The organism is Bartonella sp. AP150HLJHH, from assembly GCF_042196385.1.
Taxonomy (GTDB): Bacteria; Pseudomonadota; Alphaproteobacteria; order Rhizobiales; family Rhizobiaceae; genus Bartonella.
In genome coordinates this window covers 115,344-173,014 of record NZ_JBHIQC010000001.1, presented here as the reverse complement: position 1 = coordinate 173,014, position 57,671 = coordinate 115,344, and the positions used below count along the sequence as shown (strand labels likewise).

Genomic DNA, 57,671 nt, shown 5'->3' with positions numbered 1-57,671 from the left:
CATTCTTTTTTTCTTAACATATTTATTTAGCTTATTATAAATGTTTTATTGCGTCCCATATCATCATGGTTAAATTTGTACAAATGACTTTCCATGGGAATGCTAAAAAACTGCCCACGTATATAGTTCTCTCTATAAAAAAAGCTATAGAGATGCTTCTTGATTTTTATAAATAGATATGATTGTCTCTACCAGGTCTAAAGGGGGAAAATAAATAAATGATCGCACGTATTACAACTGTTGCTTTTCGCGGTCTAGAGGCAGTCCCTGTCGATGTACAGGTTATGATTTCGTCTGGTAAAATAGGAATGGCTATTGTTGGATTAGCTGATAAAGCAGTTGCAGAAAGCCGTGAACGTGTACAAGCAGCCCTCCACGCTTGTGGACTTTCTATGCCTACTAAACGAATTACGATTAATCTTGCACCAGCTGATTTGCCTAAAGAGGGATCGCATTATGATTTGCCAATCGCCGTAGGCTTAATGCTTGCTATGGGAATCCTCCCTCCCGAAGTAGCTCAAGACTATGTCATTTTAGGAGAATTATCACTGGATGGTTCACTTACCGCCGTTAATGGTGTTTTACCAGCTGCCATGACAGCTTTATCACTCGATAAAGGACTAATTTGTCCCTTCCAATGTGGACCTGAAGCAGCATGGGCAAATGCAGAAATAAATATTCTTGCCCCAGAGACTCTGCTCACTATAGTCAACCATTTCAAAGGAACCCAAATTCAAAAACGTCCACAACCGCGCCAATATACTATCAAAACTGAACTTCCAGATCTTTGCGAAATCAAAGGACAAAAAACAGCCAAACGTGCCTTAGAAGTTTGTGCTGCTGGACGCCATAACCTTTTGTTTGTAGGTCCCCCTGGTGCTGGAAAATCTATGCTAGCGCAACGCTTACCTTCCATTTTGCCACCTCTTGATAGCCGTGAGCTTTTAGATGTCTCTCTGATTGCTTCTATTACAGGAGAAACGGTTCATAATACCATTTCACTTCATTGCCCCTTTCGTTCCCCACATCATTCTGCTTCCATGGCCGCAATGATTGGTGGAGGGCTTAAAGGACGACCGGGAGAGGTCTCCCTTGCTCATAATGGTGTGTTATTCCTTGATGAATTGCCTGAATTTTCTCCACAGGTTCTTGATTCTCTTCGTCAACCTTTAGAAAGTGGGGAGTCAGTTATCGCCCGCGCTAATCACCATATTAGCTATCCTGCTCGCTTCCAACTTATTGCCGCAATGAATCCTTGCCGTTGTGGTATGGCAGGCGAAAAAGACCATGTTTGCCCTAAAGGGATACGCTGTCAAATCGATTATCAGTCCCGTATTTCTGGTCCTCTGCTTGACCGAATTGATTTACGGATTGATGTCCCTGCTTTGACGGCTATGGACCTTATGCAACCAGAACAATCAGAAAAAAGCTGCGACGTTGCCAAACGCGTCGCACGGTGCCGTACCATTCAAGCTAAACGTTTTTCAACAATGGGGTTTGATCATATTCGTACCAATGGCGATTGCCCTGCCAAAATTATAGAACAGATTGCCATTCCTGATAAAAGTGCGACCATACTCTTACGAGATGTGAGTGAAAAAATGCACCTCTCCGCACGCGCTTATCATCGCATTCTCAAAGTTGCACGCACAATTGCTGATCTTGACGGATCAGATACTCTTTCCCGCTATCATCTCGCAGAAGCTATTTCCTATCGACTAGGCGCAGAAAGATTAACAGCCCTTAATTAAAAAACTACTCATCAAAAAAAACTTATTGGAAAATAACGCAAATAAAGTTCTGTAAGTTTACCATCCTCTTCTAGAGATTTCAGCGCATAATTGAGTATATCAACCAATTTTTCATTCTTTTTTGCAACAGCAAGCTGCATTCCTTGCCCCAATAACTGTGGCGCCATATATGCCCCCCCAACAAAATGGCAGCAATCAACAGATTTTTGTTTTTTGAACCATAATGATAAAGCAAATCCATCATCAAAAATAAGGTCAATTTTACGCTCTTGTAATGCTTTATAGAGCTCTTCTCTCTTTTTAAACCCTTGCCATTTGGCTTTAGGAAAATAATATTGAAAGAGTTTTTCGTGAACACTTTTAGACAAAACACCACTGGTTAAATGTATCAATTGATCGCTTATTGGCTCATCGAGATTTAAACGTCGAGAAGCAACAAATCGCGCTGGAAAGCGCAAATATGACTTTGTAAAAACAAGATCTTGCTGGGTTTTACTTGTTTCTTTTAAACCCGCAATAATGACTTCTGCACCACCATTTTTAACATGTTCTAAAAGCTCTTTCCAAGGAATCACTTCTATTTCACAAAGCTTCTCTAATTTTAATTTTGAGCAAATAGCGCGCAATAAATCGATATTATAACCTGCAAGATACCCCGATTGATCAATAAAATTAAAAGGAGGAAAATCAAAAGTTGTTACAAAACGCAAACGAAAGATATCCGTTGTATCAGGTTGTACCAAATGTTCATGCGAATCAAAAAAAGAAGGCAGCCTTTCAGCTTCTGCGTAAGAGGAAAATAGAACCCCCCCTGCTACAAATAAAATACGAATAAAAATATTGTATGGATTATTGAATAAAAAGTACTGTAAACGCAATTGAAGATGTTTCACATATATAGATTTTTTTATTTTCAAAATCTCTCCCCCATTTTTCAAAACTAAGATGCAACACTTCTTAATTATTATCTAACGCACTTCACCAAAATATCTGGCGTTTAATAAATAAAATTCTTGCTATTTTTGAAACCATTGAAAATGCTTAGATTTCTGATGTTAATTTTCCAAAATGAATATATAAAAAGTAATTTTAGAGAAAAGCGATTTAATTTTTTAATATAAGAAATAAGCTGTATATACTTTAGTGGTACACTTTATTTTATCAAAATATCCCGCGTACCTTAAAATATTAAGACCATTTCCTTGCGTATCACAACCTAGGAAGTATATAGATACTATTGAAGAAAAGAGTAAAAATACCCCTCAAATGCCGAGGGTTTTCTCAATATTAAGGTTGCACCAACATTTAAGAGCTGAAAAATAAAATGATGATTCTGATTTGCACTTTATTGTCACGATGGGAAAGATGGAGGACATAAATCTTGTAGTATTCACAGGGCATTTTGCGTTATACTATTCAAACATCGTTGTAAAATGAGTTTGGGAACATTGAGAGATGCTCCTTAAAAAAGCGCGTGAATAAACAGTACAATGGCGTTTTGTTTTGAATGAGTGATGCAACCTCACGAGAATGCAAGAAACAAAAGCGTAAGATAATTCGTCATTACCCTCATTATTCAAAAACATCACCGTAGACGTTTTTTTAATTGTAAAGTTGAATATAAAAGATGATCGTAGAAACGTGTTTTTACATTTACGCATTTATATTTTCCTCAAATGAAGCGTTTTTCACATTTTAAAGATAACACAAACCAATATACAAAATATTTTCGCCTCAATCTAACATACAAAAGTTTGAACTGCTTAGAGAGCTCGCAACCTTTGTTTTAAATATATGGTAGAATTAGGATTGAAAAATTGATTTATGGATAAAACAAGTGAGACCTTTATTAGTGTAACACAAAAATGCATAACTAATTCTGAAACATTACGCATATGCAAAAATAAACAAAGTAAATAGCATCGTTTATGAAACAGTTTTTTGTATAAGTCATAAGTGTTTATTCGCCTTATATCACCGTCCTAGTGTTTTACAGCATAACAGTACACTATCATTTTATCATTCTCTCCATTATATATCGACAGATATTGAATCTAGATCTGATATACGGTAAATATTTAATGTGGTTATTCCATAAATAACTGATCAGAACATTGAGCTTTAAAAAAGCGGATAAAATATTGTAAATTGAACACAGGAATGGACTAACTTATGAGTGATGAAATAACCTCACCAGCACAAAGCAATAACTATGATGCCGCTTCTATCAAAGTTCTCAAAGGTCTTGATGCTGTACGCAAACGTCCTGGTATGTATATCGGTGATACTGATGATGGATCGGGGTTACATCATATGGTCTATGAAGTTGTAGACAATGCTATCGATGAAGCTTTAGCCGGTCATGCAACTCTTGTAAACGTCACACTCCATGCTGATGGTTCTTGTTCTGTTCGTGATAATGGACGTGGAATTCCGACAGATATCCATCCAACAGAAGGTATTTCTGCCGCTGAAGTTATTATGACACAGCTTCATGCCGGTGGAAAGTTTGATCAAAACTCTTATAAAGTTTCAGGCGGATTACACGGTGTTGGCGTTTCTGTTGTGAATGCATTATCCGTTTGGCTTAAATTGCAAATCAAACGCAATGGTAAAATTCATGAAATATCATTTACCCACGGGGTAGCTGATGCTCCATTAAAAGTTGTTGGCGATTGCGATCAAGAAAGTGGAACAGAAATTAGATTTTTACCAAGCTCTGAAACCTTTACTATGGTTGAGTTTGATTTTGAAACTTTAGAGCGTCGTTTACGGGAATTAGCTTTTCTAAATTCTGGGGTTTATATTCTTCTTGTTGACGAGCGTCATGCTGATATTAAATCCGTTGAATTGCATTATGAAGGTGGATTAATAGAGTTTGTGAAATATATTGACCAATCAAAAAAAGCTCTGCTTGATACTCCTATTTATATTGCAAGTGAAAAGGATGGTATGAGCGTTGATGTTGCCCTGTGGTGGAATGATTCCTATCATGAGAAGGTCTTGTGTTTTACCAATAATATCCCTCAGCGTGACGGTGGAACGCATTTGATAGGTTTCAGAAGTGCCCTTACACGCCAAATTAATGGCTATGCTGAATCTTCAGGTATTGCTAAAAAAGAAAAAGTGAACTTAACCGGTGATGACTGCCGTGAAGGATTAACAGCTATTCTTTCTGTCAAAGTTCCTGATCCAAAATTTTCTTCACAAACAAAGGATAAGTTAGTCTCTTCTGAAGTGCGCCCTATTGTTGAAAATTTGGTCAATGAAGGTCTTTCAATATGGCTGGAAGAACATCCTCATGAAGCAAAACTTCTCATTAGTAAAGTGGTAGAAGCTGCAACAGCACGTGAAGCAGCACGCAAAGCACGTGAACTCACAAGACGAAAAGGGGCACTTGATATCACTTCTCTACCAGGAAAGCTTGCCGATTGCCAAGAACGAGATCCCGCAAAATCAGAAATCTTTATTGTCGAGGGGGATTCGGCTGGCGGTTCAGCAAAAAGTGGGCGCTCACGTCAAAATCAAGCAATTTTACCCCTTCGTGGTAAAATCCTCAATGTTGAACGAGCACGTTTCGACCGCATGCTCTCATCTGATATGATTGGAACACTTATTACAGCTCTTGGAACGTCTATCGGTAAGGATGAATTTTCGCCGGATAAATTACGTTATCATAAGATTATTATCATGACGGATGCGGACGTTGATGGAGCCCATATTCGTACTCTGCTGCTCACTTTCTTTTTTAGACAAATGCCCGAGTTGATTGAACGTGGACATCTTTATATTGCTCAGCCTCCTCTTTATAAAGTATCGCGTGGAAAATCTTCCCAATATATTAAAAATGAAGCAGCGTTTGAAGAATTCTTGATCGATACTGGATTAGAAGAAACAACGCTTGAGCTTTCAACGGGAGAAGTTCGTGCAGGAGCTGATTTGTATCAACTCGCTAAAGATGCTCGTATATTACGTCAACTTTTAAATGGTCTTCATACCCGTTATGACCGTAATATTGTTGAACAAGCAGCAATTGCTGGCGCTTTTAATCTTGAAGTCTTTGCAACACAAGAAAAAGCGCAAAAAATAGCAGATACTACAGCACACCGCCTTAATCTGATTGCTGATGATATGGAACAAGGTTGGAGTGGACAATATACAGCAGATGGAAGTTTATGTTTTGAGCGTATTTTGCGTGGTGTTAAAGATGTTGTTACGCTTGATGTGGGACTTATAAATTCAACTGACGCACGCCAAATTGATCGCATTTCTCAAAATTTTATCGACATATATCATCCTCCTGTTCTTTTACGTCGCAAAGATAAAACAGAGCGTATTTTTGGTCCTATGAGCCTTTTAGAGAGCATTTTTACAAACGGTAAAAAAGGTGTTACTCTTCAACGTTATAAAGGTCTTGGGGAGATGAATGCTGAACAACTTTGGGAAACAACGCTTGATCCCAATGCACGTTCTCTTTTACAAGTAAAGATTAATGATGCAACCGATGCAGATTCACTCTTTTCTCGTCTCATGGGTGATGAAGTTGAACCTAGACGTATTTTTATTCAAGACAATGCCTTAAGCGTTGCCAATCTTGATATCTAAAGGTACTCTTCTGTTTTTGGCTGTGTAAACGTCGTAGTTTTATACGTTGTTTTTTCGTAGTTGAACATTCCCTCTCTATTTCATTTACGATAAAAGAAAAATAAGGAAGATCATATACATGGCAATTGAAACAGAACGTGTAGGAACCAAGGGTGGCATGGAGCACTCTTTTGGTTTTACAATAGTAGATGAAACACAAAAACAATCCATGGTGGATGGTGTGTTTCATTCTGTTGCTGAAAATTATGACAAGATGAATGATATCTTATCCTTAGGGCTACACCGTGTGTGGAAAAATTCCATGATTGCTTGGCTTTCCCCACCAGCACTTTCTCATTGGAAAGTTCTTGATGTCGCTGGCGGTACAGGTGATATTGCTTTTCGTATTCTTAATGCTTCACGCCAAAAAGCCCATGCTACAGTGCTTGATATTAATGGCTCAATGCTCAGCGTTGGCAAAAAACGCGCACAAAAAAATGGTCTTGCCCCTCTGATTGATTTTGTTGAAGCCAATGCAGAAAATCTACCTTTTGAAGATCAAAGCTTTGACGCTTACACGATTGCTTTTGGAATTCGCAATGTTCCTCATATTGATCAAGCTCTTAGAGAAGCTTTTCGTGTTTTAAAGCTCGGTGGACGTTTCTTATGTTTAGAATTTTCAAATGTCGAGATGCCTTGGCTCGATAAAATTTATGATCTTTGGTCTTTCCATGCTATCCCTAAGCTAGGTCAATTTATCGCAAATGATGGCGATGCTTATCGTTATTTGGTTGAATCTATCCGCAAATTTCCTAAGCAAGATGATTTTTCCCATATGATCAAGCATGCGGGGTTTTCGCGGGTATCGTACCGCAATCTCACCGGTGCGATTGCGGCGCTGCATTCAGGTTGGAAAATTTAAAAATGGTGCAAATTTCCCCTTACTTTCAATTGATGCGTGCAGGATGGGTTTTAACACGTGAAGGTGTTTTAAGTGCTCTTCCTCATGATGATCTTCAAGGATTTCCAGCGCTATGTCATCGTATAGCGAATGCATTAGCACGACGCAAAACAAAAAAGAAACAGCGATCTGAAAATATTTCATATGCCATTAATAAGCTTGGACCCTCTTACATAAAACTTGGTCAATTTCTTGCCACAAGACCTGATATTGTTGGGCGTGATATTGCGGAAGATTTGTCACAGCTACAAGATCGTGTCCAAACATTTTCTTGCACTGCCGCTATTGCTCAAATTGAAAGTTCTCTTGGTCGCTCTATTGATGATTTATTCGTAAATTTTTATCCCCCCATTGCCGCCGCTTCTATTGCTCAAGTTCATCCAGCTGAATACAGTGATGAAACTGGCCATAAGAAAAAATGTGCTGTAAAAGTTATTCGTCCCAATATCAGAGCACGTTTTTCTAAAGATCTTAGAGGATTCTATCTCATTGCTCATTTACAAGAGCGCTATATCCCTGCCTCTCGAAGGCTTCGTCCTGTTTGTGTGGTGGATACTTTAGCACAAACAACACGACTTGAAATGGATTTACGCTTAGAAGCAGCAGCTATATCTGAAATGGCTGAAAATATTCAACATGATACAGGCTTTCGGGTTCCACGTATTGACTGGGAACGGACAGGACGTAATGTTCTTACAATGGAATGGATTGATGGTATAAGAATATCCGAAATTTCCAAACTTAAAGAAGCAGGTTTTGATTTGAAGGCGCTCGCTATTACGCTTATTCAATCTTTTCTTCGCCATACATTGCGTGATGGTTTTTTTCACGCCGATATGCATCCTGGTAATTTATTTGTAGATGAAAAAGGATGTATTGTTGCTGTTGACCTAGGCATTACAGGAAGGCTTGGTAAAAAAGAAAAGCATTTCCTTGCTGAAATTCTTTATGGCTTTATTACCCGCGATTACCATCGGGTTGCACGTGCCCATTTTGAGGCAGGTTATGTTCCTTCACACCATAATATCGAAAGCTTTGCGCAAGCCAACCGCGCTATTGGCGAACCAATTCACGGACAATCAGCACAAAGCATTTCCATGGCTAAATTGCTCACTTTATTGTTTGAAGTCACTGAATTATTTGACATGCAAACGCGACCTGAACTTTTATTGTTGCAAAAAACGATGGTTGTCGTGGAAGGCGTTGCCCGCACATTAGACCCCACTTTTAATATGTGGAAAGCTTCTGAACCCGTTGTCAAAGAATGGATTAGTAAAAATTTAGGACCCGTAGGCGTTGCAAAAGACTTTAGTGAAGGAGCACAAGCTCTCCTTTCGCTGGCACGCAAAACACCACAATTGGTTCAAAATTTCCAACGGATAGAAGAAGATTTCAATCAAATGAGAAAAACAGGTTTTAATCTTTCTCCTGCTACCCTCAAACAACTTGCTGTGGAACAAAGTCATAGAAACCGTTATGGTCGTTATAGTCTTTTTATCATTGCACTTTGTTGCGCTTGTCTTACTTTTTACTTTTTTCATCTTTTCTAATCTCCTTAATATGCTAAAAATATCAACAATGAAATCATTGCAATCATTTTATTTCTTGGAGGTATTTTATGGCCAGTATTACCATTCGTAACCTGTCTCCTGAAACCAAAGAAGCTTTACGCATACGCGCCGCGCAAAATGGTATTTCTATGGAAGAAGAAGTCCGACGCCTTTTAAGCAATCCCACTCCTCTCACCACACAACCCCTTCATACTAGCGCTGTTGAAATGCAATCATTGAAATCAAAATCTCTCCTTCTTATTATTGGTGGAAGTATTGCATCCTATAAAGCACTTGATTTGATTCGCCGTTTACAAGAACGTGGAGCACATTTAAAAGTTGTAATGACAAAAGCAGCGCAAAAGTTTATTACGCCTTTAGCCGCTGAAGCTTTAAGCGGTGGTACTGTATATACTGATTTATTTTCACGCGAAGAAGAACACGATATCGGACATATCCGTTTAGCACGTAATGCTGACCTTATTATTTTAGCCCCTGCTACAGCCAATCGCATTGCAAAAATAGCCAATGGCATAGGAGATGATCTGACTGATTGCATTCTTTTAGCGGCACGCTGTCCACTCTTAATTGCACCCGCCATGAATCCGTCCATGTGGGCGCATCCTGCCACTATTCGCAATGTTGCACAACTGCGCGCAGATGGCGTTCATATCATCGGACCAGAAATCGGAAATATGGCTGAACGTGACGAGATAGGATATGGACGCATGAGCGAACCTTTAACTATTGTCGCTACCATAGAGACTATTTTGAATGTGCATGAAAAACCTCTCTCTGACCGCCATTTCATCGTTACCTCTGGTCCTACCCATGAACCAATTGATCCAGTGCGTTATATTGCTAATCGGTCTTCAGGTAAACAAGGCCATGCCATCGCAACCGCTCTTGCGCATTTGGGTGCAAAAGTAACACTTATTTGTGGACCTGTTAATCTTGCAGACCCACAAGAAGTAAAAACCATTCATGTTGAAACAGCACAACAGATGTTACAAGCCGTTCAAACCGCATTGCCTGCTGATGGTGCTATCTTTGTTGCCGCTGTTTGTGACTGGCGCAGTCAAACGCAGTCTTTACACAAAATTAAAAAGAATGCTCATAAAATACCACCATCCCTTGATATAGTTGAAAATCCTGACATTTTAGCAACGATTGGACACGCTCCAAACCGCCCCTCATTGGTCATTGGTTTTGCTGCTGAAACATGTGATATCATTGCCAATGCGCAAAAAAAATGTGTTGAAAAAGGAGCTGATTTCATTCTTGCTAATGATATTTCTCTTCAACTAGATGGTACAAGTGTCATGGGTGCTGATACAAATCAAGTTTATCTCGTAAGTAGAAAAAAAGTTGAACAATGGCCCCATATGAGTAAACAACACGTAGCGCAAAAATTAGCAAACGTGATTGTATCATTTTTTGCCCCCCAAACATCTACTCCTCATGAGAAAAATATACCCCTTTGCAAATAAGAACTCTTCAAACGCGTTGATATTAAAACACCTTATAAAATAGAACTGACAATAGGTGTCTATCCATCTCAATTAGTATATAATATTTTTGATTTATAATGATAACCTAGCATTGTTCATATTAAATTAGAATCCCAGACATCGTAAGATTCTCTTATTTCCAATCTCTCTCATATTGAATCAATAAAAATCATTTTCTTGCACGTTTTAAACAAGGATAACTGTATGAATACAAAACGTTTAAGAAAGAACTAAAAGCGCTTATAATGGACCATCTCAAGCACCAAGGGCTTGTCTCGGACAACACTGAGGATGATGGTGCCAGCGTGCTCTTTTTATTAAGCGTAAAGTTAGTGATGCCCTATAAGTTTTATATTATTCACGAGAGCTTTACCCATATACCATTCACAAACGCTGTTGCGAAATGGGTATGATGAGCGTTGGGAAATGTTTTTTTAAAATCCTATCTCACCCTAGCCTTCATAAAAGTAGAATCTATTGCACCACTGTCTCGCCAGCTTATAAAAAACAAGCTATCATTCACTTTGGCTACCATCAATTTTGACAAAGCTCTTGTAATGGATAAAATTTATAAAAAGCATTTTCTTTCTTCAATGTTTTTATCCCCATATTGGTCATATTTATGATATGCAAATAAATGATTTTGATTGTTTCATAATGAGAGCAGCTAATGAGAAAATATGACAACTTTATTTTGAGCTCTTATTCGCTATGAAAAATAATGTATAAATCAATGATATTATAACATCTCAATGCAATTTGAAGCATATCTCACACTGACGCTTATAAAGAGTGTAGACAAAATTCACTGCACCACTGTCTATAAGTTTATGAAACTGAAGCCTTTATTATTTTCCTCAGTGATCGGTCTTTAAGATTAAATGTGTATGTCCTCTCTCCAGAATACCAAGACCACAAAAACTAGAATTTTATCCATGATATCCTCACATTGTGATGTTTCATGAGAAGCATTTTTATTCCTTTATCGAAAGCTTTGTATCCATACATTGGTCTCGCCTATAATGTGTACGTAAATAATTTTTTGATGTTGAATAGAGTCTTTGAAATTAAAGAATATTTCTATATTTGGGATTCTTATTCAAGTTGAAAATGATCAATTCTCTTCGATAAATTAGTGGTGTTATTATCTAAAAATTATTTGATACAGTGCACCACTTGTATGAAAAGTGCTTCAATGAATGCTTACTTCATTGCACTTATAGCTTTTAAAATTCAAAATCTCATCATTTTTAAGCATCCGTGGTTTCTCCCTTTCTTTGCTTCTTCTCAAAAAACTGCTCTTCTATGGGATCTGACGGTCAATCGCCTAAGCTTATTTTTTCCACTTCTATCATATTAATCATTCTGTTGCCCAAAATTAGAATATCTACGGAGCTACTACGTTACCCCTATTCCATTGAACTCAATATTTTTTTGAAAGCGAGAGGCAAAAGCATGCCGCCAAATAGTAGAAAAGTACAGAATTTTAGGAATTGTGCAAAACAATTAAACATTTAGATAAACGAAGTTAGATAACTCTACTGAATAAATAGAAATAAACAACTTTTCTACCAAATAGTTTTTATTCCTTAATTTTTTACATATATCATATAAACGCAATAATCTACACTATGTACAAAAATACTAAAAATTTCTTCTACAACAGCTACTTTGTTAAATTCTTCTTTGTTTTTAAAAATCAAAATTTCTATTTATTCAAACTTTATTTTTAACAAAGAAACCTTAACCGTTTTTTATAATGTTCTTGAAAAAAATCTTGTAATTCAAAGAAAGAAAAAATCATACAATAAATATATTTCTTGTTTTTTTTGCTTCTTTCCTTAATTTACTAATCTATGATTTTTACTGCTGCTTATCGTGCTTTACAACGTCTTCTAACCTCGCAATATCGTATTATGATACTGAAAGCATTGGGGGTTACTTTTTTCATTCTCACCATTTTATGGTTATGTGTGCACCAACTTTTTGTGTCTTACTTTTGGCCCTGGATTGCTCAATTTCTTCCTGGACTCCCTAGTTGGGCGGGATGGATTGGTTTTAGCATGCTTATCATTTTTAATCTTGGTTTGGCTCTTTTGTTGGCTTTTTTGATTGCACCGATCTCAGCTATGATTGGTGGTTTTTTCATTGACTCTGCTGCTGAAATCATTGAAAAAGAGGATTATCCAAACGAGCCTATTGGACAAGCTTTGCCGTTTCAGCGTTCTCTTATCATTTCCTTTAAATTTGTTATTTTAAGCCTTCTTGGTAATGGAATTGCTTTTATTTTATTCTTCATACCAGGTATTAATTTAATTGCTTTTTATCTTATTAATGGTTATTTGCTCGGTCATGAATATTTCTTGTTTGCGGCTTACCGTTTTCGAACAGAACAAGATGCCCGTGCTTTTTTACATACTCATTACACAACGGTTTTTGGCGCAGGATTATTGATAGCGCTTTTTGTTTCGATTCCTATTATTAATCTAGCAACACCGCTTTTTGCCGCCGCCTTTATGACACATTTACACAAAACGCTTTCCCAAAAGACATAGCACGCATCACACAAAAATAATGCTCCTTAACTTTAAATCAAACAAAACTTGTAAGCCCCCAAAAGCATAATATAAAATTTTATGCTTTTCTTTTTATTAAGGCAATATATTGATTTATAATGATAATTTATCGTTTTATGACATGAGTGAAAAACCTAAATATTATGAGGGTTTCTCATTTTAATCCTATTCATATTGGATCAATTGAAATCGTTTGTTAATATGTCATAAACGGAGGTGGTGTGCGGATAAAAGTACTTTCAAAAAAGCGTGAAATATCTTTATATGAATCCTCTTAATGCAAACATTATCGTCGTATTGAAAACTGAAAAAGAATATGATGGTGCCGCTTTGTACCCTCTATTTCAGTAAAAACGGATAGCATAATGTCTTTTATACCATTCATGGAGAGTGTATACTCTTCATAAGAGAGTTTTGGAAATTATTGAAAGATATCTGTGTAAAACAAGCACGTAAATGAGTAATATAATGATATTTTGAGCGTATTCTATTTTAATTGTAAAAAGCGTGCGCTTTAAAGAAACCTTTTGAAAAAAATCTTGCTCTGATGTTAGCGTTTCGCTAATATAGCGTTATTGTATTCATTATCTTTAATGGATTATTTTAGCCTTGTTAGCGCCTTATACTATAAGGTTTCTTTTCTTCAAAACTGTTGATACGAATGATTAATTGGATATTCATTTTTTATTAAAAATAAGGCGTTTGTTAACCATCGCAAGGAGTAAATTTTAACACCAAAGTAAAAAATACAAACATGTAAGTTCTTAGAATTTATGAGAAATTTATTATAGGGAATACTCTTCATGATGCATATGATTGTTATGATATGGGAAAAATTAAAAATTAAAAAACAAGCTATACGTACGCTGATAAAAGTATTAAATAGACTCCTTTGTTCAACCGGTAAAGTAAATGTGACTGCTTAAGTTCTATATTCTTTCAAATCATGAAAAAGATGCACAATATTTAAAGGAAGGTTATAAAGATGAACTGGATTACAAATTATGTTCGTCCTAAAATTAACTCTATATTGGGGCGCCGTGAAATTCCAGAAAATCTATGGATTAAAGATCCTACCAGTGGTGAAATGGTCTTCCATAAAGATCTGGAAGCTAATCAATTTGTAGCTCCCAATTCTGGTCATCATATGCGTATCAGTGCTAAAAATCGTCTCATGCATTTTTTTGATGATGGTGTTTATACAGCTCTTGAAAATCCAAAAGTTGTAACAGATCCTTTAAAATTTCGTGACGAAAAACGCTATATTGACCGGTTAAAAGATTATCGTTCTAAACTTGGGGTTGATGACAATATTTTAAGTGCACGTGGTACGATTGAAGGCTTACCAATTATTGCAACTGTTCAAGATTTCGCCTTTATGGGTGGATCACTTGGTATGGCTTCAGGAGAAGCTATTATCAAAGCTTTTGATACTGCCATTGCTGAAAGGCGTCCGCTGGTTCTTTTTGCTGCTTCTGGTGGTGCACGAATGCAAGAAGGAACACTCTCGTTGATGCAAATGCCCCGTACAACTGTAGCGATTGAAATGTTGAAAGAAGCAAAGCTTCCCTATATTGTTGTGCTGACTAATCCAACCACCGGTGGTGTTACTGCTTCTTACGCCATGCTTGGTGATATTCACATTGCCGAGCCTGGCGCTATGATTGGTTTTGCTGGTCCACGTGTGATTCAACAAACTATACGCGAAACCCTACCAGAAGGTTTTCAAAGTAGTGAATATCTGCTTGAACATGGTATGATTGATATGGTTGTATCGCGTTTAGAACTGAAAACAACAATTGCGCGTATTTTACGCTTGATGATGAAACGCCCTGCTGTTTTTAACCCTTCCGATCCATCCCCAACAGACTCTCAAACATCGCTTTCTAGGACAAAAGCAGCTTAAGTTTATGCAACAAAGTCAAATACAAAGGGTGGTGGATGATTTACTAAGAAATTATCCGAAAAAATTTGATCTTTCTTTAGAGCGTATTGTTCACCTTTTAGAGCGTCTTGGTAACCCACATTTAAAACTTGCCCCTGTTATTCACATCGCTGGAACAAATGGCAAAGGATCTGCTTCAGCAATTTGCCGTGCTCTTTTGGAAAGTGCAGGATACCGCGTTCATGTTTATAGCTCACCTCATCTCGTCAACTGGAATGAACGCTGCCGGTTAGGTCAAAAAGGAGGTGGTCAACTTGTTACAGAAAACCAATTGGCTGAGACAATCCGTGAAATTATAAAAGTAAATCGTCAAGAGCCGATTACTATTTTTGAAATTTTTACAGCCGCTGCCTTTATGTTGTTTAGTATACATCCAGCTGATGTTGTCATTTTAGAAGTTGGATTGGGAGGACGTTTTGATGCTACCAATGTCGTTAACAAACCAGCTGTATCGCTTATTATGCCCATTGATTATGATCATGAGAGCTTTCTTGGAAACACAATTGCTCAAATCGCTTTTCAAAAAGGGGGAATTATAAAACCAAACGTTCCAGTGGTCATCGGAAAGCAGAATTATGAAGAAACTCTTGCTACTTTAATACCCCTTGCCGATAAAAATAAAGCATCTTATGCTCTCTTTGATCAAGATTATCAAAGCTATAAAGAACATGGACGTATGGTTTTTCAAAACCATCAAGGTCTCATGGATCTTCCTCTTCCTAACCTTATTGGAGACCACCAAATTGCTAATGCTGGTGCATCTCTTGAAGCAGTTTATCAAGCGGGTTTTCAACTTTCAGAACAAACCATAAATGACGCTTTGAAAAATATTTATTGGCCCGCACGAATGCAGCATCTTACCCAAGGACTTTTGGTTGATCAACTATCTCCTGATATTGATTTATGGTTAGATGGTGGTCACAATCCTGCTGCAGGAAAAGTTATTGCGGCAGAACTTACACAATGGAGAAAAAAAACAGATCGCCCCATTATTATGATTGCTGGCATGCTTAATACCAAAGATGCTGTCGGTTATTTTCGTCCTTTAGCTAACCTTGTCGATAAAGTATATACGATACCGCTGCTTAACAATAATGCCAGTATCTCTCCAACAGACTTAGCTAAATCAGCCCAAAAAGTAGGAATCCCTGCTGCCCCAAAAGCGCACCTACAAGATGCTTTACATAAAATTAAAATGGAATATAAAGAGGCTATTGTTCTTATTAGTGGTTCTCTTTATCTTGCGGGTGATATTTTGCGTGACAATAAAACACCACCGTGCTAGATAATTAGCTATTTTTAAAGCTTTGAAAGATAGACTTTTTAATCATGCAACTTGATTGTGCACTTTATCAACATCCTAAACTCATTACTGTTTTTGGCGGATCCGGTTTTGTAGGACGACATGTCGTTGAAACTTTGACTAAGCGGGGATATCGCGTTCGTATCGCTGTTCGTTGTCCACAAAAAGCTTATTATATGCTCCAAATAGGAGAAGTAGGACAAACCCAAATGCTTAAAACAGATATCAAGCATCGTGCCTCTGTTGCACGCGCGTTGCTTGGAGCTGATGCGGCAGTGTTTTTGCCTGGTAGCTTAAAACAAGCAAGTCAATCGAATTTTAAAAACACACAAATTGATGGTGTTTACAATGTTGCTGAATTAACAGCAGAAACTGGTATTCCGCTCATCTATATGTCAACACTTGTGGCTAACGAGAATGCTTCATGTCTTTATGCACGTGTTAAGTTTATGGGTGAACAAATCATTCACAACAAGCATCTTCAAGCAATTATTATCCGTCCATCCGTTATCTTTGGACCAGAGGATTGTTTCTTTAACACCTTAGCAGATTTGTCACGTTTTTTACCAATTATGCCTCTTTTTGGAGGTGGACAAAGCAAATTGCAACCCGTGTATGTTGGTGACGTTGCTGAGTTTATCGTGCGCGCTTTAGATGGACAGGTTGCTTGGGGAAAAAATTATGATCTTGGTGGTCCCCAGATTATCACCCTCCAAAATACTCTTGAAAATATACTCAAAATTATTCACCGTAAAAAAACAATCCTATCTATGCCTCTTTCTGTCGGTCTATTGATTGGAGGAATTTTGGGAACAATCGGTAAATTGCCTTTTGTACCAACACTCGTAACAGCCAATCAGATACGTTTTTTGCAAATGGATAACATTGTCTCTAAAGAAGCTATAGAAAATGGATATACTCTAGAAGGTGTGGGTATTACCCCCAGAGCAATGGCAGCATTCTTGCCAAGTTATCTCTGGCGATTTCGTCCACATGGTCAATTTTCCCAAAACCTACTCGTCTAGAATAAATTCTTCCAAAACTGAGTTAATTATTTGATTTATAATTCATAGCGCGTTGTTAGCGGTTTTAAAATCAGAGTGTTCAATAGAGTGATGTTTTTACATTTTAAATACTCTATTCAGTATCACAAAAAATGTTTAATCGTATATCTATAGTCTTTTGATAAAAATCGTTGAAAACAGGAGAAAAGCACTTCTTATAAACTGTCTTTATCCAAGAGCAGGTGCAACATTGGAATCCTAAAGAACCGATTCTGAACTGCCTATCCATAAACATGATAATCTATGGCTTTACATTTATATTATTTTGCTAAAAAGCTTAATAATGAGATTAAAGTAATTCTTCCTTTTTCAACAACCGCATAAGTGAGTAGAATACGAGTATACTACTTTCGATATTATCCCATAAAAATCAATATAAAAACTGTAAAGCAATGCACCATTTTTATTATTTAAAAGGTATTCCCTCTGGAGACTTTTAAAAGCTTTAAAGTTACGTGAAAAGGATAGAATTTTGTTTATATAATAAAACTTATCATGAAGATCTCCTACTCCGTCAGCAACATCACTACTCAGATCCATAAATGCATATTTGTTGCACAAATTTATGGAGATTTTAAAAGAGCTTTTTCACATAAAGAAGTCCTCTTCTTGTCTTGCATTTTTTTTTAATTTCTCCTACCGTCTTGGAAAAACTTATTTTAAAGGAATGAAGAATGGCAGCTCAAGATTTTGTTGTCAAAGATATTGCACTTGCTGCTTATGGTCGTAAAGAACTTGATATTGCTGAAACAGAAATGCCTGGTTTGATGGCTTGTCGTAAGGAGTTTTCTTCCAGTCAACCTTTGCGCGGAGCGCGTATTTCTGGCTCATTGCACATGACAATTCAGACAGCTGTTTTAATTGAAACATTAAAAGCGATTGGCGCCGATATACGATGGAGCTCTAGCAATATTTTTTCTACGCAAGACCATGCAGCAGCAGCTATCGCCGCAACTGGCATTCCTGTATTTGCCATTAAAGGTGAAACATTGGAAGAATATTGGACTTATATAGATGCAATCTTCCAATGGCCAGATGGTAATCCTTCCAATCTTATTTTAGATGATGGAGCTGACGCCACAAACTATATTTTAATGGGAAGTCGTGCAGAACAAAATAAAGATATTTTATCGCATCCCAAAACAGAAGAAGAAGAAATTTTTTTCAAACAAATACAAAAGCGTATGGATGCAACGCTAGGTTTTTTTACACGACAGCGCGCGGCAATTAAAGGTGTAAGCGAAGAAACCACAACAGGTGTAAACCGTCTTTATCAGTTACAAAAAGAAGGACTTCTACCTTTTCCTGCTATTAATGTTAATGATAGCGTCACTAAATCAAAGTTTGATAATAAATATGGATGTAAAGAATCATTGGTCGATGGTATTCGACGTGGAACAGATGTGATGATCGCTGGTAAAACTGCCATTGTCTGTGGTTATGGTGATGTAGGAAAAGGTTCAGCAGCATCTCTTTCTGGTGCTGGGGCTCGTGTTAAAGTAACAGAAATTGATCCTATCTGCGCTCTTCAAGCCGCTATGGATGGCTATGAAGTTGTTAATTTGGATGATGCTGCTTCCAGTGCTGATATTATCATCACGACAACAGGCAATAAAGATGTTGTTCGTTTAGATCATATGCGACAAGTAAAGGATATGTGTATTCTTGGAAATATTGGTCATTTTGATAACGAAATCCAAGTCGCTGCCCTTAGAAATTTGCCATGGACAAATATTAAACCACAAGTTGATATGATCACCTTTCCCGATGGAAAACGCATCATTTTGCTCTCTGAAGGGCGTTTGTTAAACCTCGGGAATGCGACTGGGCATCCTTCTTTTGTCATGTCGGCCTCGTTTACTAATCAAGTTTTAGCGCAAATTGAACTTTTTACCCGTTCAGAACACTATACAAATGAAGTCACTGTTTTGCCTAAACATCTTGATGAAAAGGTTGCACGTCTACATCTGGATCGGTTAGGAATAAAATTAAGTGTTTTATCAGAAGAACAAGCCGCTTATATTGGAGTCTCACCACAAGGACCTTATAAACCAAACCATTACCGTTACTAATACGTTTCCTTGGGTTAAAAAAGGGAAAGATGCCGTGCTCAGCTTTGGTGACTATAACCCCAAAGAAAAAACTCAAAAAGAGATCCGAATCTATACGTATATATTTTGCTTTTTTTTCTTTTTTTCTCCAACATGCGCTTTTGCTCAGTCATTGGAAGGTTATTTACCATTTTTCTTCACTTTGCCGAATGGTCCATGGCTGCTTTTAGCGCTGTGTGGAGGAATTTCTTGTGCTTCACTTCTCTCGTGTATAGCTGTTACCGTGCGTGCAAAAAAAACTGCACAGAAGCCTTTGAAGATAATTCAGGCAAATTTTTCTGAAAAACTTAAATATTATGAATGGCTTCTGGAAGAAACCGAGCAATTCCTTCTTATTTGGGAAAATCCAACAACCTTACCCCGTGTTGTTGGTGCTCTTTCTGCATTGCAAAAAATAGGAATCGATCAGAAAGATTTTCAGCGTTTTGAGCTCTGGGTTGAAGAAAATTCTCTGCGAGAACTTGATTATGCATTGACTCAACTACGTTGTAAATGTCACCCTTTTGATCTTTCTATCACCACCACAAACAATGTACCGCTACAAGTTACAGGAGTCATCGCAGGAACAGTCGCCATTGCTCGTTTTCAAGATATCTCAAAACAACAGAAAGAAAATTCTCGTTTACAGAAAGATATCGCCCGCCTTCTTACTGAATTGAGAATGCAGCGTAATCTTCTTGATCTTATTCAAGAGCCCGTATGGATAAAAGATTGTGAAGGAAAAGTTTGTTTTATCAATCGCGCCTTTAGAGAAATGACAGACTTTCGTGAAGACAGTGATGACGTGGGGGATCTTTTCAATGAAAATACACAACGCAAAACAGATGAAACAGAAACAATTTTTCAAGAACATGTTTATACGGTTATTGGTGGAGAACGGCACCGTTTTCATCTCACACGTATTACAACAGCTGAAGGGATGGCAGCTTTTGCACGTGATGACAGCGCATATGAAAATCTTGCTCATGAATTAAGATATGTTCTTCAAAGCCATTGTGAAACACTTGACCAAATTTCAACAGCTGTAGCCATTTTTGATACAAACCAAAAATTAAAATTCTGTAATCATGCTTTCAAAATTTTATGGCCGTTGGAGAGTTCTTTTTTAGAAAGTGAACCAAGCCATACATTGTTTCTTGAACGTTTACGTGAAAAGGGGCTCATTGCTGAACACCCTGATTGGCGCGCATGGAAAGAAGAACTTTTAAAAGCCTATCGGCAAACAGAATCGAACCAACAAATTTGGAATCTTCCAGATGGACGTACGGTGCGTGTTGTCTCGAACCCTCATCCACAAGGAGGTGTCACTTGGCTTTACGAAAACCTTACAGAAAAAATTGATCTTGAGCGCCGTTATAATACACTTATTAAAATACAAGGTGAAACACTTGATAAACTTTCTGAAGGTGTGGTCGTTTTTGGTACTGATGGACGCCTTCGCTTATCGAATCCTGCCTTGTCGAAATTGTGGTCTCTTCCTTATAATTTACTGGTAGAAGGAACCCATATTACGCAGTTACAAAGCCATTGTTCAGCCTTAACCTTGGGGCAAGAATGGGATCAATTTACCAAGTTCATTACCGGTTTTGCTGAAAAACGTGAAACATTTTCAGGTCGTATAGATCTTAAAAATGATATGATTATTGACTATACTCTGGTCCCTCTTCCTAATGGACAAACGATGCTTACTTTTGTGAATGTTACGGACACTGTCCATGTTGCGCGTGCTCTTCAAGAAAAAAATGAAGCATTAGAAAGTGCTGATCGTTTGCGTAATGAATTTGTCCAACATGTTTCCTATGAATTGCGCACACCTCTCACCAATATTATTGGATTTTCTGATATTTTACGCGATCAAATTTTCGGTTCTATCAATGAACGTCAACAAGAATATCTTGGGCATATTCATTCAGAATCAGGAACCCTTTTAAATATTGTTAATGATATTCTTGATCTTGCCACCCTTGATGCAGGCATTATGGAACTCGATATAAAATCAGTTAACATTGCCGATGCTATGATACAAGCAGTTGCACGTGTAGAAGATCGCCTTAACGGACGCCATATTACGCTTTTACAACAAATTTCTCCTTCCTTAAATTCTATTTCTGCTGATGAAAAACGCTTACATCAAATTTTTGTGAATGTTTTGAGTAATGCTATTAACTTTGCAACAGAGGCGAGCACGATTGAATTTTGTGTCGATGAACAAGATGATAACATCGTCTTTAGCGTTCACAATGAAGGCTCTGACATCCCAAAAGACATCCTTGATCGCATTTTTAAACGTTTTTCTTCCCATTCACACCATGGTGGACGTGCAGGAGCGGGGCTTGGTCTTTCGCTTGTGAAAAGCTTCGTTGAACTACACGGTGGGCATGTTGAAATTCTTACCGGCTCTGGAAAAGGAACAACTGTTAAGTGTTTTTTTCCCCTCTCCAAAGGAGATAAGATTTTTTAACCTTTATTATATTTTCATCCATCTCATGGAAGTCTTAATGAATTTTAGTTTTTTTCTTGAAAATGAAGAGGCAACAAAGCTTTTCGCAAAAAAATTAGCCCTTTCTTTAAAGCTGGGGGACCTTATAACACTGCAAGGAGATCTTGGAACTGGAAAATCAACCATTGCACGTACAATCATCCAAACGCTTGCAAACGATGACACGATGGAGGTTCCAAGCCCTACTTTTACTCTTGTGCAAAGCTACCAACTCCCACAGTTTGAAATTATTCATGCTGATCTTTATCGCCTTTCTATGGCAGAAGAAATTGATGAATTAGGGCTTCATGAAGCTCGTGAGAAAAATATTTTACTTGTTGAATGGCCAGAAAGAAATACAGCTCTTTTAGAGCTCGCCACTTTTGCACTCACCTTACACTATAAAGAACATGGGCGTCATGTAACAGTTAGATCAGCGCAACATTCCATTGAATGTTTGCAACAGTCTTTTACAATTCGTACATTTTAAAAAAACATGAACATCATCATTTTTTAATTTGATAATACCTCAGTACTACCTATGAAATCTGAGATGATGAACAACATAAAGAAGGCTTCATAGAGGCACCAACCATGGAAGATGAAACGAAATGCTGACTCTTTTATATCACAATGACATAAATTGCAAAGAACAGCCGTTAATTTATAGAAATTCATCAATTTATTTTAGAGAATAGTATAAGAGAATTTTAAATTGAAGTGATAACCCTTTAGAAGAGCATTATATAACCTGTAGTGAATTGCTTGTTTCTTTCTGCTTAAAAGTTGTGAGCTTTAGAAAAGTAATTTGCAAAGTTTTTGCTTAAAATCTCCCTTTATGTGTTGAAAGCACTATCTATCTCAATAGTCTTATCTAAGAAGAAATACCTTTATGAAATTATCATTCACCGAGTATTTTTAACACGCATATAAGGAAAGAATTGCCTATATTCTTCATACAAAGTAATTTTTTATAAAAATGGTCAATTGAATCATGCATAAAAGCACGAATTCTTAAATTCATTTAAAATTTTGATTTTTATTGTCTTTTCATTATAATATAATGCAAAAAAGAATATTTTAAAAAAGTCAAAAGGAGAGACAAAACTTCTCTCCTTTAGAGTGATTATATGTGGAATTAACTAAGCCCATCTTTTATCCATTCAGAAAGACGTCCTTTAGAGGTAGCGCCAACCATATTCGATGAAATATTTCCATTTTTAAACATTAATAATGTAGGGATAGAACGTACTCCGTATTGGGTAGCCAGTTCCGGATTTTCATCAATATTTACCTTAGCAATTTTAACTTGATTTTGCATTTCTATTGAAATTTCATCCAAAATTGGAGCAATCACTTTGCAAGGGCCACACCATTCTGCCCAAAAATCAACCACAACAGGGGTGGAAGAGGTTAGAACTTCACTTTCGAAATTGTCCTTATCAACTTTTATACACGTCATTGATTTATCCTTTATATTCACTTTTTATAGATTGGTATAATAACAATTCATATCAAGTTATTGCAAAGATAAATTATTAAAGGACTTTTTTACACCAGAGATTGTGCAGTGTGTTTGTTTGGGCGATTTTATGAAAGTAAATAAAGTGTAAAGATGATTTGCAAGGAAAAGAGTAGCTTATAAAGCAACTTCACTAAGAAATGCCTCAAGTTTTTCTGGAGGAAGTTTAAAAATTTTGGCTTCTTTACTGTAGATAAGCAGAGCCTGGATATCTTTATCGGGATGAATAGCTTGCAACAATTTTCGGTAAAGAGCTATTTGCAACCAGTGATGGGAAGCAATAGCAGCTTCATTTTCTGGTGGGGTTCCTGTTTTAAAATCGGCAAAGATAATGCTGTTTTGCGTGATGTAAAGACGGTCAATTTGACCAGAAATTGCTTGTTCTTTTCCACGAATTTTCACAATACCCATTAAGGAGACCTCAGCACGTGAATGCTCAGAGAAAAGGGGCTTGAGGTAAACATGATCTAATATTTTCCAAACATGGCGAAGAGCATCTTCTCTTTGGCTTTCATCCCAATGAGAGGCTTTGATATTGAGATAGTTTCGAGCATAATCTCGACGTTTTTGTGGGGGACAATCGGGTAAGTATTGTAACAATCGGTGAACGAGATTACCATATTCAATGGAAAAAGCCCTGTTGGTATTTTTTTCTCCCAAAACAGGCGAAACGCTATGATATTTTGAATTAGAAGAAATCTCGGTATCAGCCTCAATGGAAAGACTAGCAACAGAGGGTCTCAACGGTTTTGGTAGCACTGGTTCTTCTGGTATTTTATGGGAGAAAAAAGCAGGTAACGCTGGTAAGGTTTGAGATTCAGTGCAAGGAACTTTTGAGTTTATAGAAGCAGAAGAAGCAGGTGTAATGCAATAACGCCAAGCTGCAATATCTTCCGAAGAATCTTTTATAGCAAGGGCATGCGGTTCGAGGGCTTTTTTTACGAGTTGTAACCATGTATGAGATGGCGTTTTCGGACCTTTATACCCACAAATAAACAAGCGATCTTCAGCGCGTGTCATTCCTACATAAAGAAGACGCCTATATTCTTCTTCTGCACGCTCTTTTAAATATGAAATTGCTTGTTTAGAGAGTTTTGTATTAAACTTTTCATTGGGATGCCAAATAAAGGCTTGTTTTCCGTTCCATTGTGCATTGTTTAAAGGAACTTTAAGCAAGTGAGGCGCATGCTGAGGATGCCAAATCGCACTGCCAGGATCGACTAAAAACACAACAGCAGCCTCTAGTCCTTTTGCAGCATGAACAGTCATAATGCGAATTTCTTCATTACTTTGTTCAAATTCACGTTTAATTTCTGGTTCGCTTGCACTTAATGTTTCTAAAAAAGCTTGTAATCCTGGTAATCCTGTTTTTTGAATAGTGAGCGTATAATCCATAAAAGCATCGAGCACATCATTTGCTTCAGATCCTAAACGGGATAGAATTTTTTGCCGTCCCTTATCATTATTCAAAATATGGCTATAAAACTCGAAAACTGGTATTTTATCCACTAAAGCGCGATAATGGTTTAGCTTTTCAAAAGCATCTTTAAAAGATACCTGCGATGATGTATGCGCACACAGACTTTGCCAAAGAGAGCCGGTGCGGTGTGCGGCAAGCTGATAGAGTTCCTCTTCACTAAGAGCAAAAAGTGGGCTTTTTAAAACACAAGCAAGAGAAAGATCATCTTGTGGCTGTAAAACAAAACGCGCAAGCGCCATTAAATCACGGATACTAATATGTTTGGTAAGCTGTAAACGATCAGCCCCTGCTACGGGAATATTACGGTGTTTAAGAGCACGAGAAAGAGCTGAGACAAATTGATCACGTTTACGGACCAAGATCATAATATCACTTGCACGTATTAAGCGTCCTTTTGCTGGAAGCATTTCGCCTTTTTGTAACCAGTCAGCAATCGTTTCAGCAATTTTTTCTGCTAAACGGACTTCAGGTGTATCTAAATGATTAACAGTTGCATGCCAATCTTGAGGAAACTCACTCGTTTCTTTTGAAATGGCATCCCATATAACAACTTCACCGGGACTGTGAACACGGATAGCTTCATGCACCGTTTTTGTATTTTCTGCCGAAAGTCCTTTATAGTTTTCTGGTGTTTCAAAAACAAGATCAACGCTTTTAAGAACATCTGCTGTAGAGCGAAAAGAATAATGCAGTTGTATTTTTTCAAATTGCTGATTTGTTTGCTGCACTTTTTTTTGAATAATTCGTCCATTTGCAGCAAAATTTTCTGGAGCAGCGCCTTGAAAAGAATAAATAGATTGCTTTTCATCTCCAACAGCAAAAAGAGTCCGTATGTTTGTTCGTTGGCTATACCCTGAAAAAAATTCCTGTGCCAACAGTTGAATAATTTGCCATTGCTCAGGGTTGGTGTCTTGTGCTTCATCAAGTAGAATATGATCAAGTCCCTGATCAAGTTTATAGTGCACCCATTGGCTTGCACCTTTGCGCTGTAACAAATGAAGTGTACGCTCAATAAGGTCATCAAAGTCTAAGAAGCCATTGGACTTTTTTAGATTCTTATAAATTTTGAGATAAATAGTACAGAGCTGAAAAGCAGCCATATTGAGGGTGGCAACCTTTGCGCATTGATATTTTTCTAAAAGAACAGAAAGCTTGTTTTGTTTATCTTCAAGCATTTGTTGAATAAAAGGCCAAATTTCATCTGATTTTTTATGAAATAAATGTGAAAAATTACGCGGCTCACCTTTTGTTGTAAAATAAACATCAGAAATAATATTGAGAATATTTGTCTCATCATGCACCTTTTCTAATTGGGAAAGTTTTGCCACCATATCCTTAAAGCTTTGATTACCATTGGTTTCACAATGCTTAAGAGCATAAAGAGGAAGGCGCGCTGTTTGTTTAATTTGTTCCAGAAGATATTGATTTGTTTCATCTGGCGCTAAGTTAAAAAGCGCGCGCAATTTTTCTTCTCCATTTTCAGATAAAAGAGAAGATAAAAAATCAGACAATTTATGTTGCTTTTCAACTGCCTCATAGAGCAATTGATTAAAAGTATGTTCGCTAATAACTTGAAGTAACTGTTGCAAAGCAGGTTGTACATCACGACGGGCTAAAAGTTCGCGACGGGATTCTTGTTGTAATTTTTTTCGACCGATATCATCGGGAAGTTCAAAATGCCCTGCAATATTGGCTTCTAACATAAATTGATGTAAGAGAGCTTCACAAAAAGCATGAATCGTTTGAATTTTTAAGCCACCAGGCGTTTCGAGGGCACGCGCAAAGAGTTGCCTTGCATAAGTTAGTTTTTGCGCATTAACAGGTTTTTTTTCAAACCGTGTTAAGGTTTCTTGCAGCTGTGCATCATCGAGCTCATTCCAACTAGAAAGCGTGCGAAAAATTCGTGATTGCATAACAGCAGCAGCAGCTCTTGTATAAGTAAGGCATAAAATACGTGCTGGAGGCGTACCGTTTAAAAGCAAACGGATAACACGTTCACTTAAAACGTGGGTTTTTCCAGATCCAGCATTTGCAGAAACCCACACGTTTTTTTGGGGATGTGTTGCTGTTGCTTGTGCATCAAGAGCGGCTTCAGGAATAGAAAAAAACGTCATGATTACTCTTCTTTATGAAAACCACTTGACCATTCCCACAACCGAGCCAAATGGTCGTAGTCACCTTCATATCGTTTTGACATGGGGACAGCATGTGAGAGATAGCCTTGTTGTGGATTTTGATAATAAGTTATGAGTGCGATAAGATTTTCCCATGCATTTTCAGCAAGATCAACAGCACTTAGATAAGTTTTTCCGTCTTTTTTCTTTAAAAGAATTGATTGGGATTTAATTTCACCTTTTTTGTTAAGGGGAATGTAAAATAAATTTGAGGGTGTAAAATCTTGAAAATCTGGGAAGCCCCCTTGTATGAGTAAAGCTGTTTCTAAAGCCAATTGCGGAAATAATAATTCACGAACTTGTTTTGATAAAGGAGGCGTTCCGGTTTTGAAATCTAGAATTTCAACCGTTTTATCTGGCAAAACATCAAGACGATCAGCACGTCCTGAAAGGGTTACTCCTGTTGTTCCTATAGGGATTTTTTGTGATACCACTTCCGAATATCGCTCTCGCAGTCCTAAACTTTGTTCCCATTGAATAAAGCGTGGAGCAAGATTTTCAAAACTATTCCACCAAATTACTTCAATATCGGGTGGAAAGTTGAATTTATCAAACTCTTTACGCCCAATAGCAAGCAGTACATTGAGTGCATTTGCAGCATTTGGATTTTTCATTTGTGTGCAAAAAGCTGCAAGAATAGCGTGATAAAGTGTTCCTCGTTCTGAAGCGCTAGGATCATGAATAAGTTCTTTAAGTGGTTTAAGCCTTAAGATTTTTTTAGCATAAATAGCATAGGGATCATATCGCAATGTTTCTATTTCAGTGACTGAAAAATGGCGCGGGCGTATATCAAGAGGTGGAGAAGGGCAAGGACGTTTCACCTCAGAAGTTATGCTTGTATGATCAAGCATCTTTGCCCAATGGCGTAGTATTTCACCTCGTTCACGGATTTGTTCCCAAACCTGTTTTCCTACAACTGTTTCCATGCGTTGTAGCCAGCGTGATGGAATGGAAGGCGTATGATTAACGCGCAATGCGCGACTCATCACCACTTTATCCATTCCCATCGCCCATTGAAAATCATGCGCAGAAAGACCAATACGCTGCTCTGGTGGTTCCAGAGTTAACATCATTTTCATCGGTCGCGATAAAAAAGCATCATTTCGGGTTGATATCGGCCATGATCCTTCATTAAGACCGCCGATGACCACTGTATCAACCGTTTGCAAGCGCGATTCCAAAGTACCCCAGATGAATAAACGTGGATGTCCTCCAGGCGAAGGTGCGACGGAACGGGTTGCTATTATGGCAGAAAACATAGCGGGCCATTCACAAAGATGAAATGTTAATCCCGATTGATCACTGACCAATTCACGTAGAAACTTTGATAGGGCTTGTCCTGCTTCGTGTTGATAAAGATGTGCAAGAGAATTATCCTCATTGCGACCAAAATTTTCAAAAACCTCAACAGTTGCTATTGCAGCCTCATTGATGGTGCATTCTTTCTCTTGTTTCATAAGAGATGTTAAAGGTTCAACAGCTTTTTTTAAAAGATGACAAAGGAGACGTGCTTCTTCACATTTCTGCTGATCAAGGGTGTTATTTTCAGAACTATTATGAAAGGATGTATCAATCCATTTTTCAAGAAATTGATCACATTCGCAAAGATTAATACGCCCTGTATACCCTCGAAGAACAAAAAGTTCAAAATTTTCTGCCATTTCCCGTAAACGATGACGATTTTGTTGGAGTGTTGTAAGGGGATGTTTAAGAAGAGAAAGAAAAGCAATGGGATCATCAGGTTGCAATACATTTTCTAAGATAAGTCGTAAGAGAGTTACAGGCAATGTTTGTGCAAGTGGTATTCCGCCTGAATCATTTGCTTCAATTCCAAATCGCTGTAATTCCACGGCAACACGGCGTGCTAAATTACGGTCATTTGTAATAAGGGCTGCAGTTTTTTTGGGTTCTTCAATAGCTTTGCGTAAGGTAACAGCTATAGCGAGAGCTTCTTCACGTTCATTTATAGCTTCAATAAATGACCAATCTGCACAAAGATTTTCATAATCATCACGGACAATTTGTATCCATTTATCTGTTGTAGAAGCAGGTCGGAGTGCTTCTGATAAAAGAGCCATTCGTTTTTTCTTTGTTATACTTTGTTGGCCAATTTCGCAAACATGATGACGTTGACACTCCATGAGAGTTAGAAGTTTTTTTAAATGATATTGAGGATGGCTAAAAACATTTTCTGCAGGATCAAAAAAATCACAAGCTGTTTTTTCTTTATTGCTTGTGCTTAGTGCATTCCATTGTTCTTCATCCATATGAAGATCAAGGCCAGGAAGAACAACAGCCCCTTTGGGCAGAGAAGCTATAACCTTTAAAAGATGAGAAACTGCGGGCATAGAACCTGACACACCAGCAGCAATGATAGGTTTATCAGGCTGCGTGCATCGCAAAGTCTCTGCATGCATTGTGAGTGCTTGATTACGCCATTCCGCGGGATTGCTTCGTTGCCTTTCGGTCAAGATTTGTGGCCAATTTTGCGTAACAATAGTCAGAAAGTCGAGCGTTATTTGCCACCATTCAGCGACCATATCAGGTGCAATATCTTTAAGTTTCGACCAATCTGCTCCTTCTGTTTCAATTTCGTCCATCAAATGCGCTAAATCCTGAGCAAGCCAAATTGCATCAGCACTATGAGCCGGAATAAGTACATCTTCTGTACCAAACATGGCACGCAGATGCGCAGGTAAATTTTCACGCCATGGGCGAATAAGGCGCGCTAAAAGCAGTAAGCGTTCACTTTTTCCAATGGGTGGATTCAGAGTGCTGGTATGATTTTCAACAAAAAGGAAACTGTCTTCATCGACATCTCCTAGAGCACGAATGGTTGGTAAGAAAGTTGATTGTGTATCGCTTCTTTCAACAAAGGCTAAACGTAAAGCGCGAGCAGCACGACGTGTCGGAACATAAATAAAGCTATCGGCAAGAGCAGTTTGAATGTCTCCATTGGGAGCGAAATTATCAATAAGGGTACCGGAGAGCAGTGCCTCAACAAAGTGAGGCAAAAAAGCCATTCCAGAAGATATAGAAAAGACACGTGGTTTATAAGTCATATGATCTCATATTGGGAATAACAAATTTCATCTTATTGATTATTTGCTTTATTTTGACTGTATACAATTTTCATACAAGAAAAAACTGAAAAGCTCTATTTATACAGGAGATTTTTAGCTGACATTCAAAATACTGAAATATATGACCTTGTCTTAAGCTATTGTGAAAAAATATATCAAAATTTTAAAAGACGTTACAATTACAAATATATTATAACTTATTGAATATTATAAAATAAATTTACCGTATTCTTTATACAGTGCAATCTGAAAGTGTTCTTTACATACTCCTTTTGTTTTCAGAAAAAATAACAATATTCAGATCCCCAACTCAATATGAAAAATCATTATCAACCAAATTGTTACATAAAAAATTCTTCTTTACATTAAAAGCTTACTTGATAATCTTTAAAAGTAGAAAATTTTATCTTAGGAGCTCTTTCTGCTTCATAATTTAATGAAAAATGGTTCTCCGCTAAAAAAACTGGATCACCTTCTAAATCATACGCAATAGCAGAGCGGTGATTGCTGAGAAACTTTTGCAACTCATCTTTGCTCTGCGCTGAAATCCAACGGCATAAATTAAAGCGTGCAAACTCAAAATTCACTGGCAAAGAATATTCTATTTTTAATCGCTCTTTTAAAACATCAATTTGCAAAGCACCAATAACACCAATGAGAGAAGGCGACCCATCATCAGGAATAAACAATTGCACAACCCCTTCTTCAGCCATTTGTTGCAAAGCTTCTTTGAGCTTTTTTGCTTTCATTGGATCGCCCAAACAAACACGACGCAAAATCTCTGGTGCAAAATTTGGTACTCCCTTAAAGAGGATATCTTCTCCTTCAGTCAAAGTATCGCCGATACGCAATGTTCCATGATTAGGGATTCCTACGATATCACCAGCATAGGCTTGATCAGCAATTTGGCGCGAACGCGCAAAGAAAAATTGTGGAGCCGAAAGTGTCATCGGTTTTCCTGTTCGGACCAACTTTGTTTTCATACCACGTTCAAGTGTTCCCGAGCATACCCGAAAAAATGCAATACGATCACGATGATTAGGATCCATATTCGCTTGAATTTTAAAAACAAATCCCGTCATTTTAGGTTCAGTTGCTATGACATTGCGCTGATCTGCACTTTGATCACGAGGACTTTGACCAAAATCAATAAGTGCATTGATCAAATCACGAACACCAAAATTTCGTAAAGCTGAACCAAAATAAACCGGAGTCATATGACCTTCACGGAAAGCTTGAAGATCAAAATTCTTGCAAACACTTTGAGCAAGTTCTACCCCTTCAATAAAAGTGGAACGTTGATATTCAGGGAGTAAATGGACAACCTCACTGGGATTTGAAACTATTTGCTGTGTTATCTCATCATCTTTTTGACGAAAACGATTATGATGAAGGTCATAGGTACCAACAAAATCTTTACCCGACCCAATTGGCCATGTTATAGGCGCGGTATCAAGAGCAAGCTTTTCTTCAATTTCATCTAAAAGCTCTATAGGATCACGTGCCTCACGATCCATTTTATTGATAAAAGTAACAATAGGAATATCCCGCATCCGACACACTTCAAACAATTTTAATGTTCTAGGCTCAATCCCGCGGGCCCCATCCAATACCATAACAGCACTATCAACAGCTGTAAGCGTGCGATAAGTATCGTCTGCAAAATCTTCATGGCCTGGGGTATCTAGGAGATTAAAAATATGATTTTCATATTCAAACGTCATCACCGAAGTCACAACGGAAATACCACGATCACGCTCAATATTCATCCAGTCAGAACGGGTTTGAATACGATCTTTTTTGGCTTTTACTTCTCCTGCAAGTTGAATAGCACCACCAAACAATAAAAGCTTTTCTGTTAATGTTGTTTTCCCCGCATCTGGGTGAGCAATAATTGCAAATGTACGGCGTCGCTTTACTTCCTGCACTCTTCGTTCCATTATTCCTCCACAGGACGTGCAAGTGTTTCAGCAATCAGTGCACGCATTTCATTAATCCCATAAAGCGCTATAAATGATCCCCATCGTGGACCTCGCTCTTGTCCAAGAAGGACTTCATACAACATTTGAAAAAAAACATTAGAAACACCAGGCCCACCTTCAGGGCTTTTTTTGCTATGATCTTGATAGCGTTCCGTTAATCGTGCAACATCAAGAAGCATATTTTGTAATATGTTGCCATCAACAGTTTCAGGTAAATGAGCTAATTTTTCATCAATTTGTGCTAATGTTGCTCGTTCGCTATCATCTGGTATACGAAATTTCTTGTTTGGTTTAACAAAAACATCAAAATATTTAATGGCAAACTTCACCAATTGATCAAGTTCTGGATAAGTTTGTGCATTTGCTTCTTTAGCGTAACGAGAAATAAAACCCCAAAGAACTTCTGCATTCTCCGCATTTGAAGCACTTACCAAATTTAAAAGCATCGCAAAGGATACAGGCAAATCAACCTGCGGTGGACAACCATTATGAATATGCCATACAGGATTACTGAGCCGTTCTTGCCATTTTTGACGACCATAAGCAGAAAGATGAGCATAATATTCATCTACAGCTTTAGGAATAACATCAAAATAAAGCCTTTTTGCTGTTTTAGGTTTTGAAAACATATAAAGCCCTAAACTCTCTGTTGGGGCATAAGTAAGCCATTCATCAATGGTTAAGCCATTTCCCTTGGATTTGGAAATTTTCTGCCCTTTCTCATCTAAAAAGAGCTCATAGTTGAATCCTTCTGGGGGGGTTCCACCTAATACTTTACAAATTTTAGAAGAAAGATTTGTGGAATCGATAAGGTCTTTTCCGGCCATTTCATAATCAATGCTAAGTGCTGTCCAACGCATTGCCCAATCTACCTTCCACTGACACTTAACTTTGCCCCCCGTAACCTCTGTTTCTATGGTTTCTCCTGTTTCAGGTTCAATATAAGTGACAGTCCCTTTTTCAACATTACGCGCAATCATCGGTACCTGTAATACTTTTCCAGAAAAGGGAGAAATCGGTAGAAAGAGTGAATAGGTCGCTTGCCGTTCTTCACCTAATGTTGGTAAAATAATTGCCATAACCTTGTCATAACAGGCAAGGATTTTCAAAAGTGTTTCATCAAAACGACCGGAATTGTAATAATCCGTAGCACTTGCAAATTCATAATCAAAACCAAAACGATCAAGGAAAGCCCGTAACCGCGCATTATTTGCCGCTCCAAAAGAAGGATAATCATCTCCAAAAGGGTCGGGTACACGGCTCAACGGTTGACCAAGATAATGTTCCATCCTCTCGCGATCAGGCACATTCTCAGGAACCTTGCGCAAACCATCCATATCATCAGAAAAACAAAGTAATTTTGTTTTTACTTTATTCTCCGTGAGAATATGAAATGCATGACGCACCATGGTTGTACGTGCAACTTCCCCAAAAGTTCCAATATGCGGTAAACCAGAAGGGCCATAACCTGTTTCAAATATCACACTGTCTGGATAACCCGTTTTTTCATACCGTTTGATAATCTTACGTGCTTCTTCAAATGGCCAAGTTCTCGATTGAGAAGCTGCATCTTTTAATTCAGGCGTAAGGTTGAGGGTATCACACTGATCACGCATCATTATTTATCCTAAAAATTACACTCTTTCAAAATAGGGTGTATGGTTCTTGAATTTATTCGTCAATAATAGCAAGCAAAAAGATGAAAATTTCTTTATACTCTTAAGTCACTATACAAAAACCGCCCTCGTTATAAACATATTTTGTTCTGATAAAAATCAAAAACATTCAATATTATAAAGCAAAATTGACTTGTTTTGATTATCGAAGCCTTCATTGCTATTATTATCATGGGTTTTGCTTATTATATTTATTAGCGCAGAAGATAAGCTTCTAGTATTGAACGAAAGAACGGTAAAAACCAACAGAAAAATGCTTAAACTAGGCATTTCATACAAAAGCATTAATCCACATTACACTTGTCACCGTAACTTTCTATTTCTTTTCTTTATCACCTTGATGACGCCTTGCTAATGTACATAAACGTAGGGCATTTAATTTAATAAAACCAGTTGCATCTCTTTGATCATAAACACCTTGATCATCCTCGAAAGTTACCAACTCACTGGAATAAAGTGATTTTTTACTTTGGCGCCCTTCAATAATTACATTCCCCTTATAAAGCTTTAACGTGACTTCACCTTCAACATGTTCTTGAGATAAATCAATCGCTGCCTGCAACATCTTACGTTCCGGCGAAAACCAAAATCCATAATAAATGAGTTCTGCATAACGTGGCATCAATTCATCTTTCAAATGCGCTGCGCCACGATCTAACGTTAAAGATTCTATAGCTCTGTGAGCCGTCAAAAGAATGGTTCCACCTGGTGTTTCATAAATACCCCGCGATTTCATACCCACAAAGCGATTTTCTACCAAATCTAACCGACCAATACCATTATCGCGCCCATAATGATTTAACTCTGCAAGTAAAGTTGCAGGTGATAAATTTTTTCCATTGATTGAAACAGCATCGCCTTTTTTAAAGCCAAGAGTAATTCTGGTTGCTTGATCTGGAGCATCTTCCGGCGAAAGAGTACGCATATGGACATATTCAGGAGCAGGAAGTGCTGGATCTTCCAAAATCTTTCCTTCTGATGAAGAATGCAATAAATTTGCATCCACTGAAAAAGGCGCTTCACCTTGCTTATCCTTTTCTACAGGAATTTGATGAATACGAGCAAATTCAAAGAGATCTGTCCGACTCTTAAAATCCCAATCACGCCATGGAGCAATAATCTTTATATCAGGATTAAGCGCATAAGCGGAAAGCTCAAAGCGTACCTGATCATTGCCTTTTCCTGTTGCTCCATGAGCAATGGCATCTGCCCCTGTTTCCTCAGCAATTTCAATAAGGCGTTTTGAAATAAGTGGACGTGCAATTGATGTTCCTAAAAGATAAGTCCCCTCATAAACGGTATTGGCTCGAAACATCGGAAACACAAAATCACGCACAAATTCTTCGCGCAAATCTTCAATGTAGATCTCTTTAACACCTAGCATTTCAGCTTTACGACGAGCAAGTTCTAGCTCTTCTCCCTGCCCCAAATCTGCTGTAAAAGTTACAACTTCAACACCTAGCGCACTTTGTAACCATTTGAGAATAATTGACGTATCCAATCCACCTGAATAAGCCAAAACAACTTTTCTAATATTTTGCCACTTTTTCATTTTAACGTTCTATATGAGCTACTTTTTTATTTCTACCCAAAAATCAAAACGATGCAAGAAATATAAAAATAAATTCTTTTTAAGCAACATTAAAAAGACGCAAAAAGCGTAAATAAAGGCGCCTCAAAGTATAAATAGTGAACACTGCTTAAAAATAAAAGGAGATTTACGTGTCATTTCTACCGGAGTGGTCTATTGTTGTACAATTTGCTTTAGCATCGTTGATTTTAGCACTTATTCCAGGACCAGATATGATGCTTTCTGTAGGGCGAACCATTACACAAAGCAAAAAAGCTGGAATTATGTGCGCCTTGGGTAGTGCAACAGGGTTTGCCATTCAGGTTACCGCTGTAGCACTTGGCTTATCAGCGCTTATTTTTGCTGCACCACATACTTTTGTTCTTCTGAAAATTGTTGGCGCCTTTTATCTTTTATGGTTTTCCTTTCAAGCTTTACGGAGAAACCCCACTTTTTCCTTTGAACAGACATCTTCTAAATCTCAAAGCGCTAAACGTAACTATCTTGCTGGTATTGGAATTAATCTTCTCAATCCTAAAGTTATACTCTTTAACGCGACATTCTTACCACAATTTATCAATGCGAATGATCCTATGGCAACACAAAAATTGCTCTTTTTAGGACTCTCTTATATTCCTATTTCTTTCCCCATTACAATTGCAATCGTTTTTACAGCGCATAAACTTACCAAAACTCTCAAAAAGAACCCTCTTTATATTCGCTTTCTCGACTGGCTTATTGCTGGTACTTTTACCAGCTTTGCCCTCCATCTCCTTGTGGTTACAAAACATTGATTTATACGTGTAATGTATCGCTTTTAATTTAAATAAAAAAAACAAATATTATAAGATTTTTTCATTTCAAACCTGTTTGTTTTGGATAAAACAATACCTTTCCTTTGTACATCACAAGAGAAGCTGGAGTTTTCGTATGGATAAAAACTATCTAAGAAAAGAATAAAAACACCTCTTATAAACCATCTCAAGTACTAAAAGCTGTTACAACATTGGGAGCTGAAAAATAGAATGGTGGTACCAATTTACACCTTTATTAAACATAAAGGTGTAGGAGTACAATACATTCACAGAAGCTTTTTGTTATACTCCTCACAAGCATTATCGTGATATGAAGAGTGTACTAAGAGATACTTAAAAAACATATCAATGGATAACTCAATGGTATTTATATTTTAGATCCTCTGTTTTGCTTGTGATGCGTGATCTTATTTAAGAAAATAATAAACAAAAGCATGAGGCAGTGCACAATCTCCACTTCTTAAAAGATATTACCGTAGATGCTTTTAAAAGACATAAAACCGAATTAACGAGTATGATAATAAGGTAGAAATTAGTTATAATCCTTAAGACCTCATATTCCCTCTAAATTAGGTTTCCTTCTTATTTCAGAGATTATGTAAACAGACTATAGACAATCTCTTACCCCATTTAGCATATAAACGCTGAAACTGTTCGTCTAGCACTTATCCATCTTAATCTCTGTCTCACATATGCCATCGCATGAAGTTTGGATATTAAATTACAAACAAAAAAGTATAGGCCTCGATATCGCTGAAAATTGCGTTACCTAATGACCAATGGCATTTTCAAGTCGTAAACGTTCAGATTTACGTAAGCGCTCTGAAGCTGATTTAAGCTGTCCACATGCAGCTAAAATATCGCGTCCACGCGGTATCCGAATAGGAGAAGCATAGCCCGCTTGATTAACGACATCAGCAAAAAGCTCGATTTGCTCCCAATCAGAACATTGATAATTACTCCCTGGCCACGGATTAAAAGGGATTAAATTAATCTTAGCAGGAATCCCTTTCAATAACTGAATCAATCGCTTAGCATCATCTAAACTATCATTGATATCTTTCAGCATAACATATTCAAATGTGATTCGTTTTGCATTGGAAAGACCAGGATAATTACGGCAAGCCTCCATTAGTAAAGCAAGCGGATATTTTTTATTAATGGGAACAAGCATATCCCTTAGTGTATCGTGTACTGCGTGGAGTGAAATTGCTAACATAACACCAATTTCTTCTCCAGTTCGGATAATTCCAGGAACAACTCCACTAGTTGAAAGCGTAATTCGACGTTTTGATAAAGAAAGTCCATCGCCATCAGAGGCAATCAATAAAGCTTTTTTAACAGCTTCAAAATTATAAAGAGGTTCTCCCATTCCCATCATAACAATATTGGTAATTTTTCGTCCTTCAATGGGAACAATTGCTCCATCAGGGGTATTCTTATCAGGAAAATCACCCAAACAATCACGTGCAACCAATAATTGTGCCAAAATTTCTTCTGCGGTCAGATTACGAACAAGCGTCTGCGTTCCCGTATGGCAAAAAGAGCAGGTTAACGTACACCCTACTTGCGATGAAAGACATAAAGTACCACGTCCTTCTTCAGGGATATAAACCGTTTCAATTTCAACAGGCCTTCCAGCTCCACGTGCAGGAAAACGTAAGAGCCATTTACGCGTACCATCTTTTGATATTTGTTCTCCAACAATTTCTGGGCGCGCAATGGAGAAATGACACTTAAGTGTTTCTTGCATTGCTTTAGAAATATTCAGCATCTCATCAAAATTTGAAACACCACGCACATAAAGCCAATGCCAAAGCTGACGCACACGCATACGCGTTTGATGCTCTGGTACACCAACTGTCTTTAAAGCTTGCATCATTTCATCTTGCGACAAACCAATTAAAGAGAGCTTAGAACTCTCCTTCACGACCACATTATCTGTTTTTCGTGCAAAACATGAACCAACTGGTCTAAGGTCATAAGAAATGGCCATTGCTTTCCAATTCACATCACTATTTTAGAGTTATCGAAACCTTAATGGCACTTTTGAGCTGCATTTAATGCAGCAGTGACCCCTTTTAAGGAATAAGTATAAGTGGTATGCGTTCCTCGTTTTGATATCGCTTGCACTGTCATATTGCTTCCAGCACGCATAGCAGAAACAAGCTGCTTTTCTAGCTCTGATGACGCCAGCCAAGCTGAGGAATCTTTCGTGAAAAAATCAAAGTCCTTACCTCCAATGGTCACTGTCACTCTCGACCCTTCTTGAAGGGTATAACCAGCCATAAACTGCGGTTCAAACGAAATAGGTGAATGAGAACGCTTGGTAACCAAGAAAAAATTATCACCATGATTAACTGTCGTTGGAAGAGCCTTCAAAGGTACCGATAACACATAGCAAATCGTATTTTTGGGCGATTTATAAGAATAGGCTCCCCACGCTTCAAATTGATTTAAACGGCTTGGCGTTTGTGCATATGCCACTCCCGCTGTAACAAGAACCATTACAGATGCAGCAATAACAGTCTTTTCAAACATCTTCATTTAGCTCACTTCTTTAGTCTCTAACAAGATTTTCTTCATTGGAAAAATTCAACAAAAACCCCTCGATATTCATGTGTTATTGTCCTAATTCCTTCAATAAGCGAAATATTTTCACACTAATCAAAATAGATTTCTACGTTTCATTGTGACCTTTTAATCGTTACCAAAACATAAACTTCTTATTCAATAACCACATTAAAAAATAATATCTTCATTTTACGCTACTTATTTCGTTTTTGTATAAAAAACGATTTCTTTAAGCTATAGAACTTCAAAACGAGATGAAAATATACCATCACTCTGTTAAGAAATAAACCATACTCTTTATATCACAAGCAATCTGATGCAAAATTTTGAAAATACACCCCAGACTCCCCGCAAAAAAGCTTAATCGCCTTACGAATATCACTTCTCGACTTTATGCATTCAATACATTTATGTTCGCAGAATACTCCATCTTTTAACTCATTATAGTGCATTCATATTTCGCATTCAATATCGTCCCGATAACACTTTTTCTCAATCTTCAAAAGACCTTGTAAAAATAATAAAATATTATCAAGATATTAATAATAAAACATAGAGAATTTAGATTCTATCTCAATAATCACATACAATTTTGTTTCTTTTTATCTTATTTCCCTATATATTTCATCTCCAATTATTAATTTCTAAAATGATTTTAGTAGCTTATAATAGCTTAATCGTATTATTTTAATGTATTAGACGATATTTTTCTTTCTGTTATAAAAAACTTCTTAAGAATTCTTTGGGAAAGTCTCCTTATCTTATTTCTAAGTAATTTATAAAAAGAAATATAAAACTTTTTTCTATAGCAGTTCTAACATTACCGTTTTTTAAACAATATTTTAATCAATTAAAGACACTTAAATAAATCTTCCTATGCATAAAAACTCTTTCACCTAACCTAAAGGTATAATTTTCATTCTTACCGTACAAAATTGTTCTTTAGCATGAGCTCTATACAACAGCAGACATCTAAATCATACCTATAAAATAGTTGATCTCTCCACTTGTGAAGAAGAAAGCTGGCACCATAACACTATTTTCCAGCTCCCAATGTTTTGCTACAACTCTCGATACTTGAGACGATTCATAGGAAGCATTTTTACCCCTTTCTTGTACAGTTTTTATCCACACGCTAATTTCGTTTACAACGTGCAAGGAAATGGTTTTGATTGATTCAACATAAACAAGTTTGGAATGAGAGAATTTTACAATATTCGGATCTCTCATCTAACATGCGAAATAGTGAATTATATTTAAAATCAATATCTTGCTATACTGAAGATACAATATATCTCTTATTTCTTCTTGAGCATTAAAATATTATCCCTAAACACTCAAACTCAACTTACAAAAAAATTCAATGCACAAATAAACTTTTCTGTTGATTTCTTTCCCGCTTTCAAAGGACGAAGATTCTTAATCCAATCTGGACTGAAAAAGTTTGGATTCTTGTCGAGCGATCTCCTCTTTTCTTCCCACTCATGTGATTCACTTAACTAAAGGCTCTACAGACAAGTCCTGTTTAAAAATATTTACCACGCACTCTAAAAGCACTTAATATATTAAGAAGACTTACAGAATTTATCTCACCATATCTCAAATGATAGTGTTTTTACAGTATAATAGGATAAAAGAATCCACGAACATAATAATTAGATGCTTTAATATACGAGAACAAGAAAGGAAAAGCCCTTCGTTTTTGTTGGTTGCTCTTTAAAAAGAAGGTTCAATTAGAAGTAATTTTCTTAAATCTCATGACATAACCTTTTGTTATTAGTCTTAAGATGCAAGTTATATTATTTCCTACGCTCTGTAGTGCATACCTCGCAATTTATACGCTCATAATAACTTTTAAGCTGCATTTGATTCTGAAGTTTGAATCAATAAAGCATAAAGCGCATTGGCATTATGCGTACTGCGCAACTTTTGTACAACATCAGTGTGACGCAAAACACGTGCGATCTGTGATAAAGCTTTTAAGTGATCTGCACCAGCATTTTCAGGTGCTAAAAGGAGAAAAACGAGATCTATAGGTTCATCGTCAAGAGCTTCAAAATCAACAGGACTTTCAAGACGTGCAAATATACCAATGATCCGATTAATATCAGGTAATTTTCCATGAGGAATCGCAATACCTCCACCCAAACCCGTTGAACCAAGCTTCTCGCGTTGTAAAACAACATCAAAAATCACATGCTCACTAAGACCTGTTAGCTTAGAAGCTTTTTCGGCTAAAATTTGCAGAACCTGTTTTTTCGAATTAGCCTTAAGAGCCGGAATGATCGCTTCCGGTGCTATTAACTCACTCAAATTCATACTTTAATTTTCCTCTTACACGCTAAAATGCTCATCAATAAACCTATAAACGCTATAGATACTTAATGTTCTTTCACTTTTCGCAACATCGCATGTGTTTTTACTTTTCAATTTATAATAGGTGATGGCTCAATACATCTCATATCACTTCTAAAACAATAATAAATAGTATTCGGATCATCATTAACGGCATGAGAAACCAAAGAAATGAAGTTGTTCATAAAGTTAATTTCCTTACGACTCTAGAAAAGGCCATTATTCATAAATTTATTAAACTTGTCATAAGAGTTTGATGTATAATCCGCCATCAAAGTTTTTCTTTCTTTAAAAATGAGCCCTTAAATTAAGATGAAAAGCATACTGAGCAAAATGGACCTTTACTTTGAAAATTACTGTATAGCTTGAACATCGACTTATAACAAGAATATAAAGATTTTTAGAAATTTAATGATTATTTTAAAAGATTTATAGATTTAGCCTGATATCTGTAGCCAAGCTCCTGTTTTCAAATAGGCGATATAAACCAATAAAATACGACAACTCCTATTGAATAACCGCAATATATAAACCGGTGCTCCCATCAAAATACCTAAAACAGCATCATCGATATATTTTTTGATTCGACAGAGAAAAATATGATAAATATCTCTTACCTTTCAATAACACACGCATTTATTGAGAGCTTCGTTTATCACTCATTATCACGTTAATCTAGTGATATCTTTTCTATGATACAATTATGAGTAAGCTAAACTTATAAAACAACAAACTAACCTCTAATGATGAAGCCTTTTTCACCACTCAATAACAACATTAAGGTTATAGTCATAAAAGAAGTTTTGGCATAAATAAGGAAATTTTCAGTAATAATGTTTGGTTAAACTTAAATGGAAACTCGTGAAAGCTGTAAAATCAAAGAGAAAACTGATTTCCCAAATAAATTCTGCGTACATCAACGTTGTTGATAATATCGTTAGGACAACCGTGAACTAACACCCGCCCTGTATGAATAATATAAGCGCGATCGACAAGCCCTAATGTCTCACGCACATTATGATCCGTTATTAAAACACCAATGCCACGCCTCGTTAAATGACGAATAAGTTGTTGAATATCGAAAATAGCGATAGGATCAATTCCTGCAAATGGTTCATCAAGTAACATAAAATGGGGACGAGAAGCTAAAGCGCGCGCAATTTCAAGTCGCCGACGTTCACCTCCAGATAACGAAAGTGCAGACATTTTACGTAAATGATCAATTTTAAATTCATGTAAAAGGCTATCTAACTCTTCACGTTGTTTAAGGCGATCTTTTTCAACGACCTCTAAAACAGCTTTAATGTTATTTTCTACTGAAAGACCACGAAAAATAGACGCTTCCTGTGGAAGATATCCAATACCTAGACGCGCACGTCGGTACATCGGAAGATGCGTAATATCAAATCCATCAATTTTAATCGAGCCTCCATCAGATTTTATAAGCCCTGTCACCATATAAAAACAAGTTGTTTTACCTGCCCCATTGGGTCCTAAAATGCCAACGGCTTCTCCCGTACGAATGCCAAAAGAAACACCATTAACAGTTCGTCTTCCTCGATAAACTTTAATCAAATTACTGGCAATCAAGGTCCCTTTTAAGGGATTTTTTGAAGCTTCACTTTCAAGATTATACCTATCGGTCTGTTTTTTTCTTTTGATTCCAAACATGAAATCTTAATGGCCATTCTTTTGATTTTGTTTTAAAATAATAGAAACACGACCTTTTTTCTTAGGCGTCTCACAACCTTCTAAAAAAGCCTTTCCGCTTTCCATATTTGCCGTTAGTTTGCACCCCGTTGCCACATTGTCACCATCAGTTAACACAACATGATTCCCTGTCAAACTCATCATTTTTGACTTTCCATCAAAAACGCCTTTATCACCCGTAGCAACTTGCGTAGCAATTTTTATATAAACTTTTCCTAAAGCTTCCATTTTTTGTATACTCGACGAACCAAATAAAGAAACAGATGATGCCTTTGTATCTTCCTTGTTTTTATCAATTTCTTTATATGCTTTATCGTAGTAAACAACTAATTCTGCCGTTTTTAAAAGACGTTCACCTTGTACCACTGAAACATCACCCTTAAAAAGCGCTATCCCTTCTTTATCACGTATTTCCAAAGAATCTGCATGAAGTTCTACCGGTTCTTTGTCGCTTGATAGACTTATTCCAAAATGAGCCACTTCAGCATATCCTAAAACTGCTCCTTCTCCTAACATTCCCATGCTAAAAGCTAACATCACACCTATCCATCTTTTGTACGATTTCATTATTTCAATTCTTCTGTTTGTATATACACATACTTCTCTTTATAAATATCCTTTAAAGATTTGTATTGATATTGCGTTATTGCTTTTGAAGCACTAAATGCACACCACCATGGAAATATATGTTTTTTCCTTTTTCTCGAATTTGTAAGGCGTTTGCGGCAAGATTCAAACCGGCTTGCTGAATATTAACACGTTGATCTGTTTTTAACTGTCCCTCGGATAAGTTAATACTAGCTGACATAAATTGTACCATCATCCCATCATTCGTCGTAATCGTGAATGGCTTATCCAACTGTAAAAAACCATTAATGTTATCGTAAACCCCCCCTTGTGCGACGAGAAAAACCTGTCGTTGTTGGCCCATAAATGCTCTAGCTGTAATGTTTTGCAACCCAATCATTCCAGCGTGGGTATGATCTTGAAATGCCTTTTCTGCTTTAAGCCAATAAGGTTCATGAGCACGCGTATACCCTTCTAATTTTGGATTGAGCATCGTCAAATTCATCACACCACTTTCTCCATTATTCAAAGGCATAGAATCAGAAGTAACGGGAACCAAGAAAAACGTAAACCAGCAAAAAACCAGCGCTGAAATCAACGCTAAGAGAGGTAAAAAAATTTTTAATATGCTAATGCGACGCGAATGACGGGATGCTTTTTTTAAAACATCTCCAAAAGATGATTGCGTTGAAAAGGCTTTATAATGATTGTGTACGGACATACTCTCCTGATCTCTTAAATCCTCCGCATTTTTAATCTGTATACCCTTTATAGAAGGTATTTTCAAATTTTGTTTCTTGCAATTTGTTTTTTCTTGATTTTATTTTGCTTTTATCCGTTTATATATTGTAATATGCATGGAGTGCACAATTACAAAATTTTTTTGTGTGAAAGTGAGGCTATTGTGGTAAAATCAGAGCTTGTACAAATTATCGCTCGTCATAACCCGCATCTTTTTCAACGGGATGTGGAGAATATTGTAAACGCTATTTTTGAGGAAATTGCAACAGCACTTGCAAATGGCAATCGCGTTGAACTTCGTGGATTTGGAGCTTTTTCTGTAAAAAGCCGTTCAGCCCGTAATGGACGTAACCCACGAACAGGTGAAGCCGTTTCTGTTGAAGAAAAGTGGATTCCTTTTTTTAAAACTGGCAAGGATTTACGCGACCGTCTTAATCAGTGAGAAACTTATGATAATTAAACGTATTCTTCTAACAAGTATCGGTGTGATTCTCGCAGCGGTTTTGATTGTTTTTATCGTGGCTAATCGTCAAATGGTTCCGTTAACCCTTGATCCTTTTCGAGCAAATCCTGAAAGTTTTACTTATCATGCTCCCCTCTTTATATGGCTCTTTATTTTCTTTGGTTTTGGTATTTTATTAGGAAATCTGATCAGTTGGTTTTCCTATCACAAATACAAAAAAGCTCTCAAAAAAAGTAAAGCCGAGATTGAAAAATTGAAAACATCTATCACAAATCTGGTGTAATGGTATTTAAATGAAATCTTTTCTCTCTGTATTCTATATTCAGTACAGAGTTAAAAGTGCTCTTTTTCTTTTTTATACATGTTTTAATTGACTTTAGCTTTTTTGCACTTTTACGAAACATTTAAGAGCTTTATAATATATTTTTATACCTCATATACCGTGATACAAAACATGCCCGCACAATGCTTTCAATTCTCCCATAACAATAGATATCCGCAGGAAAAGCTGCCCCTTATTTTAGAAACGGGTATAAGCGAAAACTATGCTCTCATTGATTCTGGTCATGGACAAAAATTAGAACGTTATGGAGCTTACCGCATTATTCGACCAGAAGGTCAAGCACTATGGAAACCCGCTTTACCACAAAAACAATGGGCTGATGTTGATGCTATTTTCACAGGAAACCTTGATGAAGAAGGGGTTGGGCGTTGGCATTTTCCTAAAAAGCCACTTGATGAAACATGGGCTCTTGCTTGGAATGGATTGTCTTTTCTAGGCCGTTTTACTTCCTTTCGTCATGTGGGGGTTTTTCCTGAACAAGATGCCCATTGGCGCTCTATGGAAGAACAAATTGTTAAAGCCGAACGCCCTATAAAATTGTTGAATCTTTTTGGCTATACAGGTATTGCCTCTTTGATTGGAGCACGAGCGGGTGCGAATGTTACCCATGTTGATGCTTCTAAAAAAGCCATTGCGTGGGCAAAAGCTAATCAAGAAAGAGCAGGATTACCAGATCATTCTATTCGCTGGATTTGCGATGATGCTATGAAATTTGTCGAGCGTGAACTGCGTCGTAAGAAAAGCTATGATATGATTCTTCTTGATCCCCCTGCTTATGGGCGTGGACCCCATGGTGAAATTTGGCAACTGTTTGATCATTTACCCGCCATGATCACAAATTGTCGTAAACTTCTCTCTGATAAACCGCTCTCTGTTGTCCTTACAGCTTATTCTATTCGTGCTTCCTTCTTTGCACTTCATGCTTTAATGCGTGATGCATTTGTAAATCTTGGTGGTACGGTCGAATCAGGAGAACTTATTTTGCGTGAAGAAGTTGCAGGACGTGCTCTTTCTACTTCTCTTTTTAGCCGTTGGATTGCTTGAATATGTGTAGACCCAAAACTGGTAGAGTGAAAGAAATTACCTCTCTTAGCAACCCCATCATAAAAAATCTTAAAGCACTTAGCCAAAAGAAAAACCGTAATAGAGAAGGTCTTTTCATGGCAGAAGGATTGAAATTGGTCATTGATGCTCTCAATCTTGGCTGGACAATACAGACGCTTATTTTTTCTAAAAGTGAAATCGGTAATGCTACTATCGAAAATACTGCCGCACGTGCTGTAGCCAACGGTGGTTTTGTTATTAAAGCCTCACAAAAGGTTATGGAATCACTTACCCGACGCGATAATCCACAAACAGTTATTGGTATTTTCAAGCAAAAATGGCACTCTTTTGAAATGATAAAAGGGCAGATTAAAGATGTTTACATCGCGCTTGATCGTGTACGTGATCCTGGAAACCTTGGTACCATTATTCGAACCGCTGATGCTGTAGGTGCTAAAGGTGTTATTTTAATTGGCGAGACAACAGACCCTTTCTCGCCTGAAACAGTCCGTGCAACCATGGGATCTATTTTTTCTGTACCACTTTATCGTTTTGATGAAAACGGCTTTTTAAACTGGTCTTCTCACTTTAAAGGTATGATTGTTGGAACACACCTCAAAGGTTCTCTGGATTATCGCACACTTGACTTCAAAAATGGCCCTATTATCCTTTTAATGGGGAATGAAAAACAGGGATTATCAGATCTTCTTACAAATCGGTGTGATAAACTTACGCGTATTCCACAAAGCGGACGAGCAGACTCGCTTAATCTAGCTGTAGCAACAGCTGTTATGCTTTATGAAATCCGTCGCCCCTATTTAATACTGGAACCATGTGAGGAAAAACATGATTCGTAAATCACTCCCTTTTCTTCTCTTGGGCTTGGCTTTTACAGTAGTACTTGATCAAGCTGTCAAATACTGGGTTATGCACAATATGCCTTTAGGAACAGAAATTTCGCTTATTCCTTTTCTTTCCCTTTATCATGTGCGCAATTCTGGCATTGCATTTTCGTTTTTTTCTTCCTTTTCTCAGTGGGGAATCATCGCCATCACGATCATTGTGATTATCTTTCTTCTATGGTTATGGAAAAATACTGAATATAATAAGTCTTTAATGCGCTTTGGCCTTATTCTTATTATTGGGGGAGCCATCGGCAATCTCATTGATCGTATTCGCTTTCATCATGTCACTGATTATATACTTTTTCATATTGATGATATTTTTTATTTTGCTATTTTCAACCTTGCAGATAGTTTTATCACTCTCGGTGTTATTGCCATCCTTATTGAAGAATTGCGTACTTGGATGAAAGCAAGGCGTCATTCCAATAGTACATCTTCTCATTGATATGTTCAGTACCTTAGAAAACAGAGATTATTGACCATCACAAGTCTGATTACGCATTGATTTCTCTTAATCAATTCTTGTTGCTCGTCATTTCACGAGTTTCTCTTCATGGGACTATAAGATCTTACTTTCTTTTCAACTTTACATTTCTACACTTAGTTAGTGCAAAAGAAATGAACTCAAATAGAATCAATATTTTTTATCCATGTGTCCTACATCACAATTTTTGAGGAGACATTTCACAGCATTTGAAGTTCTGTTTATTTGATTAGAACAATTGCTTTTCGTATGTTTTTTAGTTTTTACAGATATCGATTTTACAGAGCCTTTCTTAAGTGCTTCGTTTAAAAACTCTCCTTTTTTATTTTATATATTGTTTAATAAAAAACATTTTTTCAACTATTTTCAATAGTGTCTTGTTAAAGCAACATATTGATTATAAATATAAATTACCGTTTTTCATATTGAATAAAAGCCCTTACTATCCTAAATCTCTTTTATTTGGAATCTGTTCATGTTGAATCCATTAAAACCATGTCTCTTGCAAGACACAAGCAAGTCAATAATCTTGATTGATTTAATATGAACAGATTTTCAACCAGAGAATCTTGCGATATTCGGAGTATCATTTAGCATTCAAAAAGACAATTTATCATTATACATCGATATATTATATAAAAATCCAATTCAATAGCTCTTATAACCGTGCAAAACAGATGCAATATTAGAGGTTGAAAATAGTGTGATGATACTTGCCGCTCTTCTCATAAACGCAAAAATAGTGAATATTTTATAAGGGATTGTATTACATAGTTTTTGTGAAAATAGAAAATTTTTTAAGTGTAGTCTTTTTATCTTGCAAAAATATGGCAAAAAATGGAAATATTTTTTATTAAAATGAACTATTTCCTTACCAATTTGTAAGGTTCCTTCTTCATATAAATCTCTTGTAATTTTTAAATAAATCTCCATAATAAGAGCATATATGCTGGAATTCTGTCAGTGATTCTTAAGGGTTTTTGTATTTGCCCAATTAAGGCTTATACCAAGCTTATCTGTGTAATGACAGAGACACCTTTAAAGCCCTATATCTGACAGAACATATGCTAAAGGATTTTATATTATGGCTAATTTTAAAGATTTACGTTCGGCACCTGCTTCTCATGCCGATGCATCAATTGATCAGGGATTACGCGACTATATGTTGGGTGTCTACAATGCAATGGCCATTGGTTTGCTTATTACAGCTGCTGCCGCTTATGCAATTGTATCATTAGCAACGACAACAGATATGAGCCAAGCAGCAGCTCAAATCAATAGCAGTGTTTATCTAACACCATTTGGAGTAACATTTTATACATCGCCATTCTCTTATATTGTTATGTTTGCACCACTCATAGCAGTCTTATTTCTCAGTTTTAAAATTAATACATTGAGCACAAATGCTGCTCGTAGTCTCTTTTTTGGTTATGCTGCTCTGGTTGGTCTTTCACTGTCTTCAATCGTTTTGCGCTATACGACAGAAAGTGTTGTGCAAACCTTTGTCATTTCCGCCGCAACTTTTGGAGCTCTTTCACTTTATGGATACACAACAAAGCGTGATCTCACAGCAATCGGTTCATTCTTATTCATTGGATTGATCGGCTTGTTGCTTTCCATGATTGTGAACATTTTTCTTGGATCAAGCGCTTTGCAGTTTGCTATCTCTGTGATTGGTGTTTTTATCTTTGCTGGTTTAACAGCCTACGATACCCAGAGCATTAAGTTGATGTATTATGAAGGAGATGAAAGCGATACCAGAGGACGTAAAGTTATTATGGGCGCGCTGAATCTTTATCTTGATTTCATCAATATGTTTGTCTTCTTGCTACAGTTTCTTGGCTCAAACCGTGATTGATTGCAAAAATCATTACTTAATTAAAGAACCTTGTTTCTAAAAGAAACAAGGTTCTTTTGTTTTTAGTGTAAATCTTTACCCTCTGCTTCTTAGAAACTATTCTTTTCGCAAAATGACAAAAATCCCTTATAAGCAAAAATTCCCTTGGTTTACCGGTTTTATCCAACAAAAACTCCATAACTCCTTTTTAAATACAATTCACAGCCGCTCTCATCATCAATCAAACATCGTCAATCAAAATAGTAATTATGATCTGACCGTTGCTTCCTATAATGTGCATAAATGTGTAGGTGTTGATAAAGTTTTTAATCCTACAAGAATTGTCCGTGTTATTACTGAATTACAAGTTGATATCCTTGCTCTTCAAGAAGCAGATAAACGTTTTGGGGAACGCATCGGTTTGATTAATCTTCAGCTATTAAAAGCTGAAACCGGTTTGATTCCTGTACCTCTTAATACTATGTCACCTCATGGCCATGGTTGGCATGGGAATGCTCTTTTTTTGCGAAAGGGATATGTACGTGATACTTTACAAGTCACTCTTCCTAGTATTGAACCACGTGGGGCTGTAATTGTAGAGTTGGAAATGGCAGCAGGCCCTATTCGTATTATTGCGGCTCATTTTGGCTTATTACGTTACTCTCGTAAACAACAAACAAAAATGCTCCTTGAAATTTTCCAAAAACGCCCCCTTATGCCTACACTCCTCATAGGAGATTTTAATGAATGGCGAATGGGAAAAGGCTCATCTTTAAATCATTTTTCTCCCTATTTTGATAGCACTTTTGAAGTTGTACCAAGCTTTCCCTCTCGTTTTCCTTTGTTAGCCCTTGATAGAGTTTTTTCTTTTCCCCACCAATTGGTAACAAGTATTGAAAATCATTATTCACCACTTGCACGCATTGCTTCAGATCATTTGCCTATCAAAGCCTATCTTAATCTTTCCAACGCAATCAATATTCTTAAAAATAAATAAAAAAATTAATGTGCCTCATCCCAATTTTGAGCCGTCATAACTTTTACTTCAAGCGGTACAGATAAAGATAGAACCGGTATTGTAGCATTTTCCATAACATTTTTAACAACAGTCATGGTTTTTTTACTTTCTTCTTCTGGTACTTCAAAAATCAGTTCATCATGAACTTGCAGCAACATTTTTGCTGATAGTTTTTCTGCTTTTAAAGCATCTTCCATATGTATCATAGCGCGGCGAATAATATCGGCCGCAGAACCTTGAATTGGAGCATTGATAGCTGCCCGCTCATTAAGAGAACGAATTTTTACATTCTTTGCTTTTATTTCTGGATAATGGATACGACGTCCAAAAATTGTTTCTACATAACCATTTTCACGTGCAAAGATTTTGGTCTTCTCCATATAATCTTTAATTCCTGGAAATCTTTCAAAATACAGTTGAATATAACGACCCGCTTCTTGGCGTGAAATTCCCAATTGATTGGCTAATCCAAAAGCTGAAATACCATAAATAATACCAAAATTAATCGCTTTTGCACGCCGTCGTATATCTGAATGCATTCCTTCTATCGCAACACCAAACATTTGTGATGCCGTTATAGCGTGAATATCATGCCCTTTAGCAAAAGCTTCTTTTAATGCTTTTATATCCGCAATATGTGCAAGAATGCGCAACTCAATCTGACTATAATCAGCAGAAAGTAACACATGTCCTTTGGGAGCAATAAAAGCTGTTCGAATTTTACGTCCTTCAGCAGTTCGCACTGGAATATTTTGCAAATTTGGCTCTGATGATGATAACCGACCTGTTGATGTTATTGCCAAAGAATAATTCGTGTGAACTCGCCCTGTTTTTGAAAAAATATAAGAAGGCAAGGCATCTGTATAGGTAGATTTTAGCTTTGAAAGTTGACGCCACTCAATAATTTTACGCGGTAAAATATGACCTTCAGCAGCCAACTCTTCTAAGGTCTGTGCAGAAGTTGACCATTGTCCACCCTTTGTTTTAGCGCCTCCAGGCAATCCCATTTTGCCAAAAAGGATATCCCCTAATTGCTTTGGCGAAGCAAGATTAAACTTTTCATCAGCTTGTTTGTAAATTTCCTCTTCTAGAATCAAAGCAGCTTGTGCCAACTCTCCTGAAAGACGCAATAAAATCTGCCGATCAATAAGAATCCCCCGTTCTTCCATTATTGCAAGAACTTCTACAAGAGGTCTATCAAGACGCTCATAAATTTTTGTCATTCCACGAGCAACAAGTTGCGGTTTCAATACTTGCCAAAGACGTAGCTTTATATCAGCATCTTCCGCCGCATAAAGGGTTGCTTGTTTTAAATCTACTTGTGCAAAAGAAGTAATTTTTTTCCCGTTATGCGTTAAATCTTTATAGGCAATTGGTTTATGCTCAAGCCAACGTTCAGACAAATCATCCATATTATGGGTTAACATTCCAGCATCAAAAGCATATGATAAAAGCATGGTGTCGTCAAAAGAGCTTATCATAATGTCGTATTGCTTCATCACCAACCAATCATATTTTATATTATGACCAATTTTTAACACCGCTGAATCTTCTAATATCGGTTTTAAAAGTGCTAAAGCTTTTCGAGCCCCAATCTGTGAAGCAATGCGCCCGCCCCTCAAAAGGTCCTCTTCTCCTTCATCAAAATGTTCAAGAGGTATATAAGCTGCTTTTTCCGGCTGTAATGCGAGTGAAAAACCAACAAGCTTTGCTTGCATCGGATCAAGAGATGTTGTTTTAGTATCAAAAGCGAAAAAACCCTGCTCTTGTGCTTGTGATAACCAGTCTTTTAAAATTTCCTCATCAAGAATTGTTGTATAAGCATCTCTTGTAATTTTTTGAGTCAGCGCTTGATCTTTACGTTCTTGTGCAAAAACTTGTGGAGAATTTTCAGAAAAATTATGAAGGGATGCGCGCTCAGTATTCTTGATATCAGAATCATGCCTGATATCAGAATCATTCCTGGGGCTTAGTTTTTCCCATTCAACATTTATATCAAGTGCGTCAATAACAGCTGCATCGCATGTTGTTGCCTCTGCCACGCGACGCGTTAATGTTGAAAACTCCATCGCTTTCAAAAAAGCAATTAAACGTGGACCATCTTGTGGCTCCAAAATAAAATCATCTAAATCATTATCTATAGGAACATCTGTTTTAAGCCTGACAAGTTCACGAGATATTTTAACTTGTTCTCTATAAGCTTGAATGTTTTCACGTCGTTTTGTTTGTTTAATTTCTGTTACGTTTTGCAATAGAAGATCAAGAGAACCAAATTCATTTAACAACTGAGCTGCAGTTTTTGGACCAATGCCTGGAATACCCGGTACATTATCCGTTGAATCTCCAATTAATGCTTGTAAATCAATCATTTTTTCAGGCGCAACACCCCATTTTTCTATAACTTCTGAGATACCTATATGCTTATCTTTCATTCCATCATACAAAGATACATGCGTATTTACGAGTTGCATAAGATCCTTATCGGAAGAAATAATGGTTGTTTTTGCCCCAACCTTTGTTGCCAACTTTGCATAGGTAGCAATTAAATCATCCGCTTCAAAGCCTTCCTTTTCAATACAAGGCAAATTAAAAGCCTTCGTTGCTTGGCGTATTAGCGCGAATTGAGGAATTAGATCTTCAGGAGGTTCAACGCGATTCGCTTTATATTCAGAATAAATTTGTTTCCGAAAAGTATCAGATGAATAATCAAAAATAACAGCAAAATGTGTTGGAACAACACCCGTAGCTGTATTACGAGCATCACAAAGTAATTTCCATAACATATTGCAAAAACCAGCTACTGCTCCTACAGGAAGTCCATCCTTTTTACGTTTTAAAGGCGGCAAAGCATAATAAGCACGAAAAATATAGCCTGATCCGTCAACCAAAAAAAGATGATCTGTTGCTTTCATGACAATTTTTTCTCCATTTCAGCTAAAAAAACAAATTACCCTTATATATTTTTTCACTTTGCCTCTAAAAAGCCATTTTTTCTCTTCATAAGACGTGAAGTCGTTGCACTTTATATTAAGTACCTAGAGCTTTTCTTTGCTGTTACAGGATTAATAGCTTTCATTTTGCTCCTCCTATGATAGCTGAGGTACGATGTAGCGACAGGGTCGTTGTGGTGTTCCCCTCCCCACAACGACCGTTTTTTTTGACATCGATATTCTTTAATTTCAATCGTGACTCTTTTAGATAAAAGATGATGTTATTCATGAATTTTGAAGTTATTCCACAGAGCTTTTTCACCCATTTTGTAGATAAAATCAGCGTGTAACTTTTTTTCTTGCATACTCAATCTTGAAGGTAAAGCCTGCGGGCGAATTTTAACGGCATAAGATGTATCTTTATCGTTCTGGATATGTTCATCAATACCCCTTCTGTTATCAAAACCCAATACACCTTGCTTTCCACCGATGAGCTCAATATAAACATCGGCTAGAATCTCTGCATCAAGCAAAGCACCATGAAGAACACGATGGCTGTTATCAATTCCAAAACGTTTGCATAAAATATCAAGAGAATTAGGGCCCATAGGAAATTTACGCCGCGCCATAGCCAATGTATCAAGAATATTATCAACACTGATAAGCGGTTTGTTGACGCGTTTTAATTCTGCATTAATAAAACCAATATCAAAACTCGCATTATGCGCAATCATTGTCGCGTCTTTGATAAATTCCAAAAATTCATCAACAATATCACTAAAACTTTTCTCGTTTTTCAAGCGTTCATTGGTTAATCCGTGAATTGCTACAACTTCATCAGGAATAATAACGCCTTCAGGGTTTAAATAAACATGAAATTGGCGTCCTGTGAGATAACGATCAACCATTTCTACACAACCAATTTCGATTATGCGATCTTTCTCTTTATCTAAACCTGTTGTTTCTGTATCAAAAATAATTTCACGCATAATTTTAATTCTTTAGCAATTTTTTTATCACATCAAAAACCTGTTGACGTGTATTCTCTAAATCTTTCCCTGTATCAATAATAAAATCAGCGCGTTCTCGTTTTTTTTCATCTGGCATTTGTTGAGCGTTGATAAAGGCAAATTTTTTCTCATTCATACCTTGGCGAATCATTACACGTTCTTTTTGTATTTCTGGTGGAGCAGAAACAACAATAACGCTATCCACACGACTTTCACCATTTTTTTCAAACAGAAGTGGAATATCAAGAATAACTAATTTTTTCCCTTGTTCACGCGCTATATCAATAAATTCCCTTTCTTTTTCTTGCACCAAAGGATGAATTATTTTTTCTAATGTTTGTAATTTTTCCTTATCATCAATCAAAATTTCAGAAAGTTTCAAACGGTTAACTTCTCCGTTTTCAACCACACCAGGAAAAATACGCTCTATGAATGACAAAGCTGGCTCACTTTTATAAAGCTGTTGTACTGCTTCATCAGCACTAAAAACAGAAATACCCGCTTGCTTGAAAAAATCAGCAACTGTTGATTTTCCCATAGCAATTGATCCCGTTAATCCTATGATCTTCATTCTCTTTTTTCACTCATATCCTCTAAAATAGCTGTCCGTAACGCTTTTGTTACCTGTGGTCTTATTCCGAACCACTGTTCAAACCCTATAACAGCCTGATGTAGAAGCATCCCAAGTCCATCAACCGTCTTGAGATCACAAGCCTTTGCCTGTTGTAAAAAAGGAGTTATCAATGGTGTATAAATAATATCTGTTACTAATGCCGTTTTTTTTGCTTTATGAAAATCGCAAAAAAAAGAATCACTTTTTTCTTCTGGACTTTTTATGCCAATAGAGGTTGTATTAACAATCAAATCAGCTTGATGAAGTATTTCATGGATTTTATGCCAATCGTAAACTTTAATGATTTTTCCAAAATGCTGAGCTAAATTATCAGCACGTTGTTTTGTACGGTTAATTAAATAAATCTGTTCAAATCCGCGTCTTTTTAAGGCATATATGATAGCGCGTGCGGCACCACCTGCTCCAAAAACAAGAGCTGTTTCCCCTCCCCAATCAGATACAAAATCATCAAGATTAGCGCTAAAACCATAGGCATCACTATTCGTGGCACAAAGCTTATCTCCTTCATACCAAAGTGTATTAACAGCACCAATCATTGTTGCTCTCTCATCTTTATAATCTGCTAAACGAAAAGCTTCCTGTTTATAAGGCAAAGTAACATTTCCTCCACAAAAGCCTATTTTTTGTAAAGACGCAATAAAATGACTGAACTCTTCAGATGTTACTTCTTGTGCAAGATATTCTCCTTGTAAACCATATTGTTTAAGCCAAAAATTGTGAATTCTTGGCGATTTTGAATGATGAATTGGAGAACCAACAACAAAAGCACGCGGATAATTTGTTTTTTTTATTGTTAAGTCAACCATCAATAATTCCTAAGTGGCGCAGTTTTATGAGTAGAGGCAGCAAAGGTAAACCAACAATGGTAAAAAAATCTCCTTCAATTTTTTCAAAGAGATGAATTCCTTCTCCTTCAATTTTATATACTCCCACGCTGTTTAAAACATCTTTTCCTACGCGTGCTAAATAACGTTCAATAAATTCTGATGAGAGTAAACGGACGGACATATGTGCACTAAAAGCTTCAACCCAAATTTTTTGACCATTTTTAAATAAAGCTACCGCACTATGAAGAGAATGGGTTTTTCCTGATAATTCACATAAACGTTGATGTGCTTCTTTAATATTTGTTGCTTTGTGAAAAACTTGACCTTCAAAATCAAGAACTTGATCACAACCAATAACGAAAGCATCAGGAAAACGATCTGAAACATTTTTTGCTTTTGCGCTCGCAAGAAAACAGCTGAGTTCTTTAGGTGTTTTTTCTTTTGCTTTTTTTTCTACTTCTCTTTCATCAAAAGAAGCTCTTTCAATGGAAAAATTTAAGCCTGCTTTTTTTAATAATTTTGCACGATAAAAACTAAGAGATGCTAATATTAAAGTATCTGCGTTCATGAGAATTTTCTCTCATTTCCTTCACGAAATCGTGATAACAGTTCAAATATTGCAGCAGCAGTTTCTTCAATAGAACGTCTTGTGACATCAATAATAGGCCAACCAAAACGTTCGCAAATGCGTTTTGCATGGATTAATTCTTCAGCTATGTTGATACGATTAGTATAATTATCAAGAGCAAAACCTTCTCCTAAATCTCTATTTTGACGAATATGTGAGATTCTTTCAGCTGAAGCAATTAAACCAATAATTAAAGAATTTTTTGCCTCTAAAAGGGATTCTGGCAAATCAATATTAGGAATAAGAGGAATATTAGCCGTCTTTATTCCGCGATTTGCTAAATAGATACTTGTTGGCGTTTTAGAGGTTCTTGAAATTCCCACAAGGATCACATCTGCTTCGGATAAGCTACTGGAAGACTGTCCATCATCATGCTCTATTGTAAAATCCAGTGCCTCAATACGGCGAAAATAATCTGCATTAAGATCATGTTGTGCGCTCGCACGTAAATGTGTTGGCATTCCAAGGTAAGACTGAAAAGCATTTAAAACAGGATGCAATATATCAATACAGGGAACTTTTATTTTTTTACACCTTTTTTGAAGGAGAAGTTTAAATTCTTCATCAATCATTGTGTAAAGAACAATACCTGGCTCTTGTTGTATTTCATCAAGAGCTTTCTGTAACTGTATTCTATTACGAATCATAGGATAGATATGCTCTGTTGCCTGAATCATTGCATATTGCGATGCTACAGCTCTTCCAACAGAAATTAATGTTTCTCCTGTTGCATCAGAAAGCATGTGTAAATGAAAGAATTTTTTTTCTTTTGTCACAAAAATTTTAACTCCTTGTTAAGACATGTGTATATATCCTCGTCGTTTTTTATAAAACTAAAATTTATGAAAAATTCTCCTTTTTTATGCACAAATTAAATGCTTGTGATAATTTAATCCCTCTTATAAAAAAAGAGGGGATAATATCTTTAATATAGTGATATTTTTATTCTTTTTTCAGTTCCTTTTGTGGATAAAATTGAGGATAAATAATAATCCACACTAAACACAGTTATAAATAAGAATAATCCTTTCTTTAATATAAATTTATTAATATAAATTTCTGTAAAAAATACTTTTGAATAGCATTTCATTAATGTTATAATCCTAACTCACATTTTTGTTATTAAAATAATTAAATACTATTTGAATTTTATATTTTTTCAAGTTTTTCATATAATTACTTAATATTACAGGAACAAATTTCATATAAATGGTACTTGCAGATTAAAAAAATTGAGTGTAGAATATTTTTTCTTAGTAATATTTCACTCATAAATTTCCATAAATTATTTAGAACAATCTTCTCCTTAATCACAAAGAGCATATTTCATGCAAAAAATGAAACTACAAGAACTTAAAAGCAAAAATCCCGTTGAGCTTGTTTCTTTTGCTGAAACATTAGAAGTTGAAAATGCCTCCCTTATGCGCAAACAAGAATTAATGTTTGCTATCTTGAAAAAACTTG

40 protein-coding genes (1 of these 40 only partly in view) are annotated in these 57,671 nt (G+C 36.7%); 21 read left to right on the top strand and 19 right to left on the bottom strand.

Translation table 11 applies throughout. The features are described from left to right. Positions 1-218 precede the first annotated feature (218 nt). Positions 219-1,751, top strand: a complete 1,533-nt coding sequence (locus tag ACFING_RS00675; RefSeq protein WP_375629172.1) for a YifB family Mg chelatase-like AAA ATPase — start codon at positions 219-221, stop codon at positions 1,749-1,751. 11 nt (positions 1,752-1,762) lie between these two features. Here the strand turns inward: ACFING_RS00675 and ACFING_RS00670 are convergent, their stop codons facing one another. Continuing rightward, positions 1,763-2,668 carry a transporter substrate-binding domain-containing protein gene (locus ACFING_RS00670; protein WP_375611372.1) on the bottom strand — a complete coding sequence of 302 codons (906 nt, stop codon included), beginning with the start codon at positions 2,666-2,668 and terminating at the stop codon, positions 1,763-1,765. Between the two features lie 1,255 nt (positions 2,669-3,923). Here ACFING_RS00670 and gyrB point away from each other — a divergent pair. The 11 genes from gyrB (at position 3,924) to tsaE (ending at position 22,325) form a co-directional block, all read left to right on the top strand. Further along, on the top strand, positions 3,924-6,356 hold the full coding sequence (gene gyrB, locus ACFING_RS00665) for a DNA topoisomerase (ATP-hydrolyzing) subunit B (RefSeq protein ID WP_375629169.1): 2,433 nt from the start codon (positions 3,924-3,926) through the stop codon (positions 6,354-6,356). 118 nt (positions 6,357-6,474) lie between these two features. After that, positions 6,475-7,257, top strand: a complete 783-nt coding sequence (ubiE, locus tag ACFING_RS00660; protein ID WP_375612796.1) for a bifunctional demethylmenaquinone methyltransferase/2-methoxy-6-polyprenyl-1,4-benzoquinol methylase UbiE — start codon at positions 6,475-6,477, stop codon at positions 7,255-7,257. 2 nt (positions 7,258-7,259) lie between these two features. Further along, entirely contained in the window at positions 7,260-8,846 is a 1,587-nt protein-coding gene (gene ubiB, locus ACFING_RS00655; protein WP_375629167.1) for a 2-polyprenylphenol 6-hydroxylase, read from the top strand. A gap of 68 nt (positions 8,847-8,914) precedes the next feature. Further along, complete coding sequence (coaBC, locus tag ACFING_RS00650) at positions 8,915-10,336, top strand: bifunctional phosphopantothenoylcysteine decarboxylase/phosphopantothenate--cysteine ligase CoaBC (RefSeq protein WP_375629164.1); 1,422 nt, start codon at positions 8,915-8,917, stop codon at positions 10,334-10,336. A gap of 1,877 nt (positions 10,337-12,213) precedes the next feature. Then, positions 12,214-12,912 (top strand): sulfate transporter family protein, encoded by a 699-nt coding sequence (locus tag ACFING_RS00645; protein WP_375620874.1) that lies wholly within the window; start codon positions 12,214-12,216, stop codon positions 12,910-12,912. A 1,006-nt stretch (positions 12,913-13,918) separates the two neighbouring features. After that, the gene (accD, locus tag ACFING_RS00640) at positions 13,919-14,839 is read left to right on the top strand and encodes an acetyl-CoA carboxylase, carboxyltransferase subunit beta (protein WP_375629161.1); all 921 of its coding nucleotides are present in this window, start codon (positions 13,919-13,921) and stop codon (positions 14,837-14,839) included. Positions 14,840-14,843: 4 nt separating this feature from the next. Beyond that, the gene (locus ACFING_RS00635; RefSeq protein ID WP_375620875.1) at positions 14,844-16,163 is read left to right on the top strand and encodes a bifunctional folylpolyglutamate synthase/dihydrofolate synthase; all 1,320 of its coding nucleotides are present in this window, start codon (positions 14,844-14,846) and stop codon (positions 16,161-16,163) included. A gap of 44 nt (positions 16,164-16,207) precedes the next feature. Continuing rightward, positions 16,208-17,206, top strand: coding sequence for a complex I NDUFA9 subunit family protein (locus tag ACFING_RS00630; RefSeq protein ID WP_375629158.1), 999 nt, complete (start codon positions 16,208-16,210; stop codon positions 17,204-17,206). A gap of 713 nt (positions 17,207-17,919) precedes the next feature. Next, entirely contained in the window at positions 17,920-19,317 is a 1,398-nt protein-coding gene (gene ahcY, locus ACFING_RS00625; RefSeq protein ID WP_375629155.1) for an adenosylhomocysteinase, read from the top strand. A gap of 34 nt (positions 19,318-19,351) precedes the next feature. Next, positions 19,352-21,817: an ATP-binding protein gene (locus ACFING_RS00620; RefSeq protein ID WP_375629153.1), complete on the top strand. Its 2,466-nt coding sequence runs from the start codon at positions 19,352-19,354 to the stop codon at positions 21,815-21,817. 37 nt (positions 21,818-21,854) lie between these two features. Beyond that, positions 21,855-22,325 carry a tRNA (adenosine(37)-N6)-threonylcarbamoyltransferase complex ATPase subunit type 1 TsaE gene (gene tsaE / locus ACFING_RS00615; protein WP_375629150.1) on the top strand — a complete coding sequence of 157 codons (471 nt, stop codon included), beginning with the start codon at positions 21,855-21,857 and terminating at the stop codon, positions 22,323-22,325. Between the two features lie 648 nt (positions 22,326-22,973). Here tsaE and trxA read toward each other — a convergent pair. The 6 genes from trxA to ACFING_RS00585 all read right to left on the bottom strand — a co-directional run bounded on the left by trxA (position 22,974) and on the right by ACFING_RS00585 (position 35,304). Then, on the bottom strand, positions 22,974-23,297 hold the full coding sequence (gene trxA / locus ACFING_RS00610; RefSeq protein ID WP_375611361.1) for a thioredoxin: 324 nt from the start codon (positions 23,295-23,297) through the stop codon (positions 22,974-22,976). Positions 23,298-23,474: 177 nt separating this feature from the next. Next, positions 23,475-26,951, bottom strand: coding sequence for a double-strand break repair helicase AddA (addA, locus tag ACFING_RS00605; RefSeq protein WP_375629148.1), 3,477 nt, complete (start codon positions 26,949-26,951; stop codon positions 23,475-23,477). A 2-nt stretch (positions 26,952-26,953) separates the two neighbouring features. After that, complete coding sequence (gene addB / locus ACFING_RS00600; protein ID WP_375629146.1) at positions 26,954-30,073, bottom strand: double-strand break repair protein AddB; 3,120 nt, start codon at positions 30,071-30,073, stop codon at positions 26,954-26,956. 386 nt (positions 30,074-30,459) lie between these two features. Continuing rightward, positions 30,460-32,034: a peptide chain release factor 3 gene (locus ACFING_RS00595; RefSeq protein WP_375629143.1), complete on the bottom strand. Its 1,575-nt coding sequence runs from the start codon at positions 32,032-32,034 to the stop codon at positions 30,460-30,462. Further along, complete coding sequence (locus tag ACFING_RS00590) at positions 32,034-33,695, bottom strand: lysine--tRNA ligase (RefSeq protein WP_375620882.1); 1,662 nt, start codon at positions 33,693-33,695, stop codon at positions 32,034-32,036. Before ACFING_RS00590 ends, ACFING_RS00595 begins: the two co-directional genes overlap by 1 nt. Positions 33,696-34,068: 373 nt before the next feature. Beyond that, positions 34,069-35,304 carry an argininosuccinate synthase gene (locus ACFING_RS00585; RefSeq protein ID WP_375629140.1) on the bottom strand — a complete coding sequence of 412 codons (1,236 nt, stop codon included), beginning with the start codon at positions 35,302-35,304 and terminating at the stop codon, positions 34,069-34,071. A gap of 170 nt (positions 35,305-35,474) precedes the next feature. Between ACFING_RS00585 and ACFING_RS00580 the strand changes: the two genes are divergently transcribed. After that, entirely contained in the window at positions 35,475-36,116 is a 642-nt protein-coding gene (locus tag ACFING_RS00580; protein WP_375612781.1) for a LysE family translocator, read from the top strand. Between the two features lie 790 nt (positions 36,117-36,906). Here ACFING_RS00580 and rlmN read toward each other — a convergent pair. The 6 genes from rlmN to lptC all read right to left on the bottom strand — a co-directional run bounded on the left by rlmN (position 36,907) and on the right by lptC (position 44,064). Further along, the gene (rlmN, locus tag ACFING_RS00575) at positions 36,907-38,133 is read right to left on the bottom strand and encodes a 23S rRNA (adenine(2503)-C(2))-methyltransferase RlmN (protein WP_375629137.1); all 1,227 of its coding nucleotides are present in this window, start codon (positions 38,131-38,133) and stop codon (positions 36,907-36,909) included. Positions 38,134-38,174: 41 nt separating this feature from the next. Further along, positions 38,175-38,678, bottom strand: coding sequence for an invasion associated locus B family protein (locus ACFING_RS00570; RefSeq protein ID WP_375611465.1), 504 nt, complete (start codon positions 38,676-38,678; stop codon positions 38,175-38,177). 1,887 nt (positions 38,679-40,565) lie between these two features. Continuing rightward, positions 40,566-41,030 carry a PTS IIA-like nitrogen regulatory protein PtsN gene (ptsN, locus tag ACFING_RS00565; protein ID WP_375611353.1) on the bottom strand — a complete coding sequence of 155 codons (465 nt, stop codon included), beginning with the start codon at positions 41,028-41,030 and terminating at the stop codon, positions 40,566-40,568. A gap of 912 nt (positions 41,031-41,942) precedes the next feature. Continuing rightward, complete coding sequence (gene lptB / locus ACFING_RS00560; RefSeq protein ID WP_012754448.1) at positions 41,943-42,737, bottom strand: LPS export ABC transporter ATP-binding protein; 795 nt, start codon at positions 42,735-42,737, stop codon at positions 41,943-41,945. 6 nt (positions 42,738-42,743) lie between these two features. Then, positions 42,744-43,343 (bottom strand): LptA/OstA family protein, encoded by a 600-nt coding sequence (locus ACFING_RS00555; RefSeq protein ID WP_375612778.1) that lies wholly within the window; start codon positions 43,341-43,343, stop codon positions 42,744-42,746. Positions 43,344-43,419: 76 nt separating this feature from the next. Next, complete coding sequence (gene lptC / locus ACFING_RS00550) at positions 43,420-44,064, bottom strand: LPS export ABC transporter periplasmic protein LptC (RefSeq protein ID WP_375611351.1); 645 nt, start codon at positions 44,062-44,064, stop codon at positions 43,420-43,422. Between the two features lie 183 nt (positions 44,065-44,247). Between lptC and ihfB the strand changes: the two genes are divergently transcribed. From ihfB to ACFING_RS00515, 7 genes are all read left to right on the top strand, one after another. Beyond that, positions 44,248-44,526 carry an integration host factor subunit beta gene (gene ihfB / locus ACFING_RS00545; protein WP_273790186.1) on the top strand — a complete coding sequence of 93 codons (279 nt, stop codon included), beginning with the start codon at positions 44,248-44,250 and terminating at the stop codon, positions 44,524-44,526. 7 nt (positions 44,527-44,533) lie between these two features. Then, complete coding sequence (locus tag ACFING_RS00540; RefSeq protein ID WP_273790185.1) at positions 44,534-44,830, top strand: lipopolysaccharide assembly protein LapA domain-containing protein; 297 nt, start codon at positions 44,534-44,536, stop codon at positions 44,828-44,830. 171 nt (positions 44,831-45,001) lie between these two features. After that, complete coding sequence (locus tag ACFING_RS00535) at positions 45,002-45,934, top strand: class I SAM-dependent methyltransferase (protein WP_375620886.1); 933 nt, start codon at positions 45,002-45,004, stop codon at positions 45,932-45,934. A 2-nt stretch (positions 45,935-45,936) separates the two neighbouring features. Beyond that, the gene (locus ACFING_RS00530; protein WP_375611349.1) at positions 45,937-46,791 is read left to right on the top strand and encodes a TrmH family RNA methyltransferase; all 855 of its coding nucleotides are present in this window, start codon (positions 45,937-45,939) and stop codon (positions 46,789-46,791) included. Beyond that, the gene (gene lspA, locus ACFING_RS00525) at positions 46,781-47,284 is read left to right on the top strand and encodes a signal peptidase II (protein ID WP_375611348.1); all 504 of its coding nucleotides are present in this window, start codon (positions 46,781-46,783) and stop codon (positions 47,282-47,284) included. The genes ACFING_RS00530 and lspA overlap by 11 nt, the downstream gene beginning before the upstream one ends. Positions 47,285-48,407: 1,123 nt before the next feature. Further along, on the top strand, positions 48,408-49,181 hold the full coding sequence (locus ACFING_RS00520; protein ID WP_375611347.1) for a Bax inhibitor-1/YccA family protein: 774 nt from the start codon (positions 48,408-48,410) through the stop codon (positions 49,179-49,181). Positions 49,182-49,293: 112 nt separating this feature from the next. Beyond that, positions 49,294-50,157: an endonuclease/exonuclease/phosphatase family protein gene (locus ACFING_RS00515; RefSeq protein ID WP_375629134.1), complete on the top strand. Its 864-nt coding sequence runs from the start codon at positions 49,294-49,296 to the stop codon at positions 50,155-50,157. Between the two features lie 5 nt (positions 50,158-50,162). Here the strand turns inward: ACFING_RS00515 and polA are convergent, their stop codons facing one another. From polA to ACFING_RS00485, 6 genes are all read right to left on the bottom strand, one after another. Next, positions 50,163-53,090 carry a DNA polymerase I gene (gene polA / locus ACFING_RS00510; RefSeq protein ID WP_375629131.1) on the bottom strand — a complete coding sequence of 976 codons (2,928 nt, stop codon included), beginning with the start codon at positions 53,088-53,090 and terminating at the stop codon, positions 50,163-50,165. Between the two features lie 299 nt (positions 53,091-53,389). Next, positions 53,390-54,097: a DNA polymerase III subunit epsilon gene (gene dnaQ / locus ACFING_RS00505; protein WP_375629128.1), complete on the bottom strand. Its 708-nt coding sequence runs from the start codon at positions 54,095-54,097 to the stop codon at positions 53,390-53,392. A gap of 4 nt (positions 54,098-54,101) precedes the next feature. Next, complete coding sequence (coaE, locus tag ACFING_RS00500) at positions 54,102-54,689, bottom strand: dephospho-CoA kinase (protein WP_375612770.1); 588 nt, start codon at positions 54,687-54,689, stop codon at positions 54,102-54,104. Beyond that, positions 54,686-55,558, bottom strand: coding sequence for a shikimate dehydrogenase (locus ACFING_RS00495; RefSeq protein WP_375629126.1), 873 nt, complete (start codon positions 55,556-55,558; stop codon positions 54,686-54,688). The genes coaE and ACFING_RS00495 overlap by 4 nt, the downstream gene beginning before the upstream one ends. Then, the gene (locus ACFING_RS00490) at positions 55,551-56,147 is read right to left on the bottom strand and encodes a Maf family nucleotide pyrophosphatase (protein ID WP_375629123.1); all 597 of its coding nucleotides are present in this window, start codon (positions 56,145-56,147) and stop codon (positions 55,551-55,553) included. Before ACFING_RS00490 ends, ACFING_RS00495 begins: the two co-directional genes overlap by 8 nt. Next, positions 56,144-56,983: a pyruvate, water dikinase regulatory protein gene (locus ACFING_RS00485; RefSeq protein ID WP_375629120.1), complete on the bottom strand. Its 840-nt coding sequence runs from the start codon at positions 56,981-56,983 to the stop codon at positions 56,144-56,146. The genes ACFING_RS00490 and ACFING_RS00485 overlap by 4 nt, the downstream gene beginning before the upstream one ends. A gap of 552 nt (positions 56,984-57,535) precedes the next feature. Here ACFING_RS00485 and rho point away from each other — a divergent pair. Next, positions 57,536-57,671 carry the start of a transcription termination factor Rho gene (gene rho, locus ACFING_RS00480; RefSeq protein ID WP_015857121.1) on the top strand. 1,130 nt of this gene lie beyond the right edge of the window, so only the first 136 of its 1,266 coding nucleotides appear in the window; its start codon is at positions 57,536-57,538; its stop codon lies beyond the right edge, outside the window.

What these genes read in the sequence shown, in the direction of transcription:
- ACFING_RS00675 (WP_375629172.1), top strand. Translation starts at nt 219, where the DNA reads ATGATCGCACGTATTACAACTGTTGCTTTTCGCGGTCTAGAGGCAGTC.
- gyrB (WP_375629169.1), top strand. Translation starts at nt 3,924, where the DNA reads ATGAGTGATGAAATAACCTCACCAGCACAAAGCAATAACTATGATGCC.
- ubiE (WP_375612796.1), top strand. Translation starts at nt 6,475, where the DNA reads ATGGCAATTGAAACAGAACGTGTAGGAACCAAGGGTGGCATGGAGCAC.
- ubiB (WP_375629167.1), top strand. Translation starts at nt 7,260, where the DNA reads ATGGTGCAAATTTCCCCTTACTTTCAATTGATGCGTGCAGGATGGGTT.
- coaBC (WP_375629164.1), top strand. Translation starts at nt 8,915, where the DNA reads ATGGCCAGTATTACCATTCGTAACCTGTCTCCTGAAACCAAAGAAGCT.
- ACFING_RS00645 (WP_375620874.1), top strand. Translation starts at nt 12,214, where the DNA reads ATGATTTTTACTGCTGCTTATCGTGCTTTACAACGTCTTCTAACCTCG.
- accD (WP_375629161.1), top strand. Translation starts at nt 13,919, where the DNA reads ATGAACTGGATTACAAATTATGTTCGTCCTAAAATTAACTCTATATTG.
- ACFING_RS00635 (WP_375620875.1), top strand. Translation starts at nt 14,844, where the DNA reads ATGCAACAAAGTCAAATACAAAGGGTGGTGGATGATTTACTAAGAAAT.
- ACFING_RS00630 (WP_375629158.1), top strand. Translation starts at nt 16,208, where the DNA reads ATGCAACTTGATTGTGCACTTTATCAACATCCTAAACTCATTACTGTT.
- ahcY (WP_375629155.1), top strand. Translation starts at nt 17,920, where the DNA reads ATGGCAGCTCAAGATTTTGTTGTCAAAGATATTGCACTTGCTGCTTAT.
- tsaE (WP_375629150.1), top strand. Translation starts at nt 21,855, where the DNA reads ATGAATTTTAGTTTTTTTCTTGAAAATGAAGAGGCAACAAAGCTTTTC.
- trxA (WP_375611361.1), bottom strand. Translation starts at nt 23,297, where the DNA reads ATGACGTGTATAAAAGTTGATAAGGACAATTTCGAAAGTGAAGTTCTA.
- addA (WP_375629148.1), bottom strand. Translation starts at nt 26,951, where the DNA reads ATGACGTTTTTTTCTATTCCTGAAGCCGCTCTTGATGCACAAGCAACA.
- addB (WP_375629146.1), bottom strand. Translation starts at nt 30,073, where the DNA reads ATGACTTATAAACCACGTGTCTTTTCTATATCTTCTGGAATGGCTTTT.
- ACFING_RS00595 (WP_375629143.1), bottom strand. Translation starts at nt 32,034, where the DNA reads ATGGAACGAAGAGTGCAGGAAGTAAAGCGACGCCGTACATTTGCAATT.
- ACFING_RS00590 (WP_375620882.1), bottom strand. Translation starts at nt 33,695, where the DNA reads ATGATGCGTGATCAGTGTGATACCCTCAACCTTACGCCTGAATTAAAA.
- ACFING_RS00585 (WP_375629140.1), bottom strand. Translation starts at nt 35,304, where the DNA reads ATGAAAAAGTGGCAAAATATTAGAAAAGTTGTTTTGGCTTATTCAGGT.
- rlmN (WP_375629137.1), bottom strand. Translation starts at nt 38,133, where the DNA reads ATGGCCATTTCTTATGACCTTAGACCAGTTGGTTCATGTTTTGCACGA.
- ACFING_RS00570 (WP_375611465.1), bottom strand. Translation starts at nt 38,678, where the DNA reads ATGTTTGAAAAGACTGTTATTGCTGCATCTGTAATGGTTCTTGTTACA.
- ptsN (WP_375611353.1), bottom strand. Translation starts at nt 41,030, where the DNA reads ATGAATTTGAGTGAGTTAATAGCACCGGAAGCGATCATTCCGGCTCTT.
- lptB (WP_012754448.1), bottom strand. Translation starts at nt 42,737, where the DNA reads ATGTTTGGAATCAAAAGAAAAAAACAGACCGATAGGTATAATCTTGAA.
- ACFING_RS00555 (WP_375612778.1), bottom strand. Translation starts at nt 43,343, where the DNA reads ATGAAATCGTACAAAAGATGGATAGGTGTGATGTTAGCTTTTAGCATG.
- lptC (WP_375611351.1), bottom strand. Translation starts at nt 44,064, where the DNA reads ATGTCCGTACACAATCATTATAAAGCCTTTTCAACGCAATCATCTTTT.
- ACFING_RS00540 (WP_273790185.1), top strand. Translation starts at nt 44,534, where the DNA reads ATGATAATTAAACGTATTCTTCTAACAAGTATCGGTGTGATTCTCGCA.
- ACFING_RS00535 (WP_375620886.1), top strand. Translation starts at nt 45,002, where the DNA reads ATGCCCGCACAATGCTTTCAATTCTCCCATAACAATAGATATCCGCAG.
- ACFING_RS00530 (WP_375611349.1), top strand. Translation starts at nt 45,937, where the DNA reads ATGTGTAGACCCAAAACTGGTAGAGTGAAAGAAATTACCTCTCTTAGC.
- lspA (WP_375611348.1), top strand. Translation starts at nt 46,781, where the DNA reads ATGATTCGTAAATCACTCCCTTTTCTTCTCTTGGGCTTGGCTTTTACA.
- ACFING_RS00520 (WP_375611347.1), top strand. Translation starts at nt 48,408, where the DNA reads ATGGCTAATTTTAAAGATTTACGTTCGGCACCTGCTTCTCATGCCGAT.
- ACFING_RS00515 (WP_375629134.1), top strand. Translation starts at nt 49,294, where the DNA reads ATGACAAAAATCCCTTATAAGCAAAAATTCCCTTGGTTTACCGGTTTT.
- polA (WP_375629131.1), bottom strand. Translation starts at nt 53,090, where the DNA reads ATGAAAGCAACAGATCATCTTTTTTTGGTTGACGGATCAGGCTATATT.
- dnaQ (WP_375629128.1), bottom strand. Translation starts at nt 54,097, where the DNA reads ATGCGTGAAATTATTTTTGATACAGAAACAACAGGTTTAGATAAAGAG.
- coaE (WP_375612770.1), bottom strand. Translation starts at nt 54,689, where the DNA reads ATGAAGATCATAGGATTAACGGGATCAATTGCTATGGGAAAATCAACA.
- ACFING_RS00495 (WP_375629126.1), bottom strand. Translation starts at nt 55,558, where the DNA reads ATGGTTGACTTAACAATAAAAAAAACAAATTATCCGCGTGCTTTTGTT.
- ACFING_RS00490 (WP_375629123.1), bottom strand. Translation starts at nt 56,147, where the DNA reads ATGAACGCAGATACTTTAATATTAGCATCTCTTAGTTTTTATCGTGCA.